A 57,671-nucleotide genomic window follows, 5' to 3' on the forward strand; every position below is an offset into this window, starting at 1 on the left:
CATCGAGCGGGGATCGTCACCGCTGCGATGGAATAATACAAAAAGTTGTGGCTGAGGCCCGCTGCCTTGCTGAACCATTACATAATCGATATGTGCCATAAATGACCTCTCACTGGCGATAAACCCTAAGTAGGTTGCCCCGAACTCTCAGGTAAAAGTGTTAAAAAATCTGCCGTTTCACGGCGTAATTGTAGCAGCCACAGTTTACGACTCCAGCCCGCCGGAAGCTGTGAACGCTGTAAACAATGCTGCAGATATTGCCCACACTCTACATGGGGATAACGTTGTTGTGCCCGCCAGAGTGCTGGGAAACTCACACTTAACGGGCGATGTGCTTGCGCGAATCCGACCAGTTCTTCATAGTCTTGTTGCGAAAATAAGGCGTCTTCTGATGGCCATTCACCTAGCGATAGCTCTGGCGAGTAACGGGCTTGCTGTATTGGCCAGTCTCGGTGGAAATGAGCCACGGCCTGTTTACATAGCTGCTGACCCGCAGGTGTTAACGGGTAAATTGCCATCGCGGCATAACACCCACTGCTAGCTTCACGTTGAGTGCCCATTCTCACCATTTGAAAACCACAACGCTGCCAAAAGTGCCACAATTCCGGCGTGTAACCAAAGCTAACAGAGAGAAAATCTTTATCTTGGCTATTTTCCCGAAGGGCATGGACCAATCGACTGCCGATTCCTTCACGGCGCAGCGGTTGGCTGACTGCAAGTCGACTAATTCGTCGACTCGCCAACAACATCGCCTCCGGGAATCGACTATGGGCGGCTAACGACTGCGCGACTAGATTCCCCCTTGGCCGCCTTTCGCCACGCCATACGGCGTGGGCAAGCTCAGCAGATTGCTCGCCTTCCTCAACCCATCCTAGCGCGCCATAACAATGCTCACCCTCGACCATTTGCCAATAACCACAGTGTGGGGCGTCCATCATACGGCGTAAATCTACCGGCGTGGTGCGATAGTGCGCCGCTTGCAACAGCTGAAAGGTACTGGTTGCTAAAGTTGGATACTGGGACCAATCTGCCGGCTGATAAGCGCGCAACGTTAGCGATGGTGATCGTGTTACGGTAGAGGAAGGAAGATCGCGTAACACTAGTAACCGTTCGATAAAGCTTTCCAATGGATCGCCAACCGAGTAGCGCTGCGGCGTCTTCAGGGTAAAATGCTTAGTTACCACCCCCGATGCACCGAACTTCAATAAAAAGCCCTGTCCGGTGCCTTCGTACCCCTCCGTGGTCGTAAGTAATAGACACCGAGGAAAGCGAGTGATCAAGGCTTGCAGCTGTGGGGTCGGTAGCGATGCGGCCTCATCGATAATCAACCATTGCCAAGATCCGGGATCTTCTGCCGCTAAAATGGCGTCAGGCGCCCGAAAATGGTAGTGCTCACCCGCGTGGCGCGCCATCACGGCGGTAGCCACTTTAGCAGGCCCCGTTATTAAACAGGGGGGCTGCAAGGCGGCTAGCATCCCCCCTAGAGCAGATTTTCCGCGACCCCGTGGGGCAGTCACAATACAATTCCCTTCAGGTAAACACAGTAACTCTTCAATAATCGCTTGTTGCTGTGCCCCGCCTTGCGGCGTCCAATCGGCCATCGTGAGTGGACGATCTTGCGGTCTTGGCTCACCCTCACGCCAGATAAGATGGTTGCTGTCGCGGAGTAATTGACGCCAAAGATGGCGATAAAAGATGGGTGTCGCGATCGGCTGCTCGCACTCAGCCCAACGCAGGCTATCGACGTCAATGATCGGCTGTTGCGAAGAGGATTCTGGTAATAACAGAATCAGCCAACTGCCCGCCACTAAGGTGCCGGCCAGCGCGGCGAATGTCTCTAAATGAAGGCCTTGCGACGCATCGTATATGGCATGAAGCCATTCCTGACCCAAAAATTGCCGCGCACGCTGAGCCAAATGCTCATCGGTATGCCCCGCAGGAGCCGTCGTGACGCGAAGCCAGTCACCGGGAAACGCCGATTGCCACTGTTGGGTCGCGGTGTCACGAAATGGCGGTGAGCCGCTTATAACGCAAATGCGCCGCAACCCCTTGCGACGCATTTGTTCAGCGATAAACGCAGACGGCATACTCACTATCCGGCAAAGGTATTACATTGGCCCGGTTCGCCACTATCGAATCCACGTTTAAACCAGCTATAACGTTGCTGCGAGGTACCATGGGTAAAGCTATCGGGTACAACACGTCCTTGACTCTGCTGCTGAAGCTTATCGTCCCCAATTGCTTGTGCCGCATTAAGCGCTTCTTGTAGATCGCCCGTTTCTAGGACCTCTTTCTGCTGCATATAATGACCCCAAACCCCGGCAAAGCAGTCAGCTTGAAGTTCGAGTTTAACAGAGAGGTGATTAGCATCGGTTTGTGAGCCTTGCTGCATTTGTTGACGGACCTTACTTTCAATACCGAGTAGGTTTTGAACATGATGGCCAACTTCGTGGGCGATCACATAGCCTTGGGCAAAATCTCCGCCTGCGCCCAGTTTATTTTTCATCTCGTCATAGAAAGAGAGATCGATATACACTGTTTTATCGGTTGGACAGTAAAACGGTCCCATGACCGATTGCCCAGTCCCGCATCCCGTTCGTGTCGCATTACGGTACATCACCAATTTTGGCGCTTGGTACTGCTTGCCCATTTTTTGGAAGATTTCACTCCAGGTGTCTTCTGTCGAGGCGAGGATCACTGAGGTAAATTTAGCGGCTTGCGCATCGTCGCTATTTGCAGGGGCTGGCGTGTGCGACTGGCTCACAGAGGTGCTTTGCCCACCACCGCCGCCGAGTAATGGCGTTAAGTCGTAACCATAGTAGCCCGCCACCACCACCACGATTAAGAGTACGATACCGCCCTTACCCGCTGGGATGCGAAAACCTGAACCACCGCCGGTCGGCGTTGAACTATCACTACGACGATCTTCTACATTGTCACTCTCTCTACGTCCTTGCCAACGCATAGCACACCTCTCCATCTCTATTATCGTATAATAATAAATAGTAATCGCAGTACGCAGAGATAACCAGTAGAAAAACTAAAGTTGCTTTAGGGGAATGGGTGGGGAAGAGAGCACTCGCCGAAGCATAGCGAGTGCATAAATCATTAATCTAGTGTAACACCAAGCCGTTGAGCGACCACTTCATAGGCTTCGACCATGCCACCTAGGCTTTGGCGAAAACGATCTTTATCCATTTTATCTAATGTTTCTTTATCCCACAGGCGAGCACCGTCAGGGGAGAATTCATCACCCAGCACCACCTCACCATTAAACAGTCCAAACTCGAGTTTGAAATCGACTAGGATTAGACCCGCTTGATCAAACAAGTCCGTCAAAACTTGGTTGGCCTTAAGTGTCAATTCACGCATACGCGCAAGGTGTTCAGGACTCACCCAGCCGAAGGTGACGCAATAGGATTCGTTGATCATCGGATCATGGTGGGCATCGTCTTTCAGGAACAGGTCGAAAAGCGGCGGATTTAAGATCATCCCTTCTTCAACGCCTAAACGCTTGACCAGCGAGCCCGCTGCACGGTTACGGACAACGCATTCCACAGGCACCATATCGAGTTTTTTCACAAGGGCTTCAGTGTCTGACAGTAACGCTTCCATCTGCGTTGGGATACCGGCTTGTGCTAATTTTTCCATAATAAAATGGTTAAATTTATTATTGACAATGCCTTTACGGTCAAACTGCTCAATACGCGCTCCGTCTCCGGCTGATGTATCGTTGCGGAATTCCAGAATTAGCAGGTCCGGGTTGTCGGTGCTATACACTGTTTTTGCTTTTCCGCGATACAGCTCAGCTTGCTTTTGCATCTTGTTAACTCCACTCATGGTCGACTCTGAAAATGACTCTGCATAGCGCCAGAATTCATCACTACGCAATCGTTTACCTTGCTGGGCGCTATTATGCCAAAATAAAATAAAAAAAGGCCGGAAATTTCCGGCCTGAGACACATTTATTTATTTAAGGCGGCTTGTAGGACAGCGACCAACGCATCATTTTGCGATTGCGTCAGGATATGTCCCTTGGGATCGATAAACTGTAGGCTACTGCGGTTATCGAGATCACCGACTTGCAGCTTGTATTTACCTTCTGCTAAATCAGGATCTTTCGCACCCAGTGCGGCCCATTGGCTGCTGCTCAGATTACTGTAACTAAGCTGCAAGCTACCGTCTGCGCGATTGCTGTCAGACACCGTCATCCCTGCAAGGGGTAATGCTTTAGGAAGACGCTGCCACGTTACATCGAACGGGGCACGCACGATTAAGTTAGGTAGCCCTGTCTCGTCCGCACCACTTTGCACATCAACGCTACCTACGCGATTAGCGGCTGCCGCATTCCGACGATCCGTTTCTGCGGTATTCAGCTGCGCGGAAATATCGTTAAGTAACTGAGCGGTATAACGCTGAATTTCAGTGTTACTGGTTACCGCTTGGCCTTTCTGTTCTAAGGCAATAGGTTTCACCATTAGGGTTTGCTCGTAGCCTTGGGCGACGACAGCGACTTGGTAACGTCCACGGTATTGGTGATCTTCATCTTGGCGATTCCAAGAAATCCAATCCGTGGTGAGTTGCTGACGTGCATCATCTTGTTGAGCAATCGCAAACTTATTCGCTTGCAGAGCCGCGACCGTTTGTCCCCATAAAGATGTTCCCGTATTGGCAATTTGCAGCAGTCCGGTCGAGCCTTGGAACTGCGCGCGACTACCGTTAAGCAAAGACAATGCCTGTACTGGTGGGCGAATATCTAATTGCTTACCAACTGCCCCTTGCGCACGTCCTTGCGGAACGGCATAGTTTGCGGATTCGAGCGGAAGGATCATCCCTTGTGGAACGTTCAGTTGGCTCAGTGCTGGCGCATCGAGATACTCTTCATTACCATTCACTTCGCGCTTGTAGTGTTGATCATGTGAACAACCCGCTAGTAACATTGCGACGGATAATCCAGCAACTTTTACTACCGCCGAATTTTTAACTGAGTAAGCCATTAAATCTCCCTAACTTATCGCAGTCCTGCATCACGAATCGCCTGTAACAGTATCGGCTCTGAAGTCGCCGATAACGGTGTCATAGGCAGACGCAAGGTATCATTTGCGATCAATCCCAGCTGTTTAGCCACCCATTTCACTGGGATAGGATTTGGTTCATAAAATAAGTGCTGATGAAGCGCCATGAGTCGCTGGTTTAAGGCACGTGCCTCAGTAAAGTGTCCCGCGGCGGCCAGAGCACAAAGTTGTGCCATTTCGCGCGCTGCCACATTCGAGGTTACTGAAATAACGCCCTGCCCCCCCAACTGCATAAAGTCTAACGCTGTTTCATCATCACCACTAAGTAAAATAAAATCTTCTTTGGTCAACGCTTGGATCTGACTAACGCGAGATAAGTTCCCTGTCGCTTCTTTAATTCCGATAATATTTTTTATTTCGGCAAGACGTGCGACCGTTTCAGGCAACATATCACAGCCTGTCCGCCCGGGCACATTATAAAGTAATTGCGGCAAATCGGTACTCTGTGCGATCGCTTTAAAATGCTGGAACATTCCCTCTTGTGTTGGGCGGTTATAATAAGGCACAACGGTCAAACAGCCAACTACGCCACTTTTCTCTAAACGCTGTGTCAGTGCAATACCTTCAGCGGTAGCGTTTGTACCGGTTCCAGCAATGACTGGGATGCGTCCGTCTGCTAATTCGACGGTGCGGAGGACCACATCAATGTGCTCATCGTGGGTTAAGGTTGCCGATTCACCTGTCGTGCCAACGGCAACGATTGCAGAAGTGCCACTGTCAATGTGGTAGTCGATTAATTTTTTAAGGCTGCTCTCACAAACTTGCTCGTTTTCGTCCATCGGTGTGACGAGTGCAACAATACTTCCGGTAAACATAGCTATCCCCTCATTTCCCAAGGTCTTCATGGTAAGGTGTCCATCACACTAAAAGCAAGACAGTGAATGCACTCAACTGCTTGTCAGCAGTTTTTTTTATGTTTACCTTAAGATAATTAGCAAAACATTGGGAAATATCACATTGTCATCCTCACCTGTGCATTTAGTGATCACCGCACTCGGCAGCGACCGTGCGGGAATCGTCAATACTATCACCCGCCACGTTAGCCAATGTGGCTGTAATATCGAAGATAGCCGACTGGCATTACTGGGCGGGGAGTTTACGTTTGTGATGTTGCTTTCTGGCTCCGCTAGCGCGATCAATATGATCGAATCGACTCTGCCGATTAAAGGTGCGGAGCTTGAGCTGTTAATCGTGATGAAGCGTACCCCCACCGGCTCTACCCCTGTGCGTCATGAAGGCTTTTCACTCGCCGTCGAAGTGCCCGACTCGCCACGTATTATCGAACGCTTTACCGCGTTACTTACGCATCATCGTATGCATATCGCCGAATTAATGACGCGTGCCCAGCCAGGCAGCCCTGCGATGCTGTCAATTCGCATCCATGCTTATGGTAGTTCGGCTAAAGATTTAGCAGATTTGGAGAAAAATTTTCAGCAGCTTTGCGTCGAGTTATCGGCTCAGGGCACGCTTCAAGCCGACGGTCGACAAGATACCGAGCGGCTTTAAAGCCCTCTTTCTGTTGTAACACACATAATTAACTTGAAAGCAGATAAAATAAGGCTCTATCCTTACGATTGAAAAATCCGTTTTCCGCCGTAATCTGGTAGTAGACACTGATCGTTAATATCAGTATTAGGCAAACAATGATTGGAGATAACGTATGGCCCTTATAACTGTAGGCGATACCGCGCCGCAATTTACTTTACTCGATCAAGATGGCGAAGAGGTGAGCTTATCTGACTTTAGTGGTGAGCGTATTCTCGTCTACTTTTATCCTAAGGCAATGACGCCGGGCTGTACCGTACAAGCCTGTGGCCTGCGGGACAATATGTCATCATTGAAGAGTGCTGGCGTTCAAGTATTAGGGATCAGCACAGATAAGCCCGAAAAACTGTCGCGCTTTGCCGAGAAAGAGTTACTGAACTTCACCCTACTGTCTGACGAAGATCATAAAGTATGCGAAGCCTTTGGTGTTTGGGGTGAGAAAAGCTTTATGGGTAAAACCTACGACGGTATCCACCGTGTAAGCTTCTTGATCGATGGCAAAGGTCAGGTAGAAAAGGTATTTGATAATTTCAAAACATCGAACCACCATGATATTGTTTTAGACTACGTACAAACGCATTAATGGCGGTGTTCCAGCGGGGAGGCGCAGTGGCTTTATTGAAGAAAAAGCTGGTCACAACAGTGATCGCTGCGTTACTCAGCTGGAACAGTGTTGCGTGGGCAGACGTGACTGACACGTTACCCGATATGGGGACCACTGCCGGTGAAACCCTGTCAATCAATCAAGAACTGCAAATGGGCGATTTCTACGTCCGGCAATTGCGCGGCAGCGCACCATTAATTGATGATCCATTACTTACCCAATATATTAATGGGTTGGGTCAGCGATTAGTCGCTCATGCTTGGTCCGTAAAGACTCCCTTTCATTTTTTCCTTATCCAGAATGATGAACTTAATGCTTTCGCCTTCTTTGGTGGCAATGTGGTCTTGCACTCCGCCCTTTTCCGCTATACCGATAACGAAAGCCAGTTAGCCTCGGTGATGGCTCATGAAATTTCGCACGTCACGCAACGGCATCTGGCCCGGGCGATGGCGGACCAAAAAACGAATGCTCCGTTAACCTGGGTAGGCGCTTTAGGCTCGATTCTGTTGGCGATGGCTAACCCGCAGGTCGGTATGGCGGCATTGACCGGTACCCTCGCCGGGTCACAGCAGGGTATGATTAGTTTTACCCAAGAAAATGAACGGGAAGCCGATCGTATTGGCTTACAGGTTTTGCAGCGTGCTGGCTTCGATCCGCAAGCGATGCCAGATTTCTTACAAAAATTGGCCGACCAAACGCGCTATTCAACCACGCCACCAGAGATTTTATTGACTCACCCCTTACCGGATAGCCGGCTGGCAGATGCACGCAACCGCGCTAACCAAATGCCGCATCGCATACTCCAATCTTCTCAAGATTTTTATTTTGCTAAGGTCAGAATATTAGCGATGTACGCGTCGGAACGAGTAAGCAGCCAATTGGACGATGTATTAAGCCAGTACGAAAAAGGGAATAGCCGCGAGAAATTAGCCGCGACTTATGGCCGTGCGGTGATGTTTATGCAGGCGAAAAGTTTCGATAATGCCCATCGCCTTGTGACACAGTTACTTAGTCAACAACCGGCTAATCCTTGGTTTCTCGATTTAGCGACCGATATTAATATCGGCCTTAAACAACCCAGCCAAGCCGTAACTTTATTGACGGCTGCCTCCAGTAATCAGGCTAACCGCGTCATTAGGGTTAATTTAGCCAATGCCTATCTTGAAGCTAAACGCCCTGCTGACGCGCTTAAGGTGCTCAATCGCTATACTTGGGATTATCCGGATGACCCGATTGGCTGGGATCTGATGGTGAAAGCAACAGGTGATTCGGGTATGACGAACGAACAACGCTTCGCTCAAGCCCAAGGTTTAGCGCTCAGCGGTCAGATTGACCAAGCGATTAGAGCCTTAAGCGATGCCAGCGCTCAGGAGAAAACCGGTAGCCTCGCCCAACAACGTTACGATGCGCGTATCGATCAACTGCGATTTTTACAGCAGCGCTTTAGGCAATATCAGAAAGGGTGATGACACAGGTTGAGTTAATTAAAACTATGTATTTAATTACCTCTATTCATTTCCCTCTATAACCCATGCCCATCTTTTCCATTAGTTTCTCCAGACCTTTCAAGCAGAAAAACAGAGAATGACGATCTGTTAATGTCTTGGCGTTATTTATCAACTGTTTTTGGAAAGCAGAGGAAAATTAAAAATAAATAAGGAATAAAAAAACTAAAAGGATTATCCAGTGTGAATACCCCACATCATCAATTCTTCTGCTAGCGACGGAGACTAGGGGGAGTAAAAAAATAATAAGGGTAAGAGAGTGATCTCATTCAGCGTGGGTGTAAAAGTGTTTAAGTAAAGAGCAAACCAAGATGATTGAAGTAGTAAAAAGAGAGTATAGACTCCCCTACCTTCAACCGCCTGATAATTAGACGTCCGTTTGTAACATCGTAAAACCGCCAGTAATCGTTGCATAAGCGTTTCAAGCATTCATTATAATTAGCGAAGAACTTACCGGTAGGTATTCTGTAATTTTCCGTTATAAATCTTGGAACAATTTTTTCATGAATTCCAGGTAAGCACTATCGGGTACCAAGCTGCTTCACGATTTCACTTTGATGTTTCAGCCTTCAACTTTGCAATGTCGGCGTGAATCTTTTCATATTCGGCGCGTTTCTTAGTATCTGCTCGCATTTTTCTTCCTTTCGGGGTTCGGGCTGCAATCAATTTGCTACCCTGTAAAATGATAGCAGCCCCTTTGGGGCGACATATCAAGTGAAATTACTATTGTGCGATGACATTTAGTTCGACACGTTTTCCAAGTTGAGCAAGCGCAAGTTCAAGCGTTTCAACTTTAGATGAATGCCCAACGTTAAGTAGCCGGTCAATTTGAGGCGGCTTTTGCCCCAATCGGCGAGCCAACTCTGCTTTACGCACCCCATTTTCGACCATTGCGTTATGTAACGCCGCCTTTAATGCCACCAGCACCGGCACGCAAATAAGGTGATCACCTTGTTGCGGTTGCGATGTTACAGGCACAATCCGGCGTTGCTCGATCTCAAGTGCGATAGCGGCAGTTAGCCCATCAACAGATTCGAGTAAGCACTCATCTAGTGTGTCGCCAACGGATGCCATGAGCGGCAAATCACGGCAAGTCGCTAAGTAGCTATCCGTTTCTTCGTCATGCTCAATCTGTAATGCGTATTTGAACATATTAGCTCCGAACAATGTAATAGGACTATCGTTATAGTGAAGGGTATTACAGCCCCAAGTCTTTAATAATCTTCTTTCTTAATGGCTCTGATATTTCCTTGGAACCATAAAAAGGGAAATTTACTGTCTATCCATGTAGTAGGCTTTAAATGACTACTGCCACCTGATGACTTCTCTAACCTCACTCCATGAGCAAGAAGCCAGCGCCTAAACTCACTCTATTTCACAATATTCCTTAGTAAGTTTAGGTTGAAATATACTAACATTTTTATTTATAAAAGCAACATATATGTTGCATTCATGCGGGTGGGTTTTAGGTAAAAAAGCCTCAAAAGAGGCTTTTGGGTTCAGGTTATTGACTCCCTGCCCATCCTAGTGAGAATGTTATATAGGCACAGCGAAGGGGAAAATACAGAGTATTGCTTTCAGGTACATCATCAACACATCCCCAATACCGAAAACAACAAGCGGAATACTGAACGTAAACGCCGCAATGTCTATTCTGCCCTGATTTCTGATGCCATGACAGTGAGGACATACAACGCCAGCATGAGCAATACAGGAGCTATGCCTTACAGCGATGCAATAATAATTAGCTCATTATACTCATGATAGGGAACATTACGTAGTGCCTCAGCATTCCCCTTCTCGTTCACGTCAATGTATCGGGTGATGTCACGTAACCGTGATGCGGCGTTCTGCCCTGCTAGGGGTTGCTGGTGGTAGATAACCCTGATTCCCACATACTAATGCGCGAACCAATATAGGAACCGCTATTTTTCTAAAGAAGAAATGTGAGTTTTATAGACATAGAGAATGACGCGCGCGGGCCGACGTGAAGCATATTGGTGGAGGGAGAAAACGAGTAAAACTCTCGTCAACGACAATTCGATAATGTAAATCCCCCTTTCTGAGAGGTCATTTTGCAGTCGTGTAAGGTAAATACGGATAACCGCTAAGACGCCAGAATATTCCCGCCCTAAAGCCCTAGCGCCTCTTTCACAAAGGGAATCGTTAATTTACGTTGCAGACGGATAGAAGCACGATCAAGCTGATCAAGGGTTTCAAATAGTGTCCGCATTTCACGATCGAGTCGTTTAATCAGAAAGCGTCCAACATCTTCAGGTAGCTCAAAGCCGCGGATCCCGGCGCGCTTCTGTAAAGCGAGCACCTTTTCATCGTCATTAAGCGGTTGTAACCAGTAGATCTGTCCCCAGTCCAGACGAGAGGCCAAATCGGGCAGTTGCAGATCAAGCTGGCGGGGGGGCGCATTACCGCTAATCAATAGCCGCGTTTTCCCGACCTCGAGAATACGGTTGTAGAGATTAAAGATCGCCATTTCCCACTCTTCATCCCCGGCAATGCAGTGAATATTATCGATACACACTAAGGCAAGTTGCTCCATCCCCTCCAGCACTTCTGGCGAAAACCACGTCCGCTTATCCAGTGGAACATAGCCGACGGCCTGCTCACGCGCCGATAACTCACTGCAGGCGGCATGCATTAAGTGACTGCGCCCTGCGCCCTCTCGCGACCAGAAGTAGACGTAACCCCCTTGAGGCTGATTCAGTACCGTAGTAATGGATGCAAGTAATGCAGAGTTTGACCCGGGCCAAAAACTGGAAAAGGTTTCATCGTCAGGTAGATAGAGTGGTAAAGAGAGTTGCGCTGGCGTGTTCAGAATAACCTCAATAATGGGAGCCAGTTAAAATCTCAGCCAGTTTAGCATAAATTTCGCAAAGTGTTGAATGGGCGAGATCACTGTTCGATCTTAAGCTTAACAAGGGGGAAGCAAATATCCTCCCCCTGCTTCGCTATTCTTCCACCGACGCTTCCGGCAGCCAGCGTTCGATCAGATAGAAAATCAGGCTTAAGGCTATCCCGACAATGGTTGCTAAGGCCATGCCTTTCAGTTCAGCCGCACCGATATGAATCGATGCACCGCTCACCCCGACAATAAGGATAATCGCGGTGAGGATGAGGTTTTTCGCTTTACTGTAGTCGACTTTCGCATCAATCAATACTCGAATACCGGAGGCACCGATTACCCCATAAAGCAGCAATGATACGCCGCCCATTACCGAGACGGGGATGGCTTGAATAATCGCTGCCAGTTTGCCGACACAAGATAAGGCAATGGCCATAATGGCTGCCCCACCGATCACCCAAGTGCTATAGACCCGGGTAATTGCCATCACGCCAATATTTTCACCGTAGGTAGTGTTCGGAGTGGAACCAAAGAAACCGGAAAATAGCGTTGAAAGACCGTTCGCCAGCATAGAACGGTGTAGGCCAGGGTAACGGATCAGATCCCGTTTAACAATATTTGCCGTGACGACGAGATGGCCAACGTGCTCGGCAATCACCACCAGCGCGGCGGGCAGTATGGTCAAAATCGCTATCCACTCGAAACGCGGCTGATAAAAGGTCGGTAAGGCAAACCATGCCGCTTGTTGAACCGGTAGCCAATTGACCATTCCTAGACTAGCCGCGACGGCATAACCGACTACCACCCCAATCAAGATGGGGATGATGGCCAAAAATCCTCGAAACAGTACCGCACCAAATACCGTGACCCCTAAGGTAATCATCGAAACGAGTAAAGTATGGCTATCGCTCGCTGCGCCCGGGTCGGTCACTAATCCGGCCATTTTCGCCGCCACGCCCGCTAACTCAAGACCTATGACCGCGATAATCGCCCCCATCGCGGCAGGTGGAAATAATACGTCTAGCCAGCGCGTGCCCGCGAACTTAACAATCAGTCCCACTAAGCAGAATAACGCGCCACAGGCAATAAAGCCCCCTAATGCCACCTCATACCCTTGAGGAAGTAGCAATAATACGGGTGAGATAAAGGCAAAACTCGAGCCAAGATAGGCCGGTATTTTGCCCTTACAGATAAAGAGATAGAGCAGCGTGCCTATTCCATTAAACAGTAAAATTGTCGCAGGATTAACATGAAACAACACCGGAACTAGCACGGTCGAGCCAAACATCGCAAAAAGATGTTGTAGGCTCAGAGGAAGCGTTTGGTGCAGCGGCAAACGCTCATCGACTTCAATAGTACGACGACGCATAGTAACTCCCTGAATAAGACATAAAAAAACCGACCACTGGGTCGGCATTAATCAAAGACGTGCTTATTTGGTACCAAAAATTTTATCGCCTGCATCACCCAATCCTGGAATGATGTATCCCTGCGCATCAAGACCTTGATCGATCGAGGCAGTGTACAGTTCCACATCGGGATGAGCCGCTTCCAACGCAGCAATCCCCTCCGGTGCGGCGACGAGGACCAATACTTTAATCGCTTGGCAGCCGGACTGCTTTAGTAAATCGATCGTCGCAATCATCGATCCGCCTGTTGCCAGCATTGGGTCGACGACTAACGCCATCCGCTCATCCATATTGGAGGCTAATTTTTGGAAATAGGGAACGGGCTCGAGGGTTTTTTCATCACGGTAAACGCCTACCACACTGATCCGAGCGCTAGGCACATGCTCCAGCACCCCTTCCATCATCCCTAATCCGGCACGCAGGATAGGCACCACGGTAATTTTTTTACCTTTAATTTGCTCAATCTCAACGGGGCCGTTCCAACCGTCAACCGTGACGACTTCCGTTTCAAGAGTGGCGGTCGCTTCGTAGGTTAATAAGCTGCCGACTTCAGAGGCCAACTCGCGAAAACGCTTAGTGCTGATCTCATTCTCGCGCATTAATCCGAGTTTATGTCTTACCAGTGGGTGTTTTACTTCAACGATTTTCATATTTTCTCCCCGAGCCAAAAAAAACACACTGCAAAAAAATCGTCGGATTATACCGCTTTTTTGCCCTTGGCGGTATGCACACGGCGAAAAATTGCTGGTTTCTCTGAGAGGAGATCCTTATCTTGTCTGCTTCTTACACTTCCGGCGAAACTGAGGCTCGCAAACGTTTGCGACGACTGTTAGAATAGCCCTGCTCTCATTTTACTACCAACCGCAAATCGCGTGGGGATTCTGCAGTGACCGATAAAACCACTCTTAGTTATAAAGACGCCGGTGTTGATATTGATGCTGGAAATGCACTGGTTGATCGAATTAAAGGTGTTGTGAAAAAGACTCGTCGTCCTGAAGTCATGGGCGGATTAGGCGGATTTGGTGCGCTGTGTTCACTGCCGACTAAGTACCGCGAACCGGTATTAGTCTCTGGCACGGATGGCGTGGGAACCAAACTGCGTCTAGCGATGGACTTAGGCCGTCACGATACTATCGGTATAGATCTGGTCGCGATGTGCGTCAACGATCTGGTGGTACAAGGGGCCGAACCGCTCTTTTTCTTAGATTACTATGCTACCGGCAAACTCGATGTCGAGACGGCAGCATCGGTGATCACCGGGATCGCTGAAGGATGCCAACAATCAGGCTGCGCACTGGTTGGCGGAGAAACGGCTGAGATGCCGGGTATGTATCACGGTGATGATTACGACGTGGCTGGATTTTGTGTCGGTGTCGTCGAAAAATCTGAAATCATCGATGGCAGCAAGGTCGGTGCGGGAGATATATTGATTGCCCTCGGCTCGAGTGGTCCACACTCCAACGGCTACTCTCTCGTCAGAAAAATTCTGGAAGTGAGCCAGACTGATCCACTGACCGAACAACTGAACGGCCAATCCTTAGCCGATCACCTTTTAGCGCCAACGCGTATTTACGTTAAAAATACCCTCGCGTTAATCGAGAAATTCGATATCCATGCTATCGCACACCTGACAGGCGGCGGCTTCTGGGAAAATATTCCTCGTGTACTGCCTGATAATACGCAAGCGGTGATTGATGAAAGCAGCTGGCAATGGCCGGCAGTCTTCGAATGGTTACAAAAAGCGGGCAACGTCAGCCGTCATGAAATGTACCGTACCTTCAACTGTGGTGTCGGTATGATTATCGCCTTGCCCGAGGCGGATGCCGAAGCAGCTATCGCTCACCTACAAGAATTGGGTGAGAATGCTTGGAAGATCGGTCATATCACCGAAGGCAACGAGACTGAGCAGGTCGTTATTGCATGAAACGAATTGTTGTCCTGATCTCCGGGTCAGGCTCCAACTTGCAAGCCATCATTGATGCCTGCCAACTCGGCAGGCTCAAGGCTGAGATTGTCGCGGTATTCAGCAATAAGGCCGACGCTTTCGGTTTACAGCGTGCGCAGCAAGCCGGTATCGCCACCGCTAGCCTCGCTATCGGTGACTATGCAGATCGTGAGGCCTTCGATCAGGCCTTACTGCAACAGATCGATAGCTATCAGCCGGACTTAGTGGTGCTGGCGGGCTATATGCGTATCTTAAGTGCTCCCTTCGTTACGCATTATCGAGGCCGGCTCCTGAATATCCACCCCTCTTTACTCCCTAAATATCCTGGCTTGCATACGCATCGTCGGGTGATTGAGAGTGGTGATAGCCATCACGGGGCAAGTGTCCATTTCGTTACCGAACAACTCGATGGTGGCCCGGTTATTCTGCAAGCCCCCATCCCTATTCTGCCCAACGATACGGAGCAGGATCTCGCTACCCGTCTGCTGAGCAAGGAACATTTGATCTATCCTCGGGTTATTCAGTGGTGGGTGGAAGGACGGGTGGACTTGAGAGAGGATCAGGCTTGTCTTGATGGACAACCGCTTGGCCCCTCGGGGGCGGATTTTACGCCCGATAAGATCGACGGTTAGTTCAGTCCTGTTAAGGCTGCAGAAGAGACACTACACCCCAAGGTTGACGACTCGCTTTGGGGTGTTTTTTTTGGATAGAACTCCGAGCAATTGATGTGAACTCGTCGATTCCTAACTTCATGGATGCTTCTACTCATCTATGATCACTTCGATTCTTTGCACAAGACACTCCTTAAACATAGGTTTATGCCTATATCTTATCGATGAAGCGTTCGGTTTAAATCGGGGCTAATACAACAATATAATAATTCCTCAAATATTATAAACCCAAAGAAGGGTCTCAAGGCCTTTCTTTAACCACACGAGTGTATTCCCTTTTCTATTGGTTACGCTCTCACGTTCCAATCGTCTGTATATTGCACATTACTCTCGACATAACGCCAAGTGATTTTATCGTACCTCAAGGAAACTGACTCCATGTGATTGATCTGCGAGTTGCCCAGCATGGTTGATGCGATACCAGCGAATCTCTGCACTTTTCAGCGTCTGACCAGTCGCGACTGCCTGGTAAAGATAAGGGCTGGAACTATCAAACTCTTTTTCAATCATCATTGGAGAATGGGCACGCTTACCAGTGATCTTACCGTTGGCACTGTCTACCGGAATGTTTACACCATGGCTAAATCCAACAATCTCAATACACCCTTCACGGTCCTGAACGTCTACAGATCCTTTGATCTCTGCACCACCATCGTCTTTAAGCCACATATAAGCGGGAATAGGCATTCTACAAACTCCTTTTGTTTGTGATTTTCTTCTTGATGAACCCGTAGCAAGCAATCGTTAGTAACAGGTTAAAGGCTATAATTGCCGCTATAATGAAAGTCGGATATGTTTCCCCGTAGGGAAAGACAGATTGATAGGGTATAAAGCGGAATAACACCCAAAAAAGAAAAGTAAAACCGAATATTTTCACATACCGTCTTAACGTGGATATAGCCCACTCTTTCGGAAGTCCTGACAGATCAACGTTGCGTGTAATTGTGTTGTAAGCAGTAATAATCGCACTTAGGATCGGCACGCTGATAAGGATGTTGATCAAAATACCACAGTAATCACGAAGCGATTCCCACACTTCTAAATCAGGCTCGCCCAATATGAAGCGAGTAATTTTGCTGGCACTCTGGAAATCGAGTAAACCTATAAGTGGTTCAACTAAACTGTCATAGGGAATTACCTTTACAACGATTAGCATAACGACGGTGAACAATGCTATTTTGATAAACAAACTAAGGCCATGTTTTTTTGCCATTGGCAATCACCTCAATAGTGCCATATGCCTGCAATTTCCTCATGCAAGGAACGTCGATTTTCTGAGTTCGCAGTAGAGCATTGCGTAGCATAGCAAAATCTGCATCGTGCGGCAGAGTGATACAACCTTCTGAGACAACCCCGGGATGTAAACGGAAGTTACCGCGCTTAACACCTTCTATCCATGTGTAATCGTCGATCCCCCAATCATCCCGCCATAGTACAAACCATTGCGAATGTTTGAACGTAGCGCCCCTGGCAAAGTAATTATAGATATCCCGAAGCCCAGTATTTACCTGTGATTTGAGTCCACCTTCTGGACGGTCAACAATCCAGTATTTACCCGCTGGCACTGGTCCCATTTTAGGGATCATTCCACATGCTCCACGATTACGGTATGCACCATCACCAGAGAACGCTAAAAACGTGCCACCCCCCGGAAATGATAAAGGAGAGTAATGTCCATCATTGATGATAAACTTTCCATGTAGAGCCATAAACCACCCAATACCCTTTGAGATTTTGTGGGTATAATACGCCTTGTTTAGTTGGTGCTCCAGACTAACTCTCTTATTTAGGTAATAGTGTCATTATGCGCTGTGTCGGTTATACCAATAGGGATCATTAATGGCACTGTAAATCTGGCCACCTAACTAAAGGTGATATGCTCACCTCAACATAAAACAGGTAACTTAATGAAAAAGAGAACTAAGCGTACTTTTATCCCTGAGGTCAGGATGGAATGTACACAGCTTATCGTTGATAAAGACTATTCCTATCGGTAAGCCAGTGGCGAGGAAAGTGCTGGGATAATAGCCCTACGGAGCGCTACTTCCGTAGTCATAAAACAGAATGGCTGACGTTAAAGGGTTACTCAGGCGAACTCGAAGCCAGGCAGCAAATTAGTGGTTATAGAGTGAACTACTATAACAACATCAGACCTCACCCTTATAACGGGGGCCTGACGCCGGAAGCGTCAGTGAACAAATACCATTTTCACGGTAAAACCGTGGCGACAATTACTTGACCACTACACCTTGAGAGAGTGATGCAAAGACTCGATAAAAGCTTATTTCATCTAAAGACGGAGAAAAACATTGTCGGACGTTCAAAAAGCCGCCTATCTTAATAGTCGGCTATTCATCACGACATCTAGCCAAGCACTAAAGACTGAGCCCCCAAAAACTGAACTCAGTCCTTACTTTATTTAATCACCCACTTCTCGCAGGCAATTTACTTGAACATGCCTTTAACCGCTACTTGGCTAAATTAACAAAACGAATATGCGTTGGCGTACCGATTTGCAAGGTTGCACCCGTTGGTGACAGCTCACCGGTCTCGAGATCGCGCGCAAACTCCACGACGTTATTCGAGTAAACGTTCGCCACGAACAGATAACGACCCGTCGCATCAAAGGTAAAGTCGCGCGGCTCTACGCCACCTGCGGAATAGGTCTTGGACGCAGAAAGTTTTCCTGTCGCCTTATCCACCGCATAACGAACAATCTGGTTTTTCTCGCCACGGTTGCCTACATATAAGAAACGACCATCTGGCGACAGTGACAGACCTGCTCCACTCATATCGCCTGGCTTAGTCGAGTCGGTCAGCTTCTCAGATTGCAGTAGCTCAGTCTTACCTTGGTTAAAAGAGTAAACCTTAACCTGGGCCGACATCTCTGTAGTGATATAGAGGTATTTCCCATCGGCGGAGAATAGGCTATGACGTGGGCCATCCCCTTCTGGGAAGTTAATCGTCTTATCGGCCAGTAAGCTGAAAGGCTCTTTCGCTTTCGCATCGTAGTGGTAGACGTGGATCTTGTCCGCGCCCAAGTCGGCGGCTAACACATATTGGCCATCAATACTGAACGTGACGGAGTGTGCATGCCCGGAGGATTGACGTTCGGCGACTTTATTGCTGCCTTGGTTGTAAGGGAAGAATTGCTGAGTCTTTCCTAGGCGGCCATCACTCTGTACAGGAATGGCGCTCACACCCGCTTGGCCGTCTTTCGCCGAGTAATTCGCCACGAGTAGATAGCGTCCATCGCGGCTTAGTGCGGAATGGGTCGGGTGCATACCGCTGCTGTCGATGGTGTTTAGTAAGGTTAGCTCACCATTTTTTCCTAAATGGTATGCACTCACCTTTCCGTCATCGACTTCGTTAACCACATAGACGCGCTGGTGTGGGGCATCGATCGTTAACCATGAAGGGCTCTCTGCTGGCGTTAAGGCAATCGGCATCATGCTGCCGTTGGCCGAAAGACGCACAGTGTAGATGCCTTGGCTAGGATAAAAGGCTTTCTGAACGCGAGCGCCCTGCGCTTCGCCGGTCCAAGAGCCGACTAAAAAGGTTTGTTCAGCCACGGCAGGTTGTTGGTTTAATAATCGCGCTTCGTCGGCGCTGGCTGCGTGGTTGAAAATCAATGCGGCGGTAATCCCTAGGTATTTTTTCATTAATATCTCCTAACAATTAAACAAGACTTAAGAGTGGCGTAACTCGTGGCAATTGGCAAATAAAAATGCCTTATTAATCATCCATAGACAAATGCGGTGATTGATCGCCATAATGGCTACGAGAAATTGCAGTCTGCGTTCTGTTAAGATCAACGGAGTCAGGATGGGTCAAGAAAAGCTGTATCTAGATAAAGAAATCAGTTGGTTAGCCTTTAACGAGCGCGTGTTACAGGAAGCCGCTGATAAACGCAATCCGCTTATTGAACGTATGCGCTTTTTAGGGATCTATTCCAGCAATTTAGAAGAATTCTACAAAGTCCGTTTCGCTGATCTAAAACGGAGAATTTTAATCGGTGAAGAGCAAGGCAGCTATAACGTTCCGCGCCACCTACTCAAGAAAATCCAACAACGGGTGGTCGTGGCGGATCAGGAGTTTGATATCCTGTATAACGATCTGCTGTTGGAAATGGCTAGAAATCAAATATTTCTGGTTAATGAGCGCCAGCTCTCCGCGAATCAACAACATTGGTTGAAGATCTATTTTAACCAAGAGCTGCGTCAGCATGTCACCCCAATTGTCCTCAATGCCGAAACCGATTTAACCCAATTCTTGAAGGATGACTACACCTATCTCGCGGTGGAGATTATTCATCAGCAAGATCGCCAATACGCCTTACTGGAAATTCCGTCGGATAAAGTGCCGCGGTTTATCGATCTGCCTGCCGAGCCGCCTCGGCGTCGAAAGCCTATGATCCTGCTCGATAATATCATGCGCTACTGCTTAGATGATATTTTCAAAGGCTTTTTCGATTACGACCAACTTAACGCCTATTCGATGAAGATGACCCGTGATGCGGAATATGATCTGGTCACGGAGATGGAATCGAGTCTGCTAGAGCTAATGTCATCCAGCCTGAAACAACGTCTAACGGCCGAGCCGGTTCGTTTTGTTTATCAACGGGATATGCCGTCCGACATGGTGTCGTTGCTGTGTGAACAGCTATCGATCACCAATTTCGACTCGATTTTACCCGGTGGTCGCTACCATAACTTTAAAGACTTTATTAAATTTCCCAATGTCGGGAAATCGAATCTCGAAAATAAAGCGCTGCCCCCTATTCGCCACAAAGGGTTCAATCCATTCCGTAATGGCTTTGATGCGATCCGTGACCGAGATATTTTGCTCTACTACCCTTACCACACGTTTGAGCATGTCTTGGAGTTCCTACGTCAGGCCTCGTTCGATCCCAGCGTCTTAGCCATCAAGATTAATATCTATCGTGTGGCTAAAGATTCTCGGATTATGGACGCGATGATCCATGCGGCGCACAACGGCAAAAAAGTGACGGTGGTGGTCGAACTCCAGGCGCGCTTCGATGAAGAAGCCAATATCTATTGGGCTAAACGCCTCACCGAAGCTGGGGTCCACGTTATTTTCTCCGCTCCCGGATTAAAAATTCACGCCAAACTCTTCTTAATCACTCGCCGAGAAGGTGACAAAGTGATCCGTTATGCGCATATCGGTACCGGTAACTTTAATGAGCGCACGGCAAGAACCTATACGGATTACTCCCTGCTCTCCAGTGATGCGCGGATCACTAATGAAGTGCGGCGGGTGTTTAACTTTATTGAAAACCCCTATCGACCGGTCCATTTCGACTATTTAATGGTGTCACCGCAGAATACGCGCCAGACCCTCTACCGACTGATCGATACCGAAATTGCTCACGCCCAGCAAGGCCTGCCGGCAGCGATCACCCTAAAAATTAATAATCTCGTCGATAACGGCTTAATCGATCGTCTGTACGCTGCCTCCGGGGCTGGCGTAAAAGTCAATCTATTGATCCGGGGCATGTGCTCACTCATCCCTAATATTGAAGGGATTAGCGAAAACATTCATATCTACAGTATTATTGACCGCTTTCTTGAGCACGACCGCGTGTATGTGTTCGAAAATAATGGTGACCCGAAAGTCTTCCTTTCGTCGGCAGATTGGATGACACGCAATATTGATAACCGTATCGAAGTTGCGGTGACTATCCTCGATCCCAAGGTCAAACAACAGATTTTAGAGATCATCGCGATTCTGTTTAGTGACACAGTTAAAGCAAGAATTATTGATAAAGAGTTAACAAACCGCTATCGTCCGCGCGGTAACCGCCGTAAGGTTCGGGCGCAGATTGCCATTTATAATTATATTAATACCATTGAAAACACCGACTAACTTATGCCTATAAGCCAACATAGCCCTGAAAAACCTCAAGAATTTGCCGCCATAGATTTGGGATCGAACAGCTTCCATATGGTCATCGCACGCGTGGTAGATGGTGCCATTCAAGTTCTTGGCCGTTTAAAACAACGCGTTCATCTCGCTGATGCGATTACCCTTGATAATCAACTCACCGAAGAAGGTATTGAGCGTGGATTAAGTGTGCTTGCGCTCTTTGCGGAACGCCTTCAGGGCTTTGACCCCGCCAATGTGTCGATTGTTGGCACACACACGTTACGGGTCGTCGACAACGCAGAAGAATTCCTTAAGCGTGCTGCGGATGTGATCCCGTACCCCATTGATGTGATCTCGGGGAATGAAGAAGCGCGCCTTATCTTTATGGGCGTAGAACATACCCAGCCAGAGAAAGGCCGCAAGTTAGTGATCGATATTGGTGGCGGATCAACTGAGCTGGTGATTGGCGAAGATTTCGAACCGCAGCTTATCGAAAGTCGCCGTATGGGGTGCGTGAGTTTCAGTAAACTCTATTTTCCCGGCGGTAAAATCAGCCCAGATAATTTCCGCCGAGCTCGCCTTGCAGCAGTCCATAAATTAGAAACCCTAGCCTGCCAGTACCGTCAAGCCGGTTGGCAAGTGGCGATGGGCGCTTCCGGCAGCATCAAAGCCGCCTGTGAAGTCTTGGCAGCGCTGGGTGAAAAAGAAAAAGTGATCACCCGCGATAGCCTCGCCTTACTCTGGGAGAAGATTAGCCATTTCGATTCTATGGATGAGCTGGAGCTACCGGGTCTTTCCGAGGATCGAAAATCAGTCTTTATCCCGGGGCTGGCGATCCTCTGCGGTATCTTCGATGCACTGCAAATTAAAGAGTTGCTCTACTCAGACGGTGCGCTGCGTGAAGGCGTTCTGTATGAGATGGAAGGTCGTTTTCGCCATCAGGATATCCGTAAACGTACCGCACTGAGTCTGGCCGAGCATTATGTCGTCGATCGCGACCAAGCCAAGCAGGTATTGGAAACCACCCGTTTACTGCACCGTCAGTGGGAAAAACAGAATCCGAAGCTGGCCAATAAAGCCCTCACCGCGTTGTTAGAGTGGGCCGCCATGTTGCATGAGGTGGGATTGACCATCAATCACAGCGCCATGCAGCGCCATTCGGCCTATATTTTACAACACTCGAATATGCCGGGCTTTAGTCAGCAGCAGCAACTGTTACTGGCAACCCTAGTACGTTTTCATCGTAAAGGGATTAAAACCGACGATGTACCCCGTTTTACCGCGTTCAAGCGTAAGCAATTTTTACCGTTAATTTTTCTGCTACGCTTAGCCATCCTATTGAACAATCAGCGTCAAGCGACCACGCGTCCAGAAAAACTGTTACTGCATACCGACGAAGGTCACTGGACGCTGATCTTCCCGAAAGAGTATTTCAACCAAAATGCCCTGGTGCAATTAGATTTGGAACGCGAGCAGGCCTATTGGTCTGAAGTCACCGGCTGGCAGTTGAATTTAAGCGAAGAAAAATAGCGCTTTACGCTGAGGTAAGTATGACAACAGGTCCAAAAGTAGAGGCTCTGCCGCCGATCGATGTGGCGGCTCCCCATCCCGAAGTCGTCGCGTTAGTACCTCGATTGGTCGAGGGAGAGATTTTGGATCTTGGCTGTGGATCCGGTCGGCATGCTCTTTACCTGCAGCAGCAGGGCTTTCCCGTCACCGCATGGGATAACGACCTGCAGGTCGTGCAACACTTAACGCTGCTGTGCGCCCAGGCTGCGCTTAAGGGACTCACTGTTGCAACGCCCGATCTGAATCATCACCGGTTTAATGGCCAGTACCACGCTATTCTGGCAGTGGACACCTTAATGTATTTGGAACCCTCGGTCATTGCTCAGTTAATTGCCGATATGCAAGCAGCCACCCTTAAAGGGGGATACAACCTTATCGTCTGCCCGATGCGCGACGAACAGCAAACAAGCCCGGTCGAGTTCCCGTTTAGCTTCAGTTCAGGCGAGTTAAGCCATTATTATCGGCGTTGGCATATTGTTCATTATCATGAAAAGCTGGCGACTTGGACACCTCCCACCTCGCCGACTGAACCGATATCGCTACGCTTTGCAACCTTATTGGCGCAAAAAATCTCAATTAAAGAGTTGTAATCTTTCGGGGGGAAGATGCGGGTTACTGTCTTCCCTCCGCTAACCATGGAACCTTTTTGATGAATAACTCACCCTTAAGTCGTCAGAAAAAGAAAAGCGGATCATTGATTCGAATTGTCTTCTGGTTAAGTCTAGTATTATTGGTAGCACGACTGATATGGGTCCTCCCTGCTGCGTTCGACCATCACCAGGCTAAACAGCAAAGTGCCGGAGCGGAACCGAAGGTCTCAGCCCCTTCTCAGGCTACGCCTAGCCCCTAATTTATGACAGTAAGGATACCTTAGCCCTGCTGAGAATCACAAAGGATGTAATATGTCAGAAGTGTATAGCCAGTTACTGGCCCAACGCCGCCAGAAAATTTTGGAGTTAGTGCTTAACAACCCATTATTGGTTGATAGCCTGCTCGATCCTGAGAAAAAGCTTAACGACTCACACGTTGAACAGGTCGCCCAACAGAAGCAGCTACTGGTCGAAACCATTCTGGTGCTCCATGCTGCGGATATCGCGGATATTTTGGAATCAATGCCAGAAGAGGCGCGGCAAGCAGTATGGCAAATCATCCCTGTGGAAAATCGTGGGCGGATCTTAGTCGAAGCTTCTGAAACGGTCTGGGAAAGCCTAATTGAATGTATGAGCGATAAGCAGACTCTACAAGCTATCGCTCCCCTCGACCTTGATGATCAGGCTTGGTTATCGCGCTTTTTATCGCGCGATCTGACCGGGAAATTATTAACCGGCCTCGAGCCTAAGCAACGCGCGCGTATTTTACAACTGATCGGTAAAGATCGCGGTGGCGTGGCGCAGGTGATGGACTTCAACATTATCACGGTCCGGCCGAATGTCAGCCTTGGCGTAGTTCAGCGCTATTTACGTCATCTGAAGAAAATTCAAAGTGGTACCGATAAGATTTTTATTATCGATCACCAAAATCAGCTGCTAGGCGAACTGCTTCTTACCGATATTTTGCTGCACACACCCCACGCGCAGGTACTGGATGTGATGAATCCTCATCCGGTGACCTTCCAGCTCGATGAGCAGGCTGAAAATGCCGCCAGTGCCTTCGAACGGTATAATCTCATCTCCGCAGCAGTCACCGATGGTGAAGGTAAGCTGATTGGCCGGATTGCGATCGAAGATATCATCGACTTGGTCAATCAAGAGAATGAGAACAACATCCGGAAAATGGGCGGGATACGTGAAGAAGAAGACGTGTTTGCCCCGGTTGCCAAATCGGTTAGAAACCGGTGGGCGTGGTTAGCCCTTAATCTCTGTACCGCCTTTGTTGCCTCTCGGGTAATCGGTTTATTTGAAGATACCATTGCTCACCTTGTCGCGTTGGCCACCTTAATGCCGATTGTCGCCGGAATTGGCGGTAATACCGGTAATCAGACCATTACCATGATTGTACGTGCCTTAGCCTTGCATCAGATCGAGCCGAGTAACTTCTCGTTTCTCTTTTTGCGAGAAATAGGCGTTGCGCTGATCAACGGTATTCTCTGGGGCGGCGTGATGGGCGGCATCACTTACCTGATGTATCACAACCTCGCCCTCAGTGGCGTGATGATGCTGGCGATGGTACTTAACCTACTACTGGCCGCCTTTATGGGGGTTATGATCCCACTGATTATGACCAAACTTAAACGTGACCCGGCAATCGGGTCTAGCGTACTGATTACCGCCACCACCGATACGGGCGGTTTCTTTATTTTCTTAGGATTAGCCACGCTGTTCTTACTGCATTAATCCCCGGGGGCACGGTTCCCGCCGTGCCCCCCGCGTGTAGATTTTTATTCACTGAATGATGGAACCGGTTTTTGATTAGCCATCAGAACCATTGCTGCGCTTAGGGGCAAAAATGTTTCAAAATTTAATTATTCAAATAAATGAATAATTAATCCAAATCAGGCTAACTAATCATTGCCCCCCCACCAAAAAGGCTCTATATTGGCCGCGCTTTTTTTAGCACACACTTTTACTTATTTTATTTAATCAATTGGGACTGAGCGCAGTCTTGGTTGTGGGAGAGATATGATGACGGATAAGGTCCGTATTGAAACTTTAGATGCCACCTCTTTCAAGGGGAACAACGATCAATTCTTGGCGCGTCAAGCAGAGTTTGAATCGAATGTCAGAAGTTATCCACGCAAGTTACCTTTAGCGATTGCTAAGGCCAACGGCGTCTGGATTACCGACGTTGAGAACAAAGATTATCTTGACTGTCTGGCTGGAGCAGGAACCTTAGCATTAGGCCATAACCATCCTGATGTCCTGCAAAGCATCCAAAATGTTATAAGCAGCGGCTTACCGTTACACACTCTTGATCTAACGACTCCGTTAAAAGATCAATTCTCAGAATATCTCCTCTCTTTGCTCCCTCACCAGGGTAAAGATTATTGTCTGCAATTCACCGGACCAACCGGTGCAGATGCTGTCGAAGCTGCCCTCAAACTGGCGAAAAAGACCACGGGCAGAAACAGCGTCATTAGCTTCTCTGGCGGCTACCATGGCATGACCCACGGTGCGCTATCGGTTACCGGAAACCTGGGACCGAAAGAAGCAACCAGCGGCATGATGACTGAAGTTCAGTTTATGCCTTACCCACACCTCTATCGCTGCCCGCTGGGGATTGGCGGTCAAGCCGGTATCGATGCGTTGAGCTACTACTTCGAAAATCTGATTAATGATGTCGAAAGTGGTGTCCGTAAGCCCGCCGCGGTGATCTTAGAAGCCGTTCAAGGCGAAGGTGGCGTTAACCCAGCCCCTATCGAGTGGTTACAACGTATTCGTAAAGTCACTCAAGAGCACGGTATTCTGTTAATTATCGATGAAGTGCAAGCAGGTTTTGCTCGCACCGGCCGTTTCTTTGCCTTCGAGCACGCGGGAATCGAACCCGATATTATCGTGATGTCTAAAGCCGTTGGCGGTGGTTTGCCCCTCGCGGTACTGGGTATTAAGAAAGAGTTTGATGCATGGTCACCGGGTCACCATAGCGGGACTTTCCGCGGTAACCAACTGGCGATGGCCACCGGTCTTACCACGCTGAAAATCTTGAAAGAGCAAGATATTGCCGGTCAAGTGGCGGTTAAAGGCGAGTGGTTGAAAGCGCAGTTAACCCAATTGCAAAAACGCTTCCCACAAATCGGTCATATCCGTGGCTTAGGCTTAATGATCGGCATGGAAATTGTGAAACCACAAGAACCGACCGACCACCTAGGCTGCTACCCTGCTGACCCGGAGTTAGCGGTATTGCTGCAGAAGAAATGCTTCGAAGCGGGGTTGATCTTAGAACGCGGTGGACGCCACGGTTGCGTCTTACGTTTACTGCCGTCGCTGCTGATCAGCCAAGTTGAATTGACCTTATTCCTCGAAAAATTCGAGCAAGCGCTGTTAAGTGCTGGCCTTCAACCTCAGGGATAAGACAACAATGTCGACGACTAACACTATTCTGACCGGTACGCCTGAAAGCCTTCAGGCCTACCAAGAAGTAATGACCCAGAGCCAGCAAGCGGTTGCCGCTTGGCTGCAACAGCCGGACATGTATCAAGGTAAATCCGTCGCGGAGCTACGCGAGCGGATCGCCTTGCACTTCACGCCGGAAGGGTTAGGGAATAAACAAGCCATCGATCGCGCTGTCGAATATTTCTTAAAAGACAGCCTAGCGGTCCATCACCCACAGTGTGTGGCGCATTTACATTGCCCAAGTTTGGTCATTAGCCAAGCGGCGGAAGTGTTTATCAACGCCACAAACCAAAGTATGGACTCGTGGGATCAAAGCCCGTCTGCCACCATTATGGAAGTGAAACTGGTCGAATGGCTACGCAGCCAAATCGGCTACCCGGCGGGTGACGCCGGGGTTTTCACCAGTGGTGGAACCCAAAGCAATATGATGGGGCTGATGTTGGCCCGCGATGCGTTTTTCGCACGCCGTGGCCACTCTATCCAACAAGACGGCTTACCGAATAACCTGCGTAACTATAAAGTTTTCTGCTCTGAGCACGCGCATTTCTCTGTGCAGAAAAATATGGCCCTGATGGGTCATGGTTACCAGTCGGTCGTGCAGATCAAAACCGATGAGTATTCGCGTATCGATCTTAATGATCTCTTGGAAAAGCTGGCGACCACGAAAAGCCAAGGCGAGGAAGTCATGGCTATCGTCGCCACCGCAGGAACGACCGATGCGGGGGCGATCGATAATCTTACGGCTATCACCACCTTAGCGCATGAGCAAAATATCTGGGTACACGTCGATGCAGCATGGGGCGGAGCCTTATTACTTTCGGAGAAATATCGTCACTGGCTAGCCGGTTTAGAACAGGCTGACTCTGTCACCTTAGATTTCCATAAGCAATATTTCCAAACCATCAGTTGCGGCGCGTTCTTACTGAAAGATCCTAAGCACTACGAGTTAATGCGCTACCAAGCAGCGTATCTCAACTCAGAGTTCGATGAAGCACAAGGTGTCCCTAACTTGGTGTCGAAATCATTGCAAACTACCCGCCGTTTCGATGCTTTGAAACTGTGGATGGGTCTTGAGGCGCTCGGGCAAAAGCAGTATGCCGCGATCATTGATAACGGTGTGAGCTTAGCGCAAGACGTTGCGGCGTATGTTGAGAGCATGACCGAGGTTGAATTGGTGATGAAGCCTCAGCTGGCGAGTGTCCTGTTCCGCGTTCGTCGTGAGGGCTTAGACGATCAACAGACTGCGCTGTTTAACCAAAAGATTGGCGATGCACTGCTGGATTCCGGACGGGCGAATGTCGGTGTCACCGAACATAACGGTGTGACCTGCCTGAAATTGACCTTATTGAATCCAACCGTGACGTTAGACGATATTAAAACGCTGTTAGCGTTAGTCTTACAAACGGCAGAAGCACTGTAGCGACACCGCAAGGCCCCTGCTAACAGGGGCCTCAGGTAGAGCGAGGTCCGTAGACCTTCACTAATTATTTACTTAGGATTGGACGACCTGTAACGATAACGGTCTTAGGTTTAGATTCTTCAATTTCAGCTATAGCCCCAGCAATCCTGAGCTTATCCGATCTCCTACGCCTAGAAGTTTTTCGCTGCGTGGTATCCACCTTTAGAGGGACCTTCTAAGGTAAGAAGAGTCCAGCGCTCATGACTCTCGCCGTTCATCACATCCCTTACGTTTCGGCGTATTGTATAGGGCATTACCTTTATTCGTCGGATTGATACTGTCGTGGGTTACAGTCGTCCTCTCTTTAGCGAATATCGTGAGATATGATAAGTTCTCATCCTATCTCACTTATACGTCTAAGCCGTTACTTATCGATCAACGTTAAAATTCGACGCTCGCACTGAGTACCACATTACGCGTTTGTCCCTCTGAAACTCGTAAGTTTCCGCCACTTGACGTGTAATAGTGCTTATTAAACAGGTTATTCAAATTAAGTTGTAAATGCGTTTTCTTCCCTAACAGTTGATTATCCCAACCTATAAAGGTGTCCGCTACAGTATAAGCCGGCAGGGTGAAACTATTATCCGGGTCTCCTGCTCGCGTTCCCATGTAACGCACCCCACCACCGAGACGGAAACTGCCTGGCAACGGATGAATAGTAATATTATGGCTTAAATAAATTCCACCTGAATTTTTTGGCGCGTTCTGTAGAAGATTTCCATTATTCTCCGAATTATTTTTGTCATTAACAATTTTCGCTTTGCCGTGACTATAATTCGCACTGAAGTCCCAACCTGGAGAAATCTCACCATTAAGTTCAAATTCAACGCCAGTTGAACGGGCTTTATCCACCGCATACGTATCGCCGTTTAACGTCAAGGAAAGATTACGCTCATCGATACGGTAGAGTGCAACCGTAGCTAATAATGACGGTGTCAGCTGCCACTTACTCCCCACTTCATAAGAGGTTCCTTCTTCCGGCGCACTGACATTCCCGTTATCATCGGGGTTAGTCGACGGTGTAAAGGATTTACTCATGCTACCGTAGAAAGAGACATCCGGTGTAAGCTTATAAACGAGGCCGGCTTGGGGGAGAAATTTATTTCCTGCATCGTCATAGCTAAGCGTCGTTGGAATCCCTTTCGTTTCTCGTTGTTCATAATGTTGATAACGACCCCCTGCAACGAGGTTCCACTTTTCGGTTAACTCGATATTATCTTTGAGGTAAACAGAATGGTTATGGATCCGGTTCCGTAAGTGCTTATCCGCTGTTTTTTCTGTAGAACTATCAGTAATGGTCTGCAGGCCATAGACTGGGTTGTTGAGTGTAAAAACGCTGTTCTTTTTACCATTATAAGCATGTGCACGGTACGTTTGGTCCATTTCATAATCGGCCCCCACGACAAGGTTATGCGTCATTCCCAATATTTTTGGCGTACCAATCACATCCCAAGACAGATATTTTGTTTGATGGTTAAAACCGCGGAAGGCATCCGCACGACGGGTCACGACTCCCGTTGTCGTGTTCACCGCCGTAGTCGTCACAATATCGCTGTTATATTTCCGTTGGTTAAAGCCACCGGTAAGCCGTGTCGACCAAGTGTCATTAAACTGATAATCCCAATGTGAACTGAGCGTTTGCGTACGCCCCCATGCACGGTTGGAATAATCATCTAGTCGTGTTTTATAACCGATATTGATGGGTTTGCCATTGATAAACGCTGTCCCGCGGTCATAGGGAATATCGTACTGGAAATTTTCGTAGGTAATGTTAAAGCTCGCCTTCTCACCGTACCACTGCAACGAAGGTGCCAACAAAGTGTGTTGATTACTACCATAACCGCGCCAATAATCCTGATCTTGTTTCTCGGCAATAAAGCGAAAAGCGAACCCATTTCCTAAAGGACCGGTAATATCGATATTTCCCGCACCGCCCCCCGTGCCGTTATAGTGACCCCCAACAATAGTGCGCCATTGATATTTGGGTTGTTTACTGACAACGTTAATCATCCCACCGGGATTTAGAATACCGTATAGCAATGAGGAAGAACCTTTTAATACCTCAACGTGATCCGTTGTCTGATCGAAATTTAATCCCTCGCTACTGCGAATACCATCGCGGAACACAGAGCCGTCAGAATTGAGTCCAAAACCACGACGAATAATCCCATCTTCAGTCTGACCTAGGGTATTCGACTCGGAAGTCCCGCTGACAAAACGCATCGCTTCGGAAACCGTCGTGGTTTGATAATCTTGGAGTTGCTTCTGAGTCACGACACTGGCCGATTGCGCTTCATCCAATTTTGAAGTAGGTGTTTTACTTGCGATAGACGTTGTCGGGCTCGAGTAGCCATCACCATCATCCGGCATGCTAGCCGTAACGGTTAGCGTTTTAATGTTAGTCGTCTCGGTATTATCGGCAGCGTAACTTCCTGCTGAAGAGACTAATGCTCCGCCATACACCGCAAGCCATATTTTGCTTAATGGACGTTTATAATGAGACATATTTTTGTCGTGCTTCATATCTACTATTTCCCAAGCGAATTAGGTCTTTTTTATAATTAGGATCGTCCCCCCTCCCAGCAATGTGCTGTGTGGGATGAGGGTATAGCGTTTAATAGGTGTGGCGTTGAGTAGAATTAACGGTCACCATAATGTAATTGAGAATCATTCAATCATGAAGTGATGTAGTAGTATAGTTATTTATAAATTAATTCACTACATTCCAACTTTCACATTATTCGGCCATAAAAAACCGATTCCAGGGTATTTCAACAATGAAAATGAGGATATCTCTTCACTATTGACTCAAATAGTAATACCCCACGGTTAATTACGTCTTGACTACTACAGCCATTATTATCAGAATCACTACAAAGAGAATGAGAGGCATTCTTAGTTAAAAAGAGTCGATACAGAAATGTCATTTCCACTTGCCACCGAACATCTCTGTGCGGGTTACGATAAACATCAGGTCGTTCATGATGTTACGCTTACTATTCCCGCGCAAAAAACCACCATTATTGTCGGTGCCAACGGCTCTGGAAAATCGACGTTGCTCCATACTCTCGCTCGCCTCAATCCCGCACTGAGCGGTAAAGTCCTGCTGGAGGGCAACGATCTATCGCAGCTTAAGCGCCGGGATATCGCTAAGCGAATGAGCTTTTTAGCGCAATCCTCGCCCCTTCCCGATGCGATTAAGGTTTCTGCATTGGTCGCTCGCGGACGTTACCCTTGGCAAGGTCTGCTGCATCAATGGTCACATCAAGATGAGCAGGCGGTAGATGAAGCACTACAGCTCACCGGGCTAACCGCCTTTAAGGATCATCCGGTCACGGCGCTTTCTGGCGGGCAACGCCAGCGCTGCTGGATTGCCATGACGCTGGCACAACAAACGCCAATCCTGTTATTGGATGAACCAACGACCTATCTCGATTTACGCTATCAGGTCGATGTTCTGACCCTGTTACAAAGGCTCACTCAGCAGCACAATAAAACCGTGGTCATGGTGCTGCATGACCTCAATTTCGCCCTCCATTTTGCCGATAGACTCCTGTTCGTTAAAGCTGGCAAGGTCATCGCACAGCTCAATGATGCGAACGACTGTACCGCGGAGTTAATTGAGGAAACCTTTGGTGTACGCACCCACTTGGTCACCGATCCGCGCACCCTGAAGCCGATCGTCGTTCCGCATTGGTCAGCCAATGAACGCTAGATCGCCGTCCCTGCCTTGGGTGAGTGTCACCTTGATACTCTTACTGACCTTGTTAGTCTTTACCGAGCTAAGCGTTGGGGCCATGCACTTCTCTTTAGAGACCCTCCTGCACGCCCTCTTTCACTATCAACCCACGCTATTTAGCGATCGCATCATTGTCGATATACGCCTCTTACATCTGGTTGTCGCCGCCGTGGTGGGTGCCTGCTTAGCGATGGCCGGACACTTACTGCAAACCATCATTGGTAATCCGTTAGGCGAGCCGCATATTTTTGGTCTCAATGCCGGGGCCTCCTTGGCGGTGGTGGCCTGTAGCGCCCTCGGTAATGCGCTATTACTCTCGCCGTTTTTACGTCCGCTGATTGCAGCCATCGGCGGTGGTGCTCTGTTTAGTGCAGTATTATTCGCCGCCTACCTAAGCCGACAAGGGTTAGCGGTCGTCACCACGACACTCTGTGGGATTACGCTCTCGGCTTTTGCTGCCTCACTGACCTCGCTACTCTTGTTGTTCAATGAGCAGACGTTGCAATCTACCCTGCTCTGGTTGAATGGCGATATTGCTGGCTTGAGCTGGTCGGCGGTCTATGCCATTTTACCGCTCTTTATACTGGCGGTAGTCGTTGCGTTCCTCGTTTCACCCGCGCTCTGTGTGCTAAGTCTTGGCGAACAGGTTGCCGAAGGGCTTGGAGTTCGAGTACTGCGTTCACGGGTTATAGGGCTTTGTGCCATCGCGCTATTTTGTGGGATTGCTGTTTCATTGGCCGGCCCGATTGGCTTTGTCGGGTTAATTGTCCCCAATATGGTTCGACAGCTTATTACCGTACAACCGCGTAGTGCCTTGTGGGTCAATGCCTTAATGGGGGCGGTGCTGTTGCTGGCGGCAGATCTCTGTGCGCAACATCTGCTTGAGAGCCAGTCTTTAGCCACGGGGACGGTCACTGCGCTGCTTGGCGCGCCGGTATTTGTGGGGTTGGCGGCGAGGTATTTTCGATGAGGCCTTCATTACTCCGATCAGCAGAAAAACCGTTACGCCTAGGCGGCAAGAGTATCCTGCTCTCTCCTCACGCCCTGTTAGCGGGTAGCTTGCTGACGCTGGTGATTGCGCTGCTGTTTATTTTCTCCCTGACCCAAGGAGAACTCCCGCTCACGCTTAGCGACGTCTATGACCAACTCACCCATGTGCAGGCTAGCGCTTCTCTCAGCCAAACGCTCTTTTGGCAGATGCGTCTGCCGCGCAGCGTGGTGGCCATCGTTGCCGGGGGAGTGCTGGGCGCCGCCGGTGCGGTAATGCAATCCACCACCCGTAACGGTCTTGCTGATCCCTCACTATTGGGCATCAAGGAAGCCGCCTGCGTAGTGGTATGGATCGAATTATTATTTTTCCCGACGCTTTCGCCGCTATGGCGGCCAATCTCCGCCATAGTCGCTGGTCTACTGGTGACAGGTATCGTCATGTTACTGGCCAGAGGTACCTCGAGTTCAAGGTTTATCTTGATCGGCATCGGTATCAGTTGGGGGCTAAATGCGCTACTCGGCGTCATCCTGACGACTCTCGACCCGAAACAGGCGCAACAGTTGATGCTGTGGATGGCGGGCAGCCTGCAACAAGCAACGCTGGACACGACGCAATTAATGTTAATTATCGCGCTCCCTATTTTCGTATTTCTGCTTTATAGCTGTCGTGCCAGCACGATCCTCCAGCTAGGCGATGCAACGGCAACCTCCCTCGGGATTAATCCCCTGCCGATAAATAGGTTGCGAGTCATCGGCGCGGTGATCTTGACAGCACTGACAGTTTCAACCGTCGGAAGCATTGGTTTTATTGGTTTGATGGCTCCCCACCTCACGCGACGAATCGTCAGCGGCGGACAAAGCTACTTACTGTGTGGCAGCGCACTGGTTGGCGCGCTGTTACTGCTGCTCGCCGATTGTGTCGGCCGCCTCGCCTTCGCCCCAACTCAACTGCCCGCGGGGATCATCGTCGCCCTACTCGGCGGGCCTTTTTTATTCATCTTATTGTGGAAACGCGCCACGCGCCGTTAACGACCAGGAGTTAGGATGCGCTCAGTTATTGTACTTTTAGGGCTTTGTGTCAGTATCGTCTGTTCGGCGGCCTCCCCGCCCACCCGCCATTTTCTAGATGATACCCAGCGCGATGTGGTGATCCCGCAGCAGCCGTTGCGTATTGTCTCTCTGCATGACTTAGATATTACGATCCCACTGCTGGAACTCGGGATTATGCCTGTCGGGAGCCACGGTCGGATATCTGCACAAGGAAAGCCCTATCTGCGATCAGCGAAACGCCTAACCGGGTTCGATTTCGATAATACCGCTATCCAGTATTTAGGGACGGCAGACATTAACCTCGAGAAAATCGCGGCATTGCATCCCGACCTGATTATTACTGAGCCAAGCCGCACCACCGATCTGCAACAATTACAGAAAATTGCCCCAACAGTCAGTCTCGACAACCGTCAAGGTGGGCCGGTAAGACTCTATCAACGCTTAGCTAACCTCACGCATACTCAAGCGAAGTATCAACAGTTGGTGAGTAGTTATCAGGCACAAATCGCTGAATTACAGCGCTTACGTGGCGGGCACAAGGTGACAGTATCCGTACTGCAGGCCAACAATGGCAAGGTGAATATTCTGCATACCTATCATGCGCTGGGCCAAGTCTTGCGCGATGCCGGATTGAGTTTCCCACCACTTATCGACCAATTACCCGAAGCGGGGCGCGCAAACCTTAATGCTGAGCAGTTGCCGGCGCTGGATGCCGACATCGTCTTCGATACGTGGCGGGGGGACGGTGACTTGACCGCGCAGGATGAGCGTAAGGCGATGAATGCGGTCTTGCCCGGTTGGTGCCAGTTTATGCAAGCTTGCCAACGAGGACATTGGGTGATGGTTGCTCGCGAGGATGCCATCGTCAATAGTTTTGCCTCGCTGTCGAAAATGGTTGCAGTGGTAGAGACCAGTTTATCCGGGATGACCTTACCCTCGGCCAATCATTAAGGGAATGCTATGTCCATGCGACACGACTTATTTTCTGAACGCCTACGCGCACGCATCGATGGCCTCTCGTTAGGGCTACAACAAGTCTTACTCTATATTGATCAACACCGTGCGTTAGTGATAGAGAGCACCGCATTAGAGATCGCTGCGGCGACTCAAACCTCGGATGCGACCGTAGTCCGCGCCATCCAAGCTATCGGCTTCAGCGGCTTAAGAGAGTTAAAATCGGTACTGGAGCAGTGGTTCGATCCCCCCTTAAGCTCCGCCGATAAAATGGACACCACCCTAAGCCATCTGGCTGAAGATGTGAATCAATCGATCGACTATGTGGTAGAGGGTCATCTTGCTGCCGCCCAAGCCCTGAGTGGCGGCGAAAATCGTCAAGCCATCGCCCAAGCGGTTTCTTTACTGGTAAATGCCCGACAATTAGCCATTTTTGGGATAAACGCTTCGGGGATCTTGGCCGAATATGCGGCCCGTCTATTCCATCGCAATGGTTTACCTGCACTCCCGCTTAATCGCTCTGGTATCGGCCTAGCTGAACAGCTGCTGTCACTACAACGTGGCGATGCACTGATTATGATGGCACAAAAATCTTCCCACCGAGAAGGCATCACGACGCTGAAAGAAGCACAGCGCTTAGGTATCCCTATTATATTACTGACCAATGCTAAAGAGTCCAAATTTGTCCAGCAGGCCGATGTCGTGATTCACGTCCCGCGCGGGACCGAACAGGGCAAGATGCCTTTACATGGCCCGGTATTAGCCTGTTTAGAAATGTTAGTCGTTGCCACCGCCGCTTCTATGTCACAACGGGCCGTGAAGTCGATGAAAAGATTACAAGAATTACATCGCGGGCTAAAGAATACGGCATCAAAAAAATAGGGTAATTCCTAACAAATAAGGCAGACGGTTTTTGGGGCTGAACTATACTTAAGCTTCTCTAATAATAACAATGCTTCATCAGGGATAAGCGATGCCTAAACCATCCACGTCTAGCGACGAAAAGATCGTTTCTTCGGACACGATAAAACAACGACTGTTCTTTATTGTTCTAGTTGCCACCATGGGCGCCCTCGCCTTTGGCTATGATACCGGAATTATCTCCGGTGCATTACCTTTTATGACCCAACCGCTGGACAAAGGCGGACTTAACCTTACTCCTTTCACCGAGGGCTTAGTCACCTCAGCATTGATCTTCGGTGCCGCAGTCGGCGCCTTTATTAGCGGCTTTGTTTCTGACCGTTTCGGTCGCCGAATCACTTTACGGACCTTGGCGCTGATTTTCGTCTTAGGCGCGTTAGGGACGACCCTTGCCCCGAATGTACACATCATGGTCGTAATGCGATTCTTACTGGGGATCGCGGTCGGCGGTGGCTCTTCCACTGTTCCGGTCTTTATTGCCGAAATCGCCGGTCCGCGTCACCGCGCGCCCTTGGTGAGTCGCAATGAGCTGATGATAGTCGCCGGACAATTGACCGCCTATATCGTCAGCGCCTTGATGAGCGTGTTACTACACGACAATCATCTCTGGCGCTATATGCTGGCGCTCGCCACCATTCCTGGTTTATTACTTTTTGTAGGGACCTTCTTCGTCCCTGGATCCCCGCACTGGTTAGTGGCCGAAGGTCGATTACGGGAAGCCGTACGCATCATGCGTAAACTGCGTCGTTCACGTAAGGAGGTCCGTAAAGAGATCAACCAGATGCGTGAGCAAGCCAAAGCCTCGCGTGAAGGGCCAACGACGAAAGAATTATTGAAGGAACGTTGGGTTGTGCGTCTGCTGTTACTGGGAATTGGCATGGGCGCTGTCGCACAATTTACCGGCGTGAATGCCTTCATGTACTACACCCCAATTATCCTTAAGACCACAGGCATGGGCACCAATGCCTCACTCACCGCGACCATCGGTAACGGTATTGTAGCCGTGATCGCCGCCTTAATTGCCTTAAAAGCGGTCTCCCACGTTAAGCGCCGTTCGATGCTTATTTTGGGCTTGATCGCCGTTATTTTGATGCAGATTGCTCTCGGTTCGGTGTTAATCTTCCTGCCGAAAGATTTGACCCAAAGCTACTTGGCTTTGGCCTGTATCTTGCTGTTCTTATTCTTTATGCAGATGTGCGTCGCACCAATCTATTGGCTATTGATGTCTGAACTCTTCCCGATGAAATTACGTGGCGCATTGACGGGCACCGCAGTGGCGTGCCAATGGATATGTAATGCCGCCGTTGCTTTCGCCTTCCCACCGATGTTATCGGCGATGGGCAACCAGACATTCTATGTCTTCGCCGCGGTTAACCTCGTTTCGCTGATTTTTGTGTGCTGTTGTCTGCCTGAAACCAAAGATAAATCTCTGGAAGAGATCGAGACCATGATGCGCAAGCGTTACAGTAAGGAAGATGCTGTCCCTTCCACGATTGAAAAAGCTTAAGATATCAAAACGCCCAGTTTTGGGCGTTTTATTGCCATATTTCTGACATCTCTATCTGTTGTACTCTCTCTGACCCCTAACTAGTGAGGTGTACCATGCAACGTCTCTGTGCTTACCTACTCTCTGCGAACTATCCAAAATATATAAAACGTGTGGCCTTTCGTCTTGCGCTCTGGCACGCACACACTCACCGCTGAGCTTCATAAGGGGGCCTACCCCCTTAATTTCCTTCTTTCTGCCCCATCTTCTTCCTCGTTGCCGAACCAATTTCCGCCGTTAACTTGACAGAATAGCGATCTAGGTCACATATTTTAAAAGGTATTCCCTTTTATCTCATACAGGGGCGCACGGTGAAGATGACCTCTCCTTCACAGTTTTCTCGACGCAACTTCTGCCATTTATTGCTCGCCGCCTCGGCTATGCCGCTAACTAGCTATGCGCAATCCCAGTCAACGTCTCCCCATATTGCTATCCAACCCCTCTCGCTGACGAAAGTGGTGAATGGCGTGCCGAACGATAAACTGCCTTTATTGATTTATCAGCAGGCGGTCCCCGCATCCGCCTCGAATGCGGATGACTACCTGAGCGATCTCTTCGCGAAAAATGGTTGGCCAGTGCAATGGCGCTACCAGATCTTTCCTTTTACCCACTACCATTCCAACACTCATGAGCTGTTAGGCGTTAGCCAAGGCAGCGCGAAGGTTCAGCTAGGGGGCGAAACTGGACCAACGGTAAGGGTTAAACAGGGGGACGTGATCCTCATTCCTGCGGGAGTCGGCCATAAGCAGCTGTCGGCCAGCGAAGATTTCCAAGTGCTGGGGGCCTATCCTCAAGGCTTAAGCCCGGACCTCTACCATGACGACCCGAGTAAACTGGCCGAGGCCCAGCGCCATATTGCGAATATCGCCATGCCAACTACCGATCCGGTCACCGGCAAACAAGGCGGTATGTTAACCCTATGGAAAGCCTAATTTTTTGATTTTAATTGGAACCGATATCATTATTACGAGGATATTATGTCTGTAAAAAAACTCACCGCGTTCGCTTCCCTTCTGCTCGCCACCACTTTAGGGGGTCATACTGCGCTCGCGGCAACGTCTTCCTCTGCGCATGAGATCCACAATATTGGGATTGTCTGGGCGGGTAATATGGGTGAAACCCTCGGGAAACTCTGGGCCGATGCCGGTTACCACGTGATGCTCGCCTCGCGTCATCCTGACAGTTTACACTCTACCGCTAACGAAATCGGCCATGGTACAAAGGTAGGCACCGCCGAGCAGGCTAGCCAATTTGGCGATGTCGTGGTGATGGCGGTCCCTTATGGCGCCCTGCCACAACTGGGTCAATCTCTGCATCAACAACTTGCGGGTAAAACGGTTATCGATGTCAGCAATCCCTATCCGGGTCGTGATGGCGCTACGGCGGCAAAAGCCCTGAGTCTGGGCAGCGGTAAGGCGTCGGCGCAATACTTATCGGGCGCACATGTGGTGCGAGCCTTTAATTCATTGGCCGCCACCGCTATTACCTCGAATGCGCATCACTCACCGCTAATTGCTGTGCCTTATGCAGGCGATAACCCGAAAGCCTTGGCTCAAGCCAAAACATTAATCCAGCAGGCCGGTTTTGCGCCGGTGAAGACAGGAAATCTCGCTACCGCGACCCGTTTCCAACCCGGATCATCGCTGTTCTTGCAGGTATTAGATGAGAAAGCGCTACGCGCGCAATTGGCCGACGCCCGGTAATCGATGTTGACTGTTCACTCCCCGTCGTCGCTAAGCGTCTTGCCCAAGCTGCGTTATCCGGTGAGAGCGAACGCGCTGAAGCGATCAACCAACAATTGTCTCCACTTTGGCAATTATTTACGCAATATCGCGGTAGTTTACGTGTTATCGCCGCTGCGGCGAGTATTATGGGACTTACTGAGAGGGATTGCCTGCCTCGCCCAATTCAGCCGCTACCTCGTTCAGCAATAAATGATATAGCTCAATTAGTTTGCGAGTTAGAACTGAATTAACCCTGGTTCGATAAGCTGACCGAGCCAGGGTTGGTTCAAACAATTATTTCAACTGATCCGATAATTTTTTTGAATCATAATAATCGCCCTGGTAAGTAATTTTACCTTGTGACACCTTAATAAAACTGACGCCATCAAAACTGATCTTTTTATGCGTCGCCGGGGTACCGGCCCAAGCGCCATCGTTAGTGCCGGTAAAACGCCATTGGAACGCGATAGTATCGCCGTTATAGACCGGTTTACTGGTCATCACCCAACGTAAATCAGGAACCGCATCGACGAAGGTTTTGACGACCTGTTGTGTAGCCTGTTGCTTACCAACAACGGGCTCACCGACCGAGGCATCATAATAACTGACTTTATCCGCGAAATACGTCCCTGCCTTATGACTGTCGTGCTGGTTCCACGCCTGCATATACTGCGTGACGACCGCCAACGGCGTCGTTTCTGCATAGCTTAGTCCGCTCGTCAGGCAGAGTGTGAAAAGAGAGTACGCACCGAATTTACGCATCATCACCTCGCTTAGTCTTGCTCAAGATCGATCATCACATGTTTCACTCGGGTATATTCCTCCAGCGCATAGGCCGAGAGATCTTTACCGTAACCTGATTTTTTAAAGCCGCCGTGAGGCATCTCCGCACAGAGCGGAATATGGTTGTTGACCCATACCGTGCCAAAGTCGAGATCGCGCGTCAGTCGATGGGCCTTCGCCACCGAGCCGGTCCAAACACTGGCGGCGAGCCCGTAGTCGACATCATTGGCTTTGGTGAGGGCATCGGCCTCATCGTCGAAGGGTTGAATAGTCATCACAGGGCCAAATACTTCCTGTTGAATCGCTTCATCCTTCTGCTTTAAGCCCGAAATAATGGTCGCGGGGAAATAAAACCCTGCCCCTTGCGCCGCACTACCGCCGATTTCCACTTTGGCATGGGCCGGTAACCGTTGCATAAAGCCTTCGACTTGCGCCAACTGATTGGCACTGTTGAGCGCCCCAAATAACGCGTCGGTATCATCGGGCTTGCCGAAGCGGATGTGTTGAGTCTTGGCGACCAACTGTTGTAAGAAAGTCGGATAAATCGAGGCCTCGACTAAAATACGCGTCGCTGCGGTACAGTCTTGGCCCGCATTGAAAAATCCCGCGGTCGTAATACCGTCAATCGCCTTCTCGATGTTGGCATCGGCAAAAACGATGGCGGGCGCTTTACCGCCTAACTCGAGGTGGGCCTTAGTCAGATTCGCCGCAGCCGAGGTGGCAACCTGTACCCCAGCGCGCACTGATCCGGTGATAGAGACCAGCGAAGCATTAGGATTCGATACCACTAGCGATCCCGTTTCCGCCTGCCCTAAGATTACATTAATGGCCCCCTTCGGGAAAAAGTCTGCCGCCAGTTCGGCCAGTAATAGGGTGCTCATCGGCGTAGTATCGCTGGGCTTAAGCACCACCGTATTACCGGCGGCCAAGGCGGGCGCGATTTTCCAAATCGCCATCATAAAAGGATAGTTCCATGGCGTGACTTGCCCCACTATCCCCAAAGGCTCGCGGCGAATACTTGATGTAAAGCCGTCTAGATATTCATAGCTGGCACGTCCCTCTAAATGACGGGCTGCTCCGGCAAAGAAACGTAAGGCATCACAAGAGGCGGCAACTTCTTCTTTCTCAATAAAGTGCTTCAATTGCCCGGTTTCCCGGCATTGTAGCTCGACGAAGCGTTGCGTGTTGGCCTCAACCGCCTCGGCCAGCTGCAGTAAGGCTTTTTGCCTTTCCGAGGGGGTGGCGCGCCGCCACTGCCTAAAGGCGCGGGTTGCCGCCTGATACGCCAGCGTTACCTCGGCGGCCTCTCCTTTCGGGCTCTGGGCATAGCAGCTACCATCAACCGGGCTAATCAAGTCAAAGTAGGCCGTTGACGCCGTATCAACGTATTGACCCTCTATAAAATGTTTCAGTCGTTGCATCGTTTTTATCCTTGATAAGTTCACTTCAAACCTAAGAAAAGTGCACTCGCCGGGGTTTCTCGCTCTAGACCACGGCACAGCGCTTTGAAAAAGACCCTTGCTGTGTTAAGACTGTTTTCCTCGTGTACAACCGGTAAAAGCATAACGATGATGACGCATGCGATAATATTCGCGCCAATCGGACAGGCAAGCCGAGCGGAACAGATTGTGACCCGCCTCGCCAATGCCATCATGACTGGGCTGTTGCAGGCCCATGAACAGCTGCCCAACGAAGCAGAGCTGGCCAAGATGCTGGGAGTTTCGCATATCACGGTACGCGAGGCGTTGAATACACTGCGCGCCAAGGAGCTGATTTACACTAGCCGTGGACGCCACGGCGGCAGTTTTGTCTGTGACAATATTGAAAGCCGTGCCCATAATTATCATCCTCTCAACTTATTGAGCAGTGATTACTTACTGGATCTCGGCGAGATGCACTGCGCCATACTGGCACACAGCGCGCGGCTCGCCGCCAAACGAATGAACCAGGCGGAACAACTCACCTTTTCATCCTTTATTGATGAATTTCAGCGAGCCACCACCGCCGAGTCGCGCGCCCAAGCAGATATGCGCTGCTTACTCTTTTTATCTGCCAGCTCACAATCAGCGCGCTTAGCCAATAGCGAGTTAACCTTACAAATTGAGTGGGCCTCGTTTATTGCCCTACTCTATGCTGATGACGCACTGCATCAGCAATGCGTGCAACACTATCGAAAATTGATGGAAGCCTTATCTAAACAATGTACTGAATCTGCTGCAAAAGCGGTCAGTGAGCTTATTCTATTTTTAGCCGAAAAACTTGTTGACTGTAAGCTCAACACTACTGCCTCAACGTCAGGGAGAATGTCATAAGTGAACTCATCCGCCTCGCTCCACGCCGTCATCGCACCACTTGAACACCTCTTCACTCAGTGTTCTTATTCAAGCCAGCTGTTAGCTCAACAACTCACTCAATTACTTACCTCACTGGTTAGTACTGCCGCACCTACAGAGCTCGCAGCCACGGCATTCCCCAAAACGACGATTGAGGCCTTAATTAATCGCACACTTTCTGATAACTGCTTCTGTTCCGGTGCAGGCTTTGCCTATCATGCTGATGCGCCGCTGAATCCTCAGGCGAAATGGTCTTTATATTGGATTTATAAAGATACCAGTCATGACACCGCGCTCGAACTTACGGCATTGACCCAGCAGCATCTCGATTTTCGAACCTTCGAGTGGTTTCTAAAAACTAAATCCTTGAAAGGTCCCTACTTCCATGGCCCCTATGTCGACTATATCTGCAACACGTCGTATACCATGACCTCTGCCGCCCCTATATTTATTCATGACTGTTTTTATGGGGTCGCCGCCGTCGATATTTTAGTCAGTCGTATTGAGGACGAAATTTTGAATGTTCTCCCTCAGCCCCGTCCCAATATGGTGTTAACCAATACCTTTGGGCGGGTCATTTTTTCTACCCTCACAGGTTATCGCGTAGGCGATATTCTGCGAAGTGAAGCGCTGGCAGTTGTCCACCAGCACCCTCTTTTTTCCCTCTACTTACCGGCGTAATTCCTCTTGATTACGCATTGCTCTTAACGCCTCAGCGTGCTCAATCGCATCGTCTTCCGGTGCGTTTGATTTTCCGTAAGGCCGTTGGATGAGCATATAAAGTAAGCCGATGATCAATACTACCGCCAAGCCAATCAGCACGGTCCATTTATCAATGAAGTTAGGGCTATCCGCAGGTTGGGCCAGTAAATAAATCCCCAGAATGCCGTAAGCTAAGGCGAGTATATTGGTGACTAATCCGAATGCACCGATATGCCACTCACCTGCCGGTTTCCAACCTTTAATTCGCTGACGTAGCGCAGCCAGTACGACCATCTGAAAGGAGAGATAGATACCAATCACCGCAAATGCTGTGATCCGAGCAAGATTATCGGGTTGGAAATAGACCCAGATACAGAAGATAACCGGGAGTAAGCAGCTGATGATCATCGCGTTATCTGGCACGTTATGAGCGGAGATTTTCGCCATCCAACGGCTGCCCGGTAACATCTGATCACGAGAGAACGAAAAGATAAGACGGCTGAGCGCAGCTTGTAACGATAGTATGCAAGAGAGCATGGCGATAATCGCAATCACGATAAACACTTTCGCGCCGACGGGCCCCAAGGCCTCGTTAAGAATCGTAGGGATAGGATCACTCACTTTGCCGCTGACGATATTGCGTAAATTGGGTGAGGAAAGAAGATAACCTAATACCGAGATAATTGCCGAGATTGCCCCGAAGACAATGCTTAAAATCATCGCCACCGGTATTTTACGACTGGCATCTTGCACTTCTTCCGCAACGTTGCCGCAGGCTTCGAAACCAAAGAACATAAAGAGTCCCATCAGCGAGGCAGCCATAAAGGCCCCCACGTAACTGCCGCTGCTCGATAAGATCCCCATTGAATCGAAGATGACCGAGAAGGGTTGCGAACGGTGAAAAATCAACAGATAGATCCCTAATGCAATCACACTGACAATTTCACACCAAAAGCCGATTCTCGCGACACGAGCGAGGTTTTTAGTTCCAGAAAGGTTCACCCCCATCATCACCGCCAGCAAAATAACTGAGGTCATCAAAAGATGAAGCGGCGTGGCACTGAACGGAACTAAGCTTGCTACAAAGGTCGAGGTATATTCCGCAATTGACGTGATGGTCACCACCAATGCCCATAAATAGACCCACGCGGCAATCCACGCATATTTTTTACCCCACAACCGCCGTGCCCAAGGGTATAAGCCGCCGGTAATCGGATATTGCGAGGCCACCTCACCAAAGACCAACGCCACCAACAGTTGGCCCACCGCGGCAATGACAATCCACCAGATAGCAGGTGGACCGGCGAGTGTAATGGCCAACGCAAACAAAGAATAGACTGCAGTAAGGGGTGAAAGATAGGTAAAGCCTAACGAGAAGTTGGAGATAAGCCCAATTGAACGTTGGAACTGCTCTTTACCAGCTTCCGGTGTACCTTGTACGGGGGGATGTGTTGATTTTTCCATTGTAACCTCTCTCGCTGGCACAATACATTCAAAAAAAGTGAACTCATTTATAAAACATAAAGGATTATATTTATAATGTTTCAGTTCACAGTTTCCGAAAATTTATTTAAAGCCACAAAAAAACAATGGGTTAATGAATATATGTTTTTCTTATTGATGCTAGAAAGCAGGAAGGCGAGATTTTGTGTGGTGAGTAATATTAATAAAAGAAGGGGTAATAGGCTTTCGCCAGGTGAGTTATAACGGAAAGCATTAAGCGAAAGTAGACGGCTTGTTGACGCTTACTTAGCCGTCTCAGTTAAACGTTATTCCCTTACCGCAATTGACTATCTTTACTCCCACGGCGATTAATACCGCTCGCAGCAGACTGTTGCTTATCTCGTGCTTCCTGACAGTTAATGCAATAAATCACCCCTGGTAACGCTTGGCGGCGAGCGAGTGGAATAGGCTCATCACACTCGACACAAAATTCCGCACTTTCACCGTGGTGGAGCTGACTCCTCGCCTGCGCGATTGCATCCTCAACGGTATCGTCGATCTGCTTTTGTACTGCGCCATCTTCAGCCCATCCCCCTGCCATAGTGCCTCCTCGATCATTTAGCCAAATACTGAGTATAGTTGAAACGTTACAGGCCTGCTGGCAGGTACAATAGCGGCCGATAAGGCAACGCCTCGACACTGGATAACTTATTGTTTAGGGAGCAATTTAGCGGTCATATGCACGCCGTTATTGAAATGTGATTCAGTAATTTTGTAAGAGGCGCCGACTTGTTTGGCTTGCGCGGCGACGATTGCTTCTGCTTCATCAATCGTTGAGGCACACGCCGTAACGCTTTGCGCAGCAGCCCCGAATGAGACTAGGGTAAACATAAAAATAACGACAATTTTTTTGATTAATTTCATAACTCTACTCCTTAATTTTAATGATACTGAATAAGACTCCGTTGTGATCCCGGCTATATTAGCTATCGCACTGGCGATTGAATATCGAAAACAATTGCTAATCTTATTCAAATAATTAAATTAAAATTAAAGATACTGATAGTAATGGGGGAAGATAAAGAGTAAAGCACAGCGAGACTTCACCTTAACGGTAAAATCACTTATCCTTCCAGCCCTAATCCGTAGTCGCTGAGACCGTCATGTCGAGTGTTATCGATACTTTTATTGCCCCGCCTTGCGAAGCTCCTATCGAAATCCTGTATCAGGATGACGCACTACTGGTCATTAATAAGCCCAGCGGGTTGTTAAGCCTTTCGGGGAAAAATCCCCAGAATTGGGATTCGGTTCACTATCGTCTCGTCCAGCAGTTTGCGGGGTGTACATTGGTGCATCGTCTCGATTTTGGTACCTCGGGTCTGATGTTGGTTGGCTTAAACAAGACGATCACTGCCGCCCTCAGCCAACAATTTAGTCAACGTTCTGTCGACAAGACTTATCATGCACTACTTTGCGGGTACCTCCCCGAAAATAGCGGGATTATTGATGCGCCTATTGCCAAAGACCCGGCCCATTTCCCGCTAATGCGCATCGATGCAACGGTAGGTAAACCCGCACAATCGCATTTTGAGGTGGAACAACGCAGCCTCTACCCTTTGGGGAGCGGTGTAACGATACCGGTGACTCGCGTCAAATTATCACCACTTACTGGCCGCACACATCAATTGCGGATCCATTGCCAATTTTTAGGCTACCCAATAGTAGGATGTGATCTCTATGGCGGACGTTTAGACTCTGAAGGGGAATCGCACCCGCGTTTGATGCTGCATGCCAGTTCCCTCAGTTTTCATCATCCACTCACTGGCGACCTCATGAGGATATATAGCCCGCTTCCCTTCTAAAAAAGGTCTCTGAACCACTGAAAGAGCTCCTCTGAGGGTAGCGTTCTTGCACACCCAGTTACCTCGGTTCAAAAGCGTTGACGCTCAATTGATCCGTTGAAAAGTCCCGCTAAGTAGAGGGTTTATCCAAGGGTTCGATAAAAGTCCCCTCATCATAATCTCCTCTATAACGAAACGTATAGGCTAGTAAGGGAGCAAGAATTTGACTACTATCAGTAAACTATGGATATAAACTTCCTTGGCTTTATGCCAGCACTCCTCCCTATTGCTCTTTCGCCGGGTGCAAGCTTTACCCTCGTTATGAGCAGCGCTCTTTCAGGCGGCTACACTGGGCTATTTAAAACCTTAGCAGGGACAGCCTTGGGCATCTATACCCATGCGATTCTTATCGGGTTTGGTATAACCTCTATCATTATTTCTTCACCAGCCTCGTTCACTGTGTTGAAAATTTTAGGGAACGCCTACCTGCTCTGGTTAGGAATAACCCTCATCCGTAGCGGTATGAGTGCAAAATCTGGAGGATTAGCTGAAACGACGCATTCGGTCACATTAGGCGAGGCATGGATAGCCAACGTCTTAAACCCTAAAGCTATCCTCTTCTACCTGACAGTTGTTTCGCAGTTCGCAGGAAAACAGGGGGGCATCAGTCACTATCTAACGCTGGCATCAGTCCATATCGTAGTCATGAGCATCTGGCTTGTAGTGGTCAGTCGAGCGTTAGTTTTCTCAGTAAAAAAAACGTCCCCATTAAAACTAAAAAAATACGTCAATATCACCGGTGGTATCTTACTGATTGTTTTTTCACTACACGCCGTTATTGATTAATGCATCAGTTCCCCTACTCCCTCGAAAGATTTATCCAGCCCACAATTATCCTTTATTGAGTCAATGAGTAGACCGATTAATTAATGAATCTATTTTATAAACCCTAGCTTATTAACCCCCCTTATCAGATAAATCATTCAACGCTATGCTCATAACATTCACTCGCAAAAGGATAAGGTCATGCAAACGATCACACTAAATAATGGTATTGAGATGCCACTTCTAGGCTTTGGCGTGTTCCAAATGTCAGATCCGGCCGAATGTGAGCAAGCGGTTATTGATGCTATCGAAACAGGCTACCGTCTAATTGATACTGCTGCCTCCTACCAAAATGAAACCCAAGTGGGTAATGCCTTAAAACAGAGTGGCGTTGCACGTAATGAGCTTTTTGTCACAACTAAACTTTGGCTGCAAGATACCCATTACGACGGGGCAAAAGCTCAATTCGAACGTTCACTGAATCGTTTACAAGTAGATTATGTCGATTTGTACCTCATCCACCAACCCTATGGTGATGTTCACGGGGCTTGGCGGGCGATGGAAGAGCTGTACCAAGCAGGTAAGATTCGTGCGATTGGTGTTAGTAATTTTCACCCTGATCGTCTTGCCGACCTCATCGCATTCAATAAGGTTATCCCTGCCGTTAACCAGATTGAGGTTAACCCCTTTAATCAACAACTCCATGCTGCGCCGTGGATGCAGAGCCATGGTATTCAGCCAGAAGCATGGGCACCTTTTGCTGAAGGTAGAAATGGCCTCTTCGAACATCCTGTGCTCTCTACTATCGGAAAGAAATATGGCAAAACCGTTGGCCAAGTTGTCTTACGCTGGATTTATCAACGCGGGATTGTTTCACTTGCTAAGTCAGTGCGTAAGGCCCGTATGGAAGAGAATAGGCATATCCTCGATTTCGAGCTTACGACGGCAGAGATGTTACAAATTACCGCTTTAGATACCGCTACCAGTGCTTTCTTCTCTCATCGTGACCCCGCAATGGTTGAGTGGCTGACCGCGCGCAAACTGGACGTATGATCACAGCTCTAGGAGATGACTAGTATGCAAAAACGATCTTTGGGAGCCTCTGGATTGGAAGTTTCTGCACTGGGACTAGGGTGTATGGGGCTCAGTCATGGCTATGGCCCGGCAACAAGCACCACACAAGCCATCACACTGATCCGCGAAGCAGTTGAACGTGGCGTCACTTTTTTTGATACGGCTGAAGTTTATGGCCCCTATCTTAACGAAGAAGTGGTAGGAGAGGCTTTGAAACCTTTTCGCGACCGTGTAGTGATAGCCACGAAATTCGGCTTCACCTTCGGCAATGATAATAAACAACAGATCTTGAATAGCCGCCCGGAACAGATACGTCAAGCCGTCGAGGGCTCATTGCGTCGTTTAAAAACGGATGTGATCGATCTCCTTTATCAGCACCGGGTCGATCCTGATGTCCCCATTGAGGATGTCGCAGGAACGGTGCAAACACTGATTGCCGAAGGTAAAGTGAAACACTTTGGACTTTCCGAAGCGGGCCCCCAAACGATCCGTCGCGCTCATGCTGTGCAACCTCTGACAGCGTTACAGAGCGAATATTCGCTATGGTGGCGTGAGCCAGAGCGCGAGATTTTACCGCTATTAGAGGAGCTAGGGATTGGTTTTGTCCCCTTTAGCCCATTGGGTAAAGGCTTTCTAACCGGGAAAATTACGGCTGACACCGTCTTTGATAAAGATGACTATCGTAATTCAGTGCCACGCTTTACCGCTCAAGCCATCGAGGCGAATAAAAACTTGGTTTCCGTCTTAACGCAGTTAGCCAGAGAAAAGGGAATGACTTCAGCACAAATCGCCCTAGCCTGGCTTCTCGCGCAAAAACCTTGGATTGTTCCCATTCCTGGCACCACCAAGATGGATCGTCTGCAGGAAAATTTAGACGCTAGTGCTGTCACCTTGACGCAACAGGATCTTCAACAGATCAACACTGCACTTGAGGGGATCGCGGTTGTGGGTGATCGCTACTCGCCTGAGCACCAAGCTCGTGTAGGTCGCTAATAGTAAGGGTTTGCTCGTAGAGTGAACCCTCTACTCATCGTAGCGGAGTGCCTCGATCATCAATGCAAAAGCGGGACGATGCTGTTTACGACTCGGATAGTAGAGATAATAGCCGGAAAACGCTGGACACCAATCCTCTAAAACTCGAATAAGTTCCCCGGCGTTCACGTAGGCTTGAACCCTATCTTCAGGAATACAGGCGATACCAAAACCGGATAATGCCGCATCAATCCTCTCAGTAAGCAGATTGAACGTCAATTGTCCTTCTACTCTTACCCGCAGTGATTTTCCTGCTTTTTCAAACTCCCAGTGATAAAGCCCTCCCGCTGTAGGCATGCGCATATTAATACAGCGATGGTGCTGTAAATCATTCGGCACCCGTGGAAGAGATTGTGTGGCAAAATAATCCGGTGAGGCCACAATCGCCATTCGCATCGCGGGCCCTATCCGAACCGCGATCATATCCTTTTCGACACTCTCTCCCAAACGAACACCGGCATCAAAACGCCCCTCCACAATATTAACGAATCCATTATCGACCATAACTTCGACATTTATCTCTGGATGGGCACGCAGAAAAGGTTTGAGTTTCGGCCACAACACACTGCGAGCGGCATGTTCGCTAACAGATAAACGAATATCGCCGGCTATCTTGCCATCCTGCTGGATCAATGAGTCAAGTTCCTGCTCGAGGTCTGCAATACGCGGTTCGAGACAAGCGATAACTTTCTCACCGACTTGCGTGGGGGCGACACTGCGCGTGGTGCGCGTCAACAAACGCGTGTTTAACCGCTCTTCAAGTCCCTTGATTGCATGACTTAACGCGGATTGCGAAACACCCAGTTTAGCCGCTGCTTTAGTAAAGCTCCCCTCTTTGGCTACCAACAAGAAGATTTGTAGTTCGTTGAAGTTGTCTTTAAGCATAAGGTGAATCCGTATTGTCGATAGCGACGCTTTACAAGAATGAGAGAAGTAGTGTAACGAATGCCATACCGAGTGGGTAGCAAAGGTATGGATTAAAACCGGTGCATCGCTAGAGTCGTTGAGATGAGCCTTCTTAACCTGCGAAGTATAGTTAATCCAGATGGTTTTACTGGCAGGAGTATGTAAACCAGCACTTAGTGCTCTATAACCCAGCAGGCATATTCGAAACCTGACAGGCGCAAAAAAAACCGTGCCTTCCATTACTAATACTTGTAAAAAATCCCACACACAAAAAAGCCCGCAGTTACGTGGGCTTAGAGGGACTTTACTGCTTTTACGTGCCAGCCACTACCAGAGATGGTTATCATCTGAAAATGAGGATGGACAACGGACCGGAGCTCATTTCCCTGGCGCTTGCGCAATGAGCGGAGGAGTACAAGGTTTAGCTGGAGTTCATTATGCCCGTAAAGCCAACGCAAGATACACTTATTGAACGTTTTAACAGTACGTACCGGACTGAAATACTGGATTTTTATCTGTTCAGAACGCTGAATGAAGCAAGGGAACTGACAGAGCGCTGGGTAACCGAGTACAACAGCGAACGGCCTCATGAATCCCTGAATAACCTGACGCCGGAAGAGTACCGTATGATGGTTAAAAACGTGGAAATCTCAAAAAGTGTGTGGAACTAAAACAGGTGTACTTACATTTCCACTGGCTTTCGCTCGGCTTCCGGTTAAGGGTAGTCATTGTAGTGTCTCGATCGTGAAAAAAGTACTTTCATTATGCGAGCAGTTAGGCGGGTGACAAAAAAAGCCCAGTAATTTGGGCTCTTGTTCAGTCTTAGTTTGTTTGTGAGGAGGTCCATCTTTTAATCTTATCAGCTTGTTTTGACAACCCAGAAAATATGGCTTTGCTAATGTGCTTAGGAAAATCTTCAGGTAGCTGAGGTAATATGGCAGCTATAACAGCATCTGTTTTTTTGACCATATCGAGCATCAGTTGCATTGCCATTTTCGGCGAAAACCCGACCTGTGTAGCGGTACTGATAAAATGACGCGGTTGGATCATAGAAAAATGGTATTGTTTGTTTTTCCCTTGTAATGCCATAGCCATTTTTGCCTTTTTGATCTCTATGCCTCTGGACTCAAAGATAGGAAAAGCGGACAGTACATCATACAAAGGGGTTAAACGAAAAGACGTTCCTGATTCAATGAAGATGGAAAAGTTTTTCCCATGCCCATCTATCGCGGCCAGCATCCAAAACAGGATTTGTGATTTAAAGAACATTTCTCTATCGTCGATTGCTTTTTGTGAACCCAAAAGCAACTTCATGATAGATTCAATACTTGGCCCCCCATTAGATTCATATTTTAATGCAGGGGCAATCCCCAAAGCCTGACAGCAATCCTCCTGAGGAAGGCGCAATAGCCAGTCTCCAGATGAAGACCATTTTCGGTCAAAACGCTCTACGATCAGTACCTTTTTCTGGCCGAACATTGCCAATTCAGCGTTGGTGACTGGAAATCCAAATTCTCTTGCTATACATAAGCATAGCCATTCGTTTTCACAGCTTTCTCGCAGATCAATGTTATGGTGTTCAATCAGGCCTATGGGTAATTTGAAAATATGACTTGTCGGGGTACTGCCTTGTGGCCGCTGCCAACAGTTTTGATACCAAAGTAATGCTGTTTTCTCTTGAGCCCCTGCGAGGGAGATCCGAAAGTCCACATCCTCGTCCATTCCAAGAGGTGCGGTTTGATAGCCGTCTAAAAGTTCTTCGATTTGGTTTTCATTTAGAGGTTCGGCATGGGTTTCCATCACCGATGGAATTTCAGTATCAGGCGAATATAACTGGATTGCGCCAACACAGTCACGACCTACAGCGGCGAGCAGATCAAAAGGATGGTCTGTTTTTACCTTAAAACGAGCCTGCATTCTATCAACAATCGCCTCAGAATCAGGCAAAAGGTTGCTGAAGAAATTGTAAACCGCGCTACCGATTATGCGTCCACGTTGCAAAGGAAGTGATAATGAGATTGCCCGCGCCCCTGGTTCTGCCAACCATTCTTCTGCATATTGAAATGACATCCCACCGTCAGTATTTTTAGTTAGTTTGCCAACCAAATCACCATTCATGGCGACAGAAAGCACCTGAGTCCTCATCACTACCACTCCTTGTTCCAAACCTTACCTTCATTTAGTGTTGAGCCCCGCTTTACGACATGTAATTCCAGATCCAAAGAGGCAAGAATTTTGAAAAATGTTTCGAGTTTCGTTGATTCAGGTGTGTTCTCAAACTCAGAAACTGTCGCTTGCCTGAGACCGACTTGATCTGCGGCTTGCGCTTGGGTTAATTTGTTTTTTTTGCGTTGCTCACGCATTTCAGCAGCAAGCATCTTTGGTGTTGTAATCTTCATCCCGCCCCCCAGTGATAATCACCCCGTTAAATATATACGCCATAGCGAATAAAACAAATATATACGCCATAGCGAATAATATCAATATATACGCCATAGCGAATAATATCAATATATACGACTTAGCGTATAATTAGTAATTATTCGCTTAGGCGTATAAAAAATCCGTATACGGATTGGCGTATAAAGTGAGATAGAAAAGGTCAAAATATCCTTTAAAAAACAATGCCGGTCACCTTAAGTGACCGACATTACCCACTTGGGGGCTTTTAAACTAACGAGTCACTACGGCTAAAAAACCTATCCACTCAATCAGTTGCATCCTCATAAAGTCAAAACTTATCAGTATGTTATAAAACCATGAATCAACAATGCCATGGTTGATACCCTACTTCAAGCTAACGACCTAGAGACGCTCCCTATGGCCGCCCAACAACGACTCTCCGCGACTAAAGGCAGGAGTTGTAAATATGGCCCTACCTTGGGGACAAACCCACATTTCACGATCATATGTGGAGTGGCAGGTTTGAGTTGAAGCCGTTGTTGGAGTTTTGCCGCAGCCGCACCCGGCATGAGCAGCCCTGACCGTTGGCGGACTGGCGGGTTTGGGGGGCACGGCCCCCTGGGGCAACCCGGTTTCATTCGGTTCGGATCATTTATCCATATCGACAATCTGGACCTGTGATCCTTGATCTGCACCCGTCACCCTCGCCAGTTATTCGTCGTTGGCTTTGGTAATGGCTTATCAGAGCATATTCGCCTGATTCTTTTAAATTGCCTAAACCAATCGCACTACCTGATATGTCACCTACTTTGTGCTTGTTCAAATCATCATTTGAAAAAATGAACTCTTGTGTTTCTTCAATGGTTATGGTTCGTTGATAGCTAAGAAGATTAGGAATTTCAGTAGCAACACCCTTGCCAACACATCCTAAACCTAATGTACCACCTGTAATATCACCATAGCTTTTTTTATTTTCCATTTTTAAAACCTATTAAAATCTGTCTTGTTAATTTAAAGGAATCCATAACATCCTAATATGAGGATAATCTGGTATTGTATTATTTTTTCTCCTTTGTATAAAATAATAGCCTGAATATGCTCTCAATCCATTAAAATTGAGAGCATATAAATAACCTATAGCTACCAACCTCCACCGAAACCAGCGCCTATTGCGGAGTTGTTAGAAGAATCTAAGGATATATTGAATCTAATGTTTGTGTTCATAGATGTCTTCTTCTGAATACCTGCGGCTAATGCACTGCCATTTTGATAATTACCTAAAGCTACTCCATAGGAAAAATCGTTTTCAGAAACATAAGGAATAGAAGCAATCGCTGTTACCCCTGCAATTCCCGCATTTAGCCTTTTTTCCGCTTTTTCAATCTTATTGTTTAGTTTTTTAAGGCCATTTGATGTTTTATTACTAAGTTGATTGAATTTTTCATCCGTATAATTATTAGCGTTAACTTCCGCTGTGTTAGCTGCATTTGTAGAGTAATCTATTCCTTGATTATAAAGTTGATTGCTATAATTCAATCCTTCTTGATATTTACTATCAGTGTAGTTGTTTGCTGTGCTAATGGCCTCGTGCTTCGAGTTGTCGATATTGGTATTTAGCTCGTTTTTTGTGTCAGTTATTCTACTGTCGGTATAATTATTTGCTGTGTTTATTGCATCAGCTTTAGCATTATTTATATTATTGTTTAATTCATTTTTAGTATTGGTAATTTGACTATTAGTATAGTTGTTAGCATTGTTTAGCGTATCAGCCGCAGATTTATTTAACTGGTCAAGGTTAGCGGCATCAGTACCTTGTGTTCCAGCAGCAACGTTAGTTAGTTGACGTTCTGAACCAGAAGAACCAAAGGAAACTGTTCCAGACCTTGTATTCTCTGAATTCTCACCAATAGAAATGCTTCCATTGGACGCTGAGGCCCCCTGACCTATAGCGATACTATTTTCGCCATTAACATTAGTACCATTTCCAATTCCAATTCCATTTTTAGAATTAGTCATCGTACTATCATTACCGATTATTAATCCTCCACTATCTGAAATAGCTCCATTGTTAACATTTCTACTTCCTATCGTTATCGTATCGTTTCCCGTTCCTAGCGTATTGTTATCACCTATTATCTTTGCATTATCACTACTTGCCGAGTTCTTGTTAGGTGAAATATCAAGGACGCTATTACCATTTCCAACTATGTCAAATCCTGGTGAACTATCAATGTAGTTGTTATCTCCTACGATAGATCCGCCTCCACCATTGACAGTATTAGAACCATAACAAGAATATGATGCACTGAAAATTAAAAGTGTTATTATTGCGCTTGCTGCTTTCATTTTTTCCCCCAAGGAAAATGTTTAGTGGTGTGTTTTTAGCTTTCGTTGGTGCGAAAGTTAAAGAATGTTGTAGTACCCCGTAACCGTTGGTGCGGTTACGGGGTTTTTAAGGCTACCCTTTCAACCGTCCAAACTTGCTGAGAATTTTTTTATACTATCCCTTATCTGTAATAAATAGGTTTTGTAAACATTGTGCTATTAACGCTGATCGGTAGCTGCACATGACCTTTCTGAAAAAATACCTCTACATCCCCGCCGCAGTTCGGCGCGCTGCTGAGATAACAAAGATTTACTACGTTAATGCGCGAAATATTACCGTCACGCAATAGGTTTCGTTTAAGCTCTTTCGCCGTATCATAACCGCCGTAAATTGTGATCCGGTCTGAATGTTCAGCGAGATACCAGAATAATGCAAAATTTTCGTTATTTACGACACTACCATGATTTTTTAAATGATAAAGCCAATCTGTTTTGCGCTCAAGATCATTATGACTAAATCGGTTTTGATGCCCTGTAAGATTAACCGTGTTTTGTTCTTTAGCGTCATCGGGGAATGGTGTTGGCGGGGTTTTACAGCCTACCAATGATAATCCGATTACCAGCGCAGCGACTTTATATAAATGTTTCATTAGAAAATTCCTCCTTTATGTAACGACTGGTTTGAGTTCGGGTAAGGCACTCTTAATTCCCCCGCTTGTACGGCTTTTGCATAAAGCTCCCCTTATTTACTTCATGGTTTTCTTTCCTGTCATTGTGTTTCTTGGCTTTCTCTGGCTTGTTGCGAAACACCATAATAAGCTTTACGGGCCGTCAGATTTCAAAGATGAAGATAATTTTTTAAGCACGCAAATAGCTACTGCTGCATCATTGACCGCCACCGCAGCTACACAGCCTGAAAATAGTATAGGGGTCACTGAATCTCAGTTGCGAAAAATCGTTAATGTTGTGTCCAATGCAAAACGGCAGGATAGGCATGAAAAATGGCTAAATCGTATTTTATGGGTGGATGATAGACCAGGAAATAATGTTTACGAAAGACAGGCATTTGAGGCACAGGGAATAGAGTTCGCTTTAGCTCTTTCAACTGACGGAGCCTTGGAATTGTTAAAAACGAATAAGTTTTCAGCTATTATTTCGGATATGGGTCGCAAAGAAGGCGCGCAAGAAGGTTATGTTTTACTAGAAAATTACGCGCTTTGGGAGACAAAATTCCTTTTATGATCTATGCCTCCTCAAATTTACCAGAGCACAAGAGAATAGCAAGAGGTGTAATTGGCTCCACTCACCGAGCAGAAGAACTCTTTCAAACTGTCATGGGTGCGATAACCAATGGTTCATAACAAAGCCATTAATTCGTCCTCTACGGTTGCCAGACGCTCACAACGACCAGCATCACATTTGTCCGATTTTATCGATCTATTCATGCCCTTGTAAGCCCTTCCGGCTACACTATTTTGGAATACCGGCATTTTGTTGGCAACGGCTTTTATCTTCAGGCCATAGCCGATGTTATAGCGTTACGGCCCTAAAATAGAAGTCATACACTCAATGAAAAACAATTTAAAAAATGCCAGTCAGAAAACTGGCTGGCATTAAAGTTAGTTGGAAAGGCTTAATTTGCGAGTCAGTCCTACTCCCACTCGATCGTCGCAGGGGGTTTACCACTAATATCGTAAACGACACGGGAAATACCGTTAACTTCGTTGATAATGCGGTTAGAGACACGACCTAAGAAATCGTAGGGCAGATGTGCCCAATGGGCGGTCATAAAGTCGATGGTTTCTACGGCACGCAGCGAGACAACCCAATCGTATTTACGGCCATCGCCCATTACGCCGACTGAACGTACCGGTAAGAATACGGTGAAGGCTTGGCTGACTTTATCGTACAGTTTAGCTTTGTGCAGTTCTTCGATAAAGATAGCATCGGCGCGGCGTAGCAGATCGCAATACTCTTTCTTCACTTCGCCCAGTACACGTACACCAAGGCCTGGACCTGGGAAGGGATGGCGATAAAGCATCTCGAACGGCAGGCCCAACTCAAGGCCGATTTTACGGACTTCATCTTTGAACAGCTCTTTCAGCGGCTCAACCAGTCCCATCTTCATCTCTTTCGGTAAGCCACCTACGTTGTGGTGTGATTTAATCACGTGCGCTTTACCGGTCGCTGATGCGGCAGATTCGATAACATCTGGGTAGATAGTCCCTTGCGCTAACCACTTCACCTCTTCGAGTTTTAACGCTTCCTCATCGAACACTTCAACGAAGACGCGACCGATGGTTTTACGCTTAGCTTCGGGTTCGTCGATTCCTGCGAGGGCATCGAGGAAACGTTTTTCCGCTTCAACATGAATGATATTCAGACCGAAACGATCGCCAAACATCTCCATCACTTGTTCCGCTTCGTTTAAACGTAGCAGTCCATTGTCAACAAAGACGCAGGTTAAACGCTCGCCAATGGCACGGTGGAGTAACAGTGCCGT

54 protein-coding genes and 4 pseudogenes (2 of these 58 cut by a window edge) are annotated in these 57,671 nt (G+C 48.2%); 30 read left to right on the forward strand and 28 right to left on the reverse strand.

Annotation, left to right across the window (positions count from 1 at the left end; translation table 11 throughout):
• The 6 genes from ypfH to dapA form a co-directional block, all read right to left on the reverse strand.
• A protein-coding gene (gene ypfH, locus BMX14_RS09655; protein WP_092676130.1) for an esterase crosses the window boundary here: on the reverse strand, nucleotides 1-99 show its start. 606 nt of this gene lie to the left of the window's left edge; only the first 99 of its 705 coding nucleotides appear in the window; it begins with the start codon at nucleotides 97-99; its stop codon lies beyond the left edge, outside the window.
• A gap of 26 nt (nucleotides 100-125) precedes the next feature.
• Nucleotides 126-2,087, reverse strand: a complete 1,962-nt coding sequence (locus BMX14_RS09660) for a tRNA(Met) cytidine acetyltransferase TmcA (RefSeq protein WP_092676133.1) — start codon at nucleotides 2,085-2,087, stop codon at nucleotides 126-128.
• A 5-nt stretch (nucleotides 2,088-2,092) separates the two neighbouring features.
• Nucleotides 2,093-2,965 carry a KPN_02809 family neutral zinc metallopeptidase gene (gene ypfJ / locus BMX14_RS09665; RefSeq protein WP_092676136.1) on the reverse strand — a complete coding sequence of 291 codons (873 nt, stop codon included), beginning with the start codon at nucleotides 2,963-2,965 and terminating at the stop codon, nucleotides 2,093-2,095.
• Nucleotides 2,966-3,108: 143 nt separating this feature from the next.
• Complete coding sequence (gene purC / locus BMX14_RS09670) at nucleotides 3,109-3,822, reverse strand: phosphoribosylaminoimidazolesuccinocarboxamide synthase (protein ID WP_092676448.1); 714 nt, start codon at nucleotides 3,820-3,822, stop codon at nucleotides 3,109-3,111.
• 143 nt (nucleotides 3,823-3,965) lie between these two features.
• On the reverse strand, nucleotides 3,966-4,997 hold the full coding sequence (gene bamC / locus BMX14_RS09675; RefSeq protein ID WP_092676139.1) for an outer membrane protein assembly factor BamC: 1,032 nt from the start codon (nucleotides 4,995-4,997) through the stop codon (nucleotides 3,966-3,968).
• Nucleotides 4,998-5,011: 14 nt separating this feature from the next.
• A complete protein-coding gene (gene dapA / locus BMX14_RS09680; protein WP_092676142.1) occupies nucleotides 5,012-5,890 on the reverse strand; it encodes a 4-hydroxy-tetrahydrodipicolinate synthase in 879 nt (292 codons plus the stop codon).
• A 142-nt stretch (nucleotides 5,891-6,032) separates the two neighbouring features.
• On the opposite strand from dapA, the gene BMX14_RS09685 reads away from it, so the two are divergent.
• The 3 genes from BMX14_RS09685 to bepA all read left to right on the forward strand — a co-directional run bounded on the left by BMX14_RS09685 (nucleotide 6,033) and on the right by bepA (nucleotide 8,690).
• Nucleotides 6,033-6,581, forward strand: coding sequence for an ACT domain-containing protein (locus BMX14_RS09685; protein WP_196237602.1), 549 nt, complete (start codon nucleotides 6,033-6,035; stop codon nucleotides 6,579-6,581).
• Between the two features lie 154 nt (nucleotides 6,582-6,735).
• Nucleotides 6,736-7,203: a thioredoxin-dependent thiol peroxidase gene (gene bcp, locus BMX14_RS09690; protein ID WP_092676147.1), complete on the forward strand. Its 468-nt coding sequence runs from the start codon at nucleotides 6,736-6,738 to the stop codon at nucleotides 7,201-7,203.
• A gap of 26 nt (nucleotides 7,204-7,229) precedes the next feature.
• Nucleotides 7,230-8,690, forward strand: a complete 1,461-nt coding sequence (gene bepA, locus BMX14_RS09695) for a beta-barrel assembly-enhancing protease (protein ID WP_408011869.1) — start codon at nucleotides 7,230-7,232, stop codon at nucleotides 8,688-8,690.
• A 178-nt stretch (nucleotides 8,691-8,868) separates the two neighbouring features.
• Here the strand turns inward: bepA and BMX14_RS17245 are convergent, their stop codons facing one another.
• From BMX14_RS17245 to upp, 5 genes are all read right to left on the reverse strand, one after another.
• A complete protein-coding gene (locus tag BMX14_RS17245; protein WP_456238913.1) occupies nucleotides 8,869-8,976 on the reverse strand; it encodes a hypothetical protein in 108 nt (35 codons plus the stop codon).
• A 476-nt stretch (nucleotides 8,977-9,452) separates the two neighbouring features.
• Entirely contained in the window at nucleotides 9,453-9,881 is a 429-nt protein-coding gene (locus BMX14_RS09700) for a type II toxin-antitoxin system HicB family antitoxin (protein WP_092676152.1), read from the reverse strand.
• Between the two features lie 979 nt (nucleotides 9,882-10,860).
• Complete coding sequence (gene hda, locus BMX14_RS09705; RefSeq protein WP_092676155.1) at nucleotides 10,861-11,577, reverse strand: DnaA inactivator Hda; 717 nt, start codon at nucleotides 11,575-11,577, stop codon at nucleotides 10,861-10,863.
• A gap of 118 nt (nucleotides 11,578-11,695) precedes the next feature.
• On the reverse strand, nucleotides 11,696-12,958 hold the full coding sequence (uraA, locus tag BMX14_RS09710; protein ID WP_092676158.1) for a uracil permease: 1,263 nt from the start codon (nucleotides 12,956-12,958) through the stop codon (nucleotides 11,696-11,698).
• 63 nt (nucleotides 12,959-13,021) lie between these two features.
• Nucleotides 13,022-13,648, reverse strand: a complete 627-nt coding sequence (upp, locus tag BMX14_RS09715) for a uracil phosphoribosyltransferase (protein WP_092676161.1) — start codon at nucleotides 13,646-13,648, stop codon at nucleotides 13,022-13,024.
• A gap of 236 nt (nucleotides 13,649-13,884) precedes the next feature.
• Here upp and purM point away from each other — a divergent pair, with 236 nt between their 5' ends.
• Both purM and purN read left to right on the forward strand, forming a co-directional pair.
• Complete coding sequence (gene purM, locus BMX14_RS09720) at nucleotides 13,885-14,922, forward strand: phosphoribosylformylglycinamidine cyclo-ligase (RefSeq protein WP_092676163.1); 1,038 nt, start codon at nucleotides 13,885-13,887, stop codon at nucleotides 14,920-14,922.
• Nucleotides 14,919-15,575, forward strand: coding sequence for a phosphoribosylglycinamide formyltransferase (purN, locus tag BMX14_RS09725; protein WP_092676166.1), 657 nt, complete (start codon nucleotides 14,919-14,921; stop codon nucleotides 15,573-15,575). Before purM ends, purN begins: the two co-directional genes overlap by 4 nt.
• A 326-nt stretch (nucleotides 15,576-15,901) precedes the next feature.
• Here the strand turns inward: purN and BMX14_RS09730 are convergent.
• The 3 genes and pseudogenes from BMX14_RS09730 to BMX14_RS09740 form a co-directional block, all read right to left on the reverse strand.
• Nucleotides 15,902-16,301: pseudogene (locus BMX14_RS09730) on the reverse strand (Hcp family type VI secretion system effector).
• A 1-nt stretch (nucleotide 16,302) separates the two neighbouring features.
• Entirely contained in the window at nucleotides 16,303-16,827 is a 525-nt protein-coding gene (locus BMX14_RS09735) for a hypothetical protein (RefSeq protein ID WP_092676169.1), read from the reverse strand.
• Nucleotides 16,805-17,323 (reverse strand): DUF2778 domain-containing protein, encoded by a 519-nt coding sequence (locus BMX14_RS09740; RefSeq protein ID WP_092676172.1) that lies wholly within the window; start codon nucleotides 17,321-17,323, stop codon nucleotides 16,805-16,807. Before BMX14_RS09740 ends, BMX14_RS09735 begins: the two co-directional genes overlap by 23 nt.
• A 269-nt stretch (nucleotides 17,324-17,592) precedes the next feature.
• Between BMX14_RS09740 and BMX14_RS16430 the strand changes: the two are divergent.
• Nucleotides 17,593-17,853 (forward strand): annotated as a pseudogene (locus BMX14_RS16430) (integrase core domain-containing protein); the annotation flags it as partial.
• A 229-nt stretch (nucleotides 17,854-18,082) separates the two neighbouring features.
• Here the strand turns inward: BMX14_RS16430 and BMX14_RS09750 are convergent.
• Nucleotides 18,083-19,276: a lactonase family protein gene (locus BMX14_RS09750; protein ID WP_092676177.1), complete on the reverse strand. Its 1,194-nt coding sequence runs from the start codon at nucleotides 19,274-19,276 to the stop codon at nucleotides 18,083-18,085.
• Nucleotides 19,277-19,439: 163 nt separating this feature from the next.
• Between BMX14_RS09750 and ppk1 the strand changes: the two genes are divergently transcribed.
• The 7 genes from ppk1 (at nucleotide 19,440) to BMX14_RS09785 (ending at nucleotide 28,538) form a co-directional block, all read left to right on the forward strand.
• Nucleotides 19,440-21,500, forward strand: coding sequence for a polyphosphate kinase 1 (gene ppk1, locus BMX14_RS09755; RefSeq protein ID WP_092676181.1), 2,061 nt, complete (start codon nucleotides 19,440-19,442; stop codon nucleotides 21,498-21,500).
• A 3-nt stretch (nucleotides 21,501-21,503) separates the two neighbouring features.
• Nucleotides 21,504-23,030, forward strand: coding sequence for an exopolyphosphatase (locus BMX14_RS09760; RefSeq protein WP_092676183.1), 1,527 nt, complete (start codon nucleotides 21,504-21,506; stop codon nucleotides 23,028-23,030).
• A 20-nt stretch (nucleotides 23,031-23,050) separates the two neighbouring features.
• A complete protein-coding gene (locus BMX14_RS09765; protein ID WP_092676186.1) occupies nucleotides 23,051-23,659 on the forward strand; it encodes a methyltransferase domain-containing protein in 609 nt (202 codons plus the stop codon).
• 59 nt (nucleotides 23,660-23,718) lie between these two features.
• Nucleotides 23,719-23,919 carry a YfgG family protein gene (locus tag BMX14_RS09770; protein WP_092676189.1) on the forward strand — a complete coding sequence of 67 codons (201 nt, stop codon included), beginning with the start codon at nucleotides 23,719-23,721 and terminating at the stop codon, nucleotides 23,917-23,919.
• 52 nt (nucleotides 23,920-23,971) lie between these two features.
• Nucleotides 23,972-25,402: a magnesium transporter gene (locus tag BMX14_RS09775; protein ID WP_092676192.1), complete on the forward strand. Its 1,431-nt coding sequence runs from the start codon at nucleotides 23,972-23,974 to the stop codon at nucleotides 25,400-25,402.
• A gap of 285 nt (nucleotides 25,403-25,687) precedes the next feature.
• Nucleotides 25,688-27,076, forward strand: coding sequence for a diaminobutyrate--2-oxoglutarate transaminase (locus tag BMX14_RS09780; protein WP_092676195.1), 1,389 nt, complete (start codon nucleotides 25,688-25,690; stop codon nucleotides 27,074-27,076).
• A gap of 7 nt (nucleotides 27,077-27,083) precedes the next feature.
• Nucleotides 27,084-28,538 (forward strand): pyridoxal phosphate-dependent decarboxylase family protein, encoded by a 1,455-nt coding sequence (locus tag BMX14_RS09785; protein WP_092676197.1) that lies wholly within the window; start codon nucleotides 27,084-27,086, stop codon nucleotides 28,536-28,538.
• Between the two features lie 420 nt (nucleotides 28,539-28,958).
• Here BMX14_RS09785 and BMX14_RS09790 read toward each other — a convergent pair whose 3' ends face one another.
• The gene (locus BMX14_RS09790; RefSeq protein ID WP_230527426.1) at nucleotides 28,959-31,082 is read right to left on the reverse strand and encodes a TonB-dependent siderophore receptor; all 2,124 of its coding nucleotides are present in this window, start codon (nucleotides 31,080-31,082) and stop codon (nucleotides 28,959-28,961) included.
• Nucleotides 31,083-31,497: 415 nt separating this feature from the next.
• Here BMX14_RS09790 and BMX14_RS09795 point away from each other — a divergent pair, with 415 nt between their 5' ends.
• From BMX14_RS09795 to BMX14_RS17165, 9 genes are all read left to right on the forward strand, one after another.
• On the forward strand, nucleotides 31,498-32,292 hold the full coding sequence (locus BMX14_RS09795) for an ABC transporter ATP-binding protein (protein WP_092676203.1): 795 nt from the start codon (nucleotides 31,498-31,500) through the stop codon (nucleotides 32,290-32,292).
• The gene (locus BMX14_RS09800; protein WP_092676204.1) at nucleotides 32,282-33,286 is read left to right on the forward strand and encodes a FecCD family ABC transporter permease; all 1,005 of its coding nucleotides are present in this window, start codon (nucleotides 32,282-32,284) and stop codon (nucleotides 33,284-33,286) included. Before BMX14_RS09795 ends, BMX14_RS09800 begins: the two co-directional genes overlap by 11 nt.
• A complete protein-coding gene (locus BMX14_RS09805) occupies nucleotides 33,283-34,335 on the forward strand; it encodes a FecCD family ABC transporter permease (RefSeq protein WP_092676206.1) in 1,053 nt (350 codons plus the stop codon). The genes BMX14_RS09800 and BMX14_RS09805 overlap by 4 nt, the downstream gene beginning before the upstream one ends.
• Nucleotides 34,336-34,350: 15 nt before the next feature.
• Nucleotides 34,351-35,307, forward strand: coding sequence for an ABC transporter substrate-binding protein (locus BMX14_RS09810; protein ID WP_092676208.1), 957 nt, complete (start codon nucleotides 34,351-34,353; stop codon nucleotides 35,305-35,307).
• Between the two features lie 9 nt (nucleotides 35,308-35,316).
• Nucleotides 35,317-36,192 carry a MurR/RpiR family transcriptional regulator gene (locus tag BMX14_RS09815; protein ID WP_092676210.1) on the forward strand — a complete coding sequence of 292 codons (876 nt, stop codon included), beginning with the start codon at nucleotides 35,317-35,319 and terminating at the stop codon, nucleotides 36,190-36,192.
• Between the two features lie 91 nt (nucleotides 36,193-36,283).
• Nucleotides 36,284-37,738, forward strand: coding sequence for a sugar porter family MFS transporter (locus tag BMX14_RS09820; RefSeq protein WP_092676212.1), 1,455 nt, complete (start codon nucleotides 36,284-36,286; stop codon nucleotides 37,736-37,738).
• A 356-nt stretch (nucleotides 37,739-38,094) separates the two neighbouring features.
• Nucleotides 38,095-38,709, forward strand: a complete 615-nt coding sequence (locus BMX14_RS09825) for a cupin domain-containing protein (RefSeq protein ID WP_329957805.1) — start codon at nucleotides 38,095-38,097, stop codon at nucleotides 38,707-38,709.
• 45 nt (nucleotides 38,710-38,754) lie between these two features.
• On the forward strand, nucleotides 38,755-39,480 hold the full coding sequence (locus BMX14_RS09830; protein WP_092676217.1) for an NADPH-dependent F420 reductase: 726 nt from the start codon (nucleotides 38,755-38,757) through the stop codon (nucleotides 39,478-39,480).
• Nucleotides 39,480-39,752 carry a dihydrodipicolinate synthase family protein gene (locus BMX14_RS17165; protein WP_408011872.1) on the forward strand — a complete coding sequence of 91 codons (273 nt, stop codon included), beginning with the start codon at nucleotides 39,480-39,482 and terminating at the stop codon, nucleotides 39,750-39,752. Before BMX14_RS09830 ends, BMX14_RS17165 begins: the two co-directional genes overlap by 1 nt.
• 43 nt (nucleotides 39,753-39,795) lie before the next feature.
• On the opposite strand, the gene BMX14_RS09835 is transcribed toward BMX14_RS17165, so the two are convergent.
• Together BMX14_RS09835 and BMX14_RS09840 are read right to left on the reverse strand one after the other, a co-directional pair.
• Complete coding sequence (locus BMX14_RS09835; RefSeq protein ID WP_230527427.1) at nucleotides 39,796-40,266, reverse strand: ester cyclase; 471 nt, start codon at nucleotides 40,264-40,266, stop codon at nucleotides 39,796-39,798.
• Between the two features lie 8 nt (nucleotides 40,267-40,274).
• On the reverse strand, nucleotides 40,275-41,705 hold the full coding sequence (locus tag BMX14_RS09840; protein WP_092676221.1) for an aminobutyraldehyde dehydrogenase: 1,431 nt from the start codon (nucleotides 41,703-41,705) through the stop codon (nucleotides 40,275-40,277).
• Between the two features lie 147 nt (nucleotides 41,706-41,852).
• Here BMX14_RS09840 and BMX14_RS09845 point away from each other — a divergent pair, with 147 nt between their 5' ends.
• A complete protein-coding gene (locus BMX14_RS09845; RefSeq protein ID WP_092676224.1) occupies nucleotides 41,853-42,596 on the forward strand; it encodes a FadR/GntR family transcriptional regulator in 744 nt (247 codons plus the stop codon).
• A complete protein-coding gene (locus BMX14_RS09850; RefSeq protein WP_092676227.1) occupies nucleotides 42,597-43,298 on the forward strand; it encodes a cache domain-containing protein in 702 nt (233 codons plus the stop codon).
• Here the strand turns inward: BMX14_RS09850 and BMX14_RS09855 are convergent.
• From BMX14_RS09855 to BMX14_RS09865, 3 genes are all read right to left on the reverse strand, one after another.
• Nucleotides 43,287-44,783, reverse strand: a complete 1,497-nt coding sequence (locus BMX14_RS09855; protein ID WP_092676229.1) for an APC family permease — start codon at nucleotides 44,781-44,783, stop codon at nucleotides 43,287-43,289. The two genes, BMX14_RS09850 and BMX14_RS09855, sit on opposite strands and share 12 nt — an antisense overlap.
• A 313-nt stretch (nucleotides 44,784-45,096) precedes the next feature.
• The gene (locus BMX14_RS09860; RefSeq protein ID WP_092676232.1) at nucleotides 45,097-45,363 is read right to left on the reverse strand and encodes a DksA/TraR family C4-type zinc finger protein; all 267 of its coding nucleotides are present in this window, start codon (nucleotides 45,361-45,363) and stop codon (nucleotides 45,097-45,099) included.
• 107 nt (nucleotides 45,364-45,470) lie between these two features.
• Nucleotides 45,471-45,686 carry a YdgH/BhsA/McbA family protein gene (locus BMX14_RS09865; RefSeq protein WP_092676235.1) on the reverse strand — a complete coding sequence of 72 codons (216 nt, stop codon included), beginning with the start codon at nucleotides 45,684-45,686 and terminating at the stop codon, nucleotides 45,471-45,473.
• A gap of 239 nt (nucleotides 45,687-45,925) precedes the next feature.
• On the opposite strand from BMX14_RS09865, the gene BMX14_RS09870 reads away from it, so the two are divergent.
• From BMX14_RS09870 to BMX14_RS09885, 4 genes are all read left to right on the forward strand, one after another.
• Nucleotides 45,926-46,624: an RluA family pseudouridine synthase gene (locus BMX14_RS09870; RefSeq protein WP_092676239.1), complete on the forward strand. Its 699-nt coding sequence runs from the start codon at nucleotides 45,926-45,928 to the stop codon at nucleotides 46,622-46,624.
• A gap of 222 nt (nucleotides 46,625-46,846) precedes the next feature.
• Nucleotides 46,847-47,449: a LysE family translocator gene (locus BMX14_RS09875; RefSeq protein WP_092676242.1), complete on the forward strand. Its 603-nt coding sequence runs from the start codon at nucleotides 46,847-46,849 to the stop codon at nucleotides 47,447-47,449.
• Between the two features lie 180 nt (nucleotides 47,450-47,629).
• Nucleotides 47,630-48,481: an aldo/keto reductase gene (locus BMX14_RS09880; protein WP_092676244.1), complete on the forward strand. Its 852-nt coding sequence runs from the start codon at nucleotides 47,630-47,632 to the stop codon at nucleotides 48,479-48,481.
• Between the two features lie 24 nt (nucleotides 48,482-48,505).
• Nucleotides 48,506-49,495 (forward strand): aldo/keto reductase, encoded by a 990-nt coding sequence (locus BMX14_RS09885; protein ID WP_092676247.1) that lies wholly within the window; start codon nucleotides 48,506-48,508, stop codon nucleotides 49,493-49,495.
• Nucleotides 49,496-49,525: 30 nt separating this feature from the next.
• On the opposite strand, the gene BMX14_RS09890 is transcribed toward BMX14_RS09885, so the two are convergent.
• Nucleotides 49,526-50,419, reverse strand: coding sequence for a LysR family transcriptional regulator (locus BMX14_RS09890; RefSeq protein WP_092676249.1), 894 nt, complete (start codon nucleotides 50,417-50,419; stop codon nucleotides 49,526-49,528).
• A gap of 359 nt (nucleotides 50,420-50,778) precedes the next feature.
• Between BMX14_RS09890 and BMX14_RS09895 the strand changes: the two are divergent.
• Nucleotides 50,779-51,111, forward strand: a pseudogene (locus BMX14_RS09895) (integrase core domain-containing protein); the annotation flags it as partial.
• Nucleotides 51,112-51,262: 151 nt separating this feature from the next.
• On the opposite strand, the gene BMX14_RS09900 reads toward BMX14_RS09895, so the two are convergent.
• From BMX14_RS09900 to BMX14_RS09920, 5 genes are all read right to left on the reverse strand, one after another.
• Entirely contained in the window at nucleotides 51,263-52,585 is a 1,323-nt protein-coding gene (locus tag BMX14_RS09900) for a type II toxin-antitoxin system HipA family toxin (RefSeq protein ID WP_092676252.1), read from the reverse strand.
• Between the two features lie 2 nt (nucleotides 52,586-52,587).
• Nucleotides 52,588-52,839, reverse strand: a complete 252-nt coding sequence (locus BMX14_RS09905) for a helix-turn-helix domain-containing protein (RefSeq protein WP_092676255.1) — start codon at nucleotides 52,837-52,839, stop codon at nucleotides 52,588-52,590.
• A gap of 656 nt (nucleotides 52,840-53,495) precedes the next feature.
• A complete protein-coding gene (locus tag BMX14_RS09910; RefSeq protein ID WP_092676258.1) occupies nucleotides 53,496-53,822 on the reverse strand; it encodes a hypothetical protein in 327 nt (108 codons plus the stop codon).
• A gap of 161 nt (nucleotides 53,823-53,983) precedes the next feature.
• A complete protein-coding gene (locus BMX14_RS09915) occupies nucleotides 53,984-55,189 on the reverse strand; it encodes a YadA-like family protein (RefSeq protein ID WP_092676261.1) in 1,206 nt (401 codons plus the stop codon).
• Nucleotides 55,190-55,350: 161 nt separating this feature from the next.
• On the reverse strand, nucleotides 55,351-55,818 hold the full coding sequence (locus tag BMX14_RS09920; RefSeq protein ID WP_092676264.1) for a hypothetical protein: 468 nt from the start codon (nucleotides 55,816-55,818) through the stop codon (nucleotides 55,351-55,353).
• A gap of 79 nt (nucleotides 55,819-55,897) precedes the next feature.
• On the opposite strand from BMX14_RS09920, the pseudogene BMX14_RS09925 reads away from it, so the two are divergent.
• Nucleotides 55,898-56,529: pseudogene (locus BMX14_RS09925) on the forward strand (response regulator); the annotation flags it as partial.
• 290 nt (nucleotides 56,530-56,819) lie between these two features.
• Here the strand turns inward: BMX14_RS09925 and guaA are convergent.
• Nucleotides 56,820-57,671, reverse strand: partial view of a glutamine-hydrolyzing GMP synthase gene (guaA, locus tag BMX14_RS09930; RefSeq protein WP_092676268.1) — the 3' portion only. It continues 729 nt past the right edge of the window; the window shows 852 of its 1,581 coding nt (coding positions 730-1,581); its start codon lies off the right edge, out of view; the stop codon is at nucleotides 56,820-56,822.

The organism is Rosenbergiella nectarea (assembly GCF_900111105.1).
Taxonomy (GTDB): Bacteria; Pseudomonadota; Gammaproteobacteria; order Enterobacterales; family Enterobacteriaceae; genus Rosenbergiella; species Rosenbergiella nectarea.

Excerpts from the sequence above, each read along its gene's own strand:
- ypfJ (WP_092676136.1), bottom strand. The coding sequence starts at position 2,965 with ATGCGTTGGCAAGGACGTAGAGAGAGTGACAATGTAGAAGATCGTCGT.
- BMX14_RS09770 (WP_092676189.1), top strand. The coding sequence starts at position 23,719 with ATGAATAACTCACCCTTAAGTCGTCAGAAAAAGAAAAGCGGATCATTG.
- BMX14_RS09900 (WP_092676252.1), bottom strand. The coding sequence starts at position 52,585 with ATGAGGACTCAGGTGCTTTCTGTCGCCATGAATGGTGATTTGGTTGGC.
- BMX14_RS09880 (WP_092676244.1), top strand. The coding sequence starts at position 47,630 with ATGCAAACGATCACACTAAATAATGGTATTGAGATGCCACTTCTAGGC.
- BMX14_RS09885 (WP_092676247.1), top strand. The coding sequence starts at position 48,506 with ATGCAAAAACGATCTTTGGGAGCCTCTGGATTGGAAGTTTCTGCACTG.
- BMX14_RS09785 (WP_092676197.1), top strand. The coding sequence starts at position 27,084 with ATGTCGACGACTAACACTATTCTGACCGGTACGCCTGAAAGCCTTCAG.
- BMX14_RS09825 (WP_329957805.1), top strand. The coding sequence starts at position 38,095 with ATGACCTCTCCTTCACAGTTTTCTCGACGCAACTTCTGCCATTTATTG.
- BMX14_RS09765 (WP_092676186.1), top strand. The coding sequence starts at position 23,051 with ATGACAACAGGTCCAAAAGTAGAGGCTCTGCCGCCGATCGATGTGGCG.
- BMX14_RS09815 (WP_092676210.1), top strand. The coding sequence starts at position 35,317 with ATGTCCATGCGACACGACTTATTTTCTGAACGCCTACGCGCACGCATC.
- BMX14_RS09905 (WP_092676255.1), bottom strand. The coding sequence starts at position 52,839 with ATGAAGATTACAACACCAAAGATGCTTGCTGCTGAAATGCGTGAGCAA.
- BMX14_RS09810 (WP_092676208.1), top strand. The coding sequence starts at position 34,351 with ATGCGCTCAGTTATTGTACTTTTAGGGCTTTGTGTCAGTATCGTCTGT.
- dapA (WP_092676142.1), bottom strand. The coding sequence starts at position 5,890 with ATGTTTACCGGAAGTATTGTTGCACTCGTCACACCGATGGACGAAAAC.
- uraA (WP_092676158.1), bottom strand. The coding sequence starts at position 12,958 with ATGCGTCGTCGTACTATTGAAGTCGATGAGCGTTTGCCGCTGCACCAA.
- BMX14_RS09760 (WP_092676183.1), top strand. The coding sequence starts at position 21,504 with ATGCCTATAAGCCAACATAGCCCTGAAAAACCTCAAGAATTTGCCGCC.
- ppk1 (WP_092676181.1), top strand. The coding sequence starts at position 19,440 with ATGGGTCAAGAAAAGCTGTATCTAGATAAAGAAATCAGTTGGTTAGCC.
- bcp (WP_092676147.1), top strand. The coding sequence starts at position 6,736 with ATGGCCCTTATAACTGTAGGCGATACCGCGCCGCAATTTACTTTACTC.
- bamC (WP_092676139.1), bottom strand. The coding sequence starts at position 4,997 with ATGGCTTACTCAGTTAAAAATTCGGCGGTAGTAAAAGTTGCTGGATTA.
- BMX14_RS09795 (WP_092676203.1), top strand. The coding sequence starts at position 31,498 with ATGTCATTTCCACTTGCCACCGAACATCTCTGTGCGGGTTACGATAAA.
- BMX14_RS09700 (WP_092676152.1), bottom strand. The coding sequence starts at position 9,881 with ATGTTCAAATACGCATTACAGATTGAGCATGACGAAGAAACGGATAGC.
- BMX14_RS09890 (WP_092676249.1), bottom strand. The coding sequence starts at position 50,419 with ATGCTTAAAGACAACTTCAACGAACTACAAATCTTCTTGTTGGTAGCC.
- BMX14_RS09790 (WP_230527426.1), bottom strand. The coding sequence starts at position 31,082 with ATGTCTCATTATAAACGTCCATTAAGCAAAATATGGCTTGCGGTGTAT.
- BMX14_RS09780 (WP_092676195.1), top strand. The coding sequence starts at position 25,688 with ATGATGACGGATAAGGTCCGTATTGAAACTTTAGATGCCACCTCTTTC.
- purN (WP_092676166.1), top strand. The coding sequence starts at position 14,919 with ATGAAACGAATTGTTGTCCTGATCTCCGGGTCAGGCTCCAACTTGCAA.
- BMX14_RS09820 (WP_092676212.1), top strand. The coding sequence starts at position 36,284 with ATGCCTAAACCATCCACGTCTAGCGACGAAAAGATCGTTTCTTCGGAC.
- BMX14_RS09735 (WP_092676169.1), bottom strand. The coding sequence starts at position 16,827 with ATGGCAAAAAAACATGGCCTTAGTTTGTTTATCAAAATAGCATTGTTC.
- BMX14_RS09775 (WP_092676192.1), top strand. The coding sequence starts at position 23,972 with ATGTCAGAAGTGTATAGCCAGTTACTGGCCCAACGCCGCCAGAAAATT.
- BMX14_RS09860 (WP_092676232.1), bottom strand. The coding sequence starts at position 45,363 with ATGGCAGGGGGATGGGCTGAAGATGGCGCAGTACAAAAGCAGATCGAC.
- BMX14_RS09740 (WP_092676172.1), bottom strand. The coding sequence starts at position 17,323 with ATGGCTCTACATGGAAAGTTTATCATCAATGATGGACATTACTCTCCT.
- BMX14_RS09865 (WP_092676235.1), bottom strand. The coding sequence starts at position 45,686 with ATGAAATTAATCAAAAAAATTGTCGTTATTTTTATGTTTACCCTAGTC.
- BMX14_RS09920 (WP_092676264.1), bottom strand. The coding sequence starts at position 55,818 with ATGAAACATTTATATAAAGTCGCTGCGCTGGTAATCGGATTATCATTG.
- BMX14_RS09805 (WP_092676206.1), top strand. The coding sequence starts at position 33,283 with ATGAGGCCTTCATTACTCCGATCAGCAGAAAAACCGTTACGCCTAGGC.
- BMX14_RS09840 (WP_092676221.1), bottom strand. The coding sequence starts at position 41,705 with ATGCAACGACTGAAACATTTTATAGAGGGTCAATACGTTGATACGGCG.
- BMX14_RS09835 (WP_230527427.1), bottom strand. The coding sequence starts at position 40,266 with ATGATGCGTAAATTCGGTGCGTACTCTCTTTTCACACTCTGCCTGACG.
- BMX14_RS09800 (WP_092676204.1), top strand. The coding sequence starts at position 32,282 with ATGAACGCTAGATCGCCGTCCCTGCCTTGGGTGAGTGTCACCTTGATA.
- BMX14_RS09875 (WP_092676242.1), top strand. The coding sequence starts at position 46,847 with ATGGATATAAACTTCCTTGGCTTTATGCCAGCACTCCTCCCTATTGCT.
- BMX14_RS09660 (WP_092676133.1), bottom strand. The coding sequence starts at position 2,087 with ATGCCGTCTGCGTTTATCGCTGAACAAATGCGTCGCAAGGGGTTGCGG.
- purC (WP_092676448.1), bottom strand. The coding sequence starts at position 3,822 with ATGCAAAAGCAAGCTGAGCTGTATCGCGGAAAAGCAAAAACAGTGTAT.
- BMX14_RS09855 (WP_092676229.1), bottom strand. The coding sequence starts at position 44,783 with ATGGAAAAATCAACACATCCCCCCGTACAAGGTACACCGGAAGCTGGT.
- BMX14_RS09910 (WP_092676258.1), bottom strand. The coding sequence starts at position 53,822 with ATGGAAAATAAAAAAAGCTATGGTGATATTACAGGTGGTACATTAGGT.
- BMX14_RS09750 (WP_092676177.1), bottom strand. The coding sequence starts at position 19,276 with ATGAAAAAATACCTAGGGATTACCGCCGCATTGATTTTCAACCACGCA.
- BMX14_RS09845 (WP_092676224.1), top strand. The coding sequence starts at position 41,853 with ATGATGACGCATGCGATAATATTCGCGCCAATCGGACAGGCAAGCCGA.
- BMX14_RS09830 (WP_092676217.1), top strand. The coding sequence starts at position 38,755 with ATGTCTGTAAAAAAACTCACCGCGTTCGCTTCCCTTCTGCTCGCCACC.
- BMX14_RS09915 (WP_092676261.1), bottom strand. The coding sequence starts at position 55,189 with ATGAAAGCAGCAAGCGCAATAATAACACTTTTAATTTTCAGTGCATCA.
- upp (WP_092676161.1), bottom strand. The coding sequence starts at position 13,648 with ATGAAAATCGTTGAAGTAAAACACCCACTGGTAAGACATAAACTCGGA.
- BMX14_RS09870 (WP_092676239.1), top strand. The coding sequence starts at position 45,926 with ATGTCGAGTGTTATCGATACTTTTATTGCCCCGCCTTGCGAAGCTCCT.